The following is a 57,671-nucleotide window of genomic DNA, read 5'->3' as shown; positions in this document are numbered from 1 at the left end:
TCGCACTCATCGCCTCACCAATCGCGTCTAATGACTCTTGTACTGCAGATTCAATAAAACCACAGGTATTAACAACAACTAAATCAGCACCGTCATAATCCGACGCTACATCATAACCTTCAGTTTTTAACTGAGTAAGAATTCGCTCGGAATCTACCAATGCCTTAGGACAACCTAAAGAAACAAAACCGACTTTGGGGGATTTCATGAATCTGCGCTCCACTAGAATCCGCGTATTGTATGTCTTTTCAATTCATAAAAACAGTTGAAAACCCCACTCTTTGCATAACGCACCAAAATATTCCCATAAATTTTAAAAAATATTGCAATCGCACCAATATGATGCATTATTAAATAAACCCAACTTTGCATGAATATTTTGCAATCGCTTCGCGCTTTTTTTCTTAATAAATGAGTTCATTTTAGTTGTTTTTAACGATTTCAAACGAAGTTGGCTCATATTTTGCTTTATTTGAGGACGTTAAAATTAAATAACTCCCTCTTTGTGAGCAGTGATGGAAAAACACATAGATGCAATTGCTCTATTTTAAGACAGGATTTTGAGGTTAATGAATCAACAACCAACGATTGATTACCGTTTACTCGTAGACAACTTGAGCACTGCGATACTTTTAGTCGATAGTGAATTAAATATTTTTTATTTAAATTCCTCATGTGAAGCACTCTTTGATATCAGCTTATTAAGAGCATCAGGTCAATCTGTGCTCAGTATTTTACAATCTCCAGGTGATTCATTTAACACCGAAGAAGCGCTCACAAATACATTACTCACGGGGCAAGCTTATACCCGCCGTGAAGCGACTATTATTGTGAACTTTAAAGATGTACATGTTGACTATTCTGTTGCCCAACTTAACACTGGCAAAAGTTATCACCCCCTCCTTCTGATTGAACTCAATCCAATTGATCGAATGTTGAAAATTTCTAAAGAAGAAAATTTTATTCAACAACATCAGGTCGCACGCCAATTAATCAGAGGTGTCGCGCATGAGATTAAGAATCCATTAGGGGGCATACGTGGCGCAACTCAATTATTGGCACGTAGTTTAAATGATCCTGAATATAAAGAATTTACGGACATTATTATTAGTGAAGTAGATCGCCTGAGAAATCTTGCTGACACAATGCTCGGCTCTCGGCAGTTACCAAGCTATGAACCTGTAAATGTTCACGAGCCTTTGGAGCGTGTTCGTTCGTTAATTGTGAATCAAACAAAAAAGAAAATTAAAATTACTCGTGATTATGATCTTTCCTTACCTGATGTTGAAGCAGATCGGGATCAACTTATTCAAGTGATGTTGAACATCAGTGTAAATGCTGTTCAGGCCATGACTGAAAACAAAGAGTTTTTTCAAGACACTCAACCGGAATTAACCCTGCGTACACGTATTCATCGCCTTGTCACGATTAACGGAACTTTACATCGCTCAACTGTTCGAATTGATATCGAAGATAACGGCCCTGGCGTTCCAGAGGAAATTTTAGAGTCCGTATTTTATCCATTAGTCACAGGACGCGCTAAAGGAACAGGCTTAGGTCTGAGCATCGCGCAAAATATTATACATCAACACAATGGAATGATTGAATGCCAATCTGTTCCAGGCAAAACCGTATTTAGTCTTTATATACCTTGGGAGTTAAACCATGTCGCGAAATAAAATTTGGGTAATAGATGACGATCGCGCCATGCGTTGGGTTCTAGAAAAAACATTTAAAGAAGAAGGTTTAGATGTTACCAGTTTCGAAGAAGCTCAATCTGCACTGGATCAATTGCTTGATGATACACCGGATGTAATTTTGACTGATATACGCATGCCAGGAATCGATGGACTCACTTTTCTTGCTAAAGTCAAAGGTCATTATCCTGATCTACCTGTGATCATCATGACGGCACATTCGGATCTAGAGTCAGCAGTATCAAGCTATCAAACAGGTGCTTTTGAATATTTACCAAAACCATTTGATATTGATGAGGCTTTAGCACTTGTCAATCGTGCCATCATGCACATTAATAAGCTCCAACAACAAGAATCTGCGAAATCAACCGTACAGCCAATTCAATCAACTGAGATCATTGGAGAATCTCCTGCAATGCAGGAAGTCTTCCGAGCAATTGGGCGTTTGTCGCAATCACACATTACGGTATTAATTAATGGTGAGTCAGGTACAGGTAAAGAGTTAGTCGCTCATGCATTGCATCGTCATTCACCACGTAGCAGCAAGCCATTTATTGCGCTTAATATGGCTGCCATTCCGAAAGATTTGATTGAAACTGAATTATTTGGTCATGAAAAAGGTGCATTCACTGGCGCTAATACTCAGCGACAAGGTCGCTTTGAGCAAGCCAATGGCGGTACATTATTCCTTGATGAAATTGGGGACATGCCATTCGAAACCCAAACGCGTTTATTGCGTGTTTTAGCTGATGGCGAGTTTTATCGCGTCGGTGGACACATTCCAGTGCGTGTTGATGTCCGCATTGTCGCTGCGACTCACCAAGATCTAGAAAAATTAGTACATGATGGACGCTTCCGTGAGGATCTTTATCATCGTCTGAATGTAATTCGTATTCATATTCCTAAACTTGCTCACCGCTCGGAAGACATTCCGATGCTCGCACAACACTTTCTCGCACGAGCAGGTAAAGAACTTGGTGTAAGTCCAAAGATTTTACGTACAGAAACTATTGAATACATGAAACAGTTGCCCTGGCAAGGTAATGTACGTCAACTTGAAAACACATGTCGCTGGCTGACAGTGATGATTACTGGAAGAGAGGTTTACCCAGAAGATCTTCCTTCTGAGTTAAAACAACTACCAATCCAAAAATCTGATGATCCAAATCATCCACACAATCAAGCAGATCGTATCACTATTCAGCATTGGGATGAGTTGCTTAGTCAGTGGGCTGTACAAAAACTCAAAAATGGCGAAATGAAATTATTGGATATCGCCACGCCTATGTTTGAACGCACCTTAATTAATGCTGCACTACAACAAACTCGAGGAAGAAAACGCCATGCTGCTGAGCTTTTAGGTTGGGGTCGCAATACCTTGACTCGTAAGCTAAAAGAATTAGGAATGGATACTGCTGAAGATGATGAAGATGAAGTTGTAAGCACTACTGCCGAGTAAACTTCTAGATTTAGGTTAATCAACACAATTGATTAACCTATTCTTTATCATAATTCTAAAATTTTAAATCATGCTCAATATAAAATACAAAAAGATGAGTCCAAATGAACAATAATCACTTAAAGCATAAAACTTATCTAGGTATCATCTTCTGCCTTATTTCTTCACCCTCCTTTGCCACAGTCGGCGGTCCGGAGACAATAGAAATACTAGGTTCAGATATTAAAGATCAGAAAATATATTATTTACGCCATTACCATGATGAATCTGGTCGACCACCAACACTTTATTATTATTTGCTCAACAGCAGAAACCCACATAAAGCGATTGAGGTTCAATCCATTTATACCCCATTAAATAGCCGAAATCACATTACTGAAACTCAGCATACGCTTCGTAAAATTCAAAGTATTCAAGCTCGCCTTGTCAAACCAGCGCCATTAAGCCCCAAGACTGCTAACCTAAAATTAAATAAACAAAGAGAACAGACTGGAAATTTTTGGTTAAACGTGCCTGAAATTAAAGTAAGTAAATTCCAATCTCAGGTACAACTCAGCCAAAGTTCTAAACCTTCAATGTATAAAAGCCAACAATTCGAGAATATTCGATATCATCGTAATTTACCTCAGATCAAAAAACTTTACGCATTTCCTCACACTTTCTCCAATTATCGCGTTGCAGTTATTAGTTATATGGGTATTCCTACTGAAACAGGCTACGAAAAACAAGATGCCATTTTACTCAGCTCAATAAAATAAAAAGCTCCCGAAGGAGCTTTTTTTATGCTTTTCTAGCACGTTGTTCAATTGGTACAACTTTGCGCAATTCAGGTCCTGTATAATCCGCACTTGGGCGAATAATACGGTTGTCCGCACGTTGCTCCATCACATGTGCCGCCCATCCTGTTACACGAGACATCACAAAAATTGGCGTGAATAGTTTCGTTGGTATACCCATAAAGTGATAAGCAGAAGCATGGAAGAAATCAGCATTACAGAATAATTTTTTCTCTCGCCACATGACTTCTTCACAACGTACTGATACTGGATATAAAACAGTATCTCCTACGTCCTTAGCCAAGCGCTCAGACCATACCTTAATAATCCCATTACGTGGATCATTGTCTTTGTAAATTGCATGACCAAAGCCCATGATTTTTTCTTTGCGTTCGAGCATACCCAGCATTTCGCGCTCAGCTTCTTCAGGAGATTTCCATTGCTCAATCATATCCATTGCCGCTTCATTTGCACCGCCATGCAGTGGACCACGCAAAGAACCAATCGCACCTGTAATACACGAATGTAAATCTGATAACGTCGAAGCACACACACGTGCCGTAAATGTTGAAGCGTTAAATTCATGTTCTGCATAGAGAATTAAAGAAACATTCATGACTTGTTCATGCAATTCATTAGGTTTTTCGCCACGCAATAAATGCAAGAATTGAGCACCAATTGAGTCGTCATCAGTATTTTCTTCGATACGAACACCATCATGGCTATATCGATACCAATAACAAATAATGGCTGGCAATGTTGCCAAAATACGATCAGCTATATCTTGCTGTTCACCAAAGGACTGTTCTGTTTCTAAGTTACCCAACATAGAAACACCTGTACGCATAACATCCATAGGATGTGAATCTGCTGGGATACGTTCAAGCACTTCTTTTAATGCTTGCGGTAACGCTCTCAGTGATTTTAGTTTTGCTTTATAGTCCGCAAGTTGTTGCGCCGTAGGTAGTTCACCAAAGAAAATTAAATATGCAACTTCTTCAAATTGGCAATTTTCCGCCAAATCCTGAACATCATAACCACGATATGTTAAGCCTGCACCACTTTTCCCAACGGTTGAAAGTGCTGTTTTACCTGCGACTTGTCCACGCAATCCTGCGCCAGTCAATACTTTTCCTTCAGCCATTTTTTTATTTCTCCTGAGTGAATAGCTTATCTAGTGTGTTTTCGAAAGTATGATAATCAAGGAACTCGTATAATTCTTTTCGTTGTTGCATTTTATCAATAACATTCACTTGCGTGCCGTCTTTACGAATTGAATGCATCACTTCTAATGCTGCTTTCTGCATCGCACGTGTCGCAGACAATGGGTATAACACCATTGAAATCCCCTGTTCTGCTAGCTCTTCGGTTGTATAATAAGGGGTATCACCAAATTCAGTGATATTCGCTAGCACAGGCACACCTACAGCATCACAGACTGTTTTATACATCGTTATATCAGTCATCGCTTCCGCAAAAATAGCATCAGCTCCAGCTTCAACACATGCACATGCACGATCAATGACGGCTTGAAGCCCTTCTTTTTGCAGCGCATCCGTACGTGCCATGACCACGAAATTAGAATCAGTTTTTGCATCAACAGCAGCCTTAATACGGTCTACCATTTCTTGTTGTGACACAATTTCTTTATTCGGACGATGTCCGCAGCGTTTTTGCGCAACTTGGTCTTCAATATGAACAGCAGCAGCTCCAGCAGCGATCATTTGCTTGATACTTCGTGCAATATTAAATGCACCGCCCCAACCTGTATCAATATCCACAAGCAAAGGCGTATCTACACGTTCAGTGATACGACGAACATCTTCAAGCACATTATCTAAACTCGTCATTCCCAAATCAGGAAGACCATAGGAATAGTTTGCAACACCTGCGCCTGATAGATAAATTGCTTTATAGCCAACTTGTTTTGCCATCATTGCTGCATATGCATTTACAGTTCCGATGATTTGTAATGGCTTTTCCACTTCTAATGCTTGTCTAAATCTTAAGCCTGCAGACGATTGTTCTGTCATATTCCTTTCCACAGTGTTTACTATAATTATCGAGTTTTTAGTATATCTATAAATTTAGTTTGATATATGACCGTTTAGTATTTTTGCTCTAAAACTTTAGTCATATAAAAATGAATTATCATTCATTTTTTGATTTTGTTATTATTTTGAGTGTCAGGCGTTAAGTGCTTTAATTTGTTATACTCCATCTTCAATTTCATTTTTCGCTATTGTTACTGCATGCAACATCCATTTCCGCATATTGAAACTTCTGGTTGTGATATGCCCCATACTCGCCGTGGTCAAGAACGACGTTTAGCATTATTGCTAAGCGCCAATACGCTATTCTTGGAACGTGGCTACGATGCTGTGTCTTTGGATGATATTGTTCAACATGCTGGAGGCTCCAAAGCATCTATTTATAAATATTTTGGCGGCAAAGAAGGCCTTTTTACTGCTATATGTGATTATCGACGTGAACTCTTTTTTAAAGATATCTGTGTTGCATATGATCCAGATCATGGCGATTTTAGATCTTATCTGATACATACACTACTTAACTTTCATCGCCACATTAAAAAAGAAGATCATACTGCCTTTATGCGCCTCGTGATTGAGCAATCCCAAAAAAATCCAGAACTTGCTCTTTATTTGCACGAAAAAGGCCCTAAACATATCCAGTTAGCGATCGCAAATGCATTAGAAAATGCGCATAAACTTGGTGTGTTAAAATGTGAAAATCCTTTATTTTCTGCTCAATTATATTTTGGAATCTTAAGAAATTTAGAATGGAAAATTTTAATGGGGATACCAGTACTTGAAACCGATCAAGAAACCATCGAATACATCAGCTATTCTGTCGATCGCTTCCTAGATGGGCACCAAAAAGTCTAGTTTTTTTGCAATTCTCTTTACATATAGTATATTAGTCGATTCTCGTTTTTTTTCATCAACCAACAATTATTGGTCGTCTCATTCACTATTTTGACGAAACAATGATTGTGGAGTAACCATGGCTCTACGACATTTTCTTACTTTACGTGACCTTTCAACTGCAGAATTAAATCGCATTATTGATCGTGCTATAGAATTAAAACGCATGCAGCATAATCATGAAGTCTACCAACCCTTTGTTGGTAAAGTAATGGGAATGATTTTTGAAAAATCGAGCACACGTACCCGTGTTTCTTTTGAAGCGGGTATGACCCAATTTGGTGGTAGCGCAATTTTCCTCTCGTCCCGGGATACGCAATTAGGTCGCGGCGAACCGATTGAAGATTCAGCTCGCGTTATTTCAAGCATGCTTGATATTGTGATGATTCGTACTTTTGGCCACGATATTGTCACACGTTTTGCAGAATATTCTAAAGTCCCAGTTATTAATGCACTGACCGATGATCACCACCCTTGCCAATTGCTTGCTGATGTTCAAACATTCGTAGAACACCGTGGCGCTATCCAAGGCAAAACCGTTGCGTGGATTGGTGATGGTAATAATATGTGTAACTCATATATCGAAGCTGCACATATGTGGGGCTTTAAACTTAAGATTGCATCACCAAAAGGTTATGAACCAAAACCTGAATTTCTCTCTGAATTCGCGCACTGCGCCGAAGTTGTAGACTCTGCTGAAGATGCTGCAGTGAATGCCGACCTTATCGTTACTGATGTTTGGGCCAGCATGGGACAAGAAGAAGAGCAAAAAATTCGTGAAAAAGCTTTTGCTGATTTTCAAGTCAATGAACGTCTAATGGATCTTGCTCATCCAGACTGTTTATTTATGCACTGTTTACCTGCCCATCGCGGTGAAGAAATTTCAGAAAATATGCTCGATCACAAAAATGCTGTGGTATGGGATGAAGCTGAAAACCGCCTTCACGCTCAAAAAGCACTTGTTGAGTTCCTCATCAATGAAAGCTTAAAAAAAGATTAATTTCATCCACTAAAAAAGCACCCTCGGGTGCTTTTTTATTTTCTAAATCTCAATGATCATCTTTTAAATATTTAGGTTCTTTGGGAAGTTGCCAACTACAAAAGAAACATACGATTAAAATAATGATCACGTAAATAAAAAATGAATTTTCAATTCCTGCGGCCTTAAACTGCAAGGCAACAGAAGGTGCAGAACCACCAAATACGGCATTACCTATCGCATAAGAGAAACCTACACCCAACGCACGTACATGCGGAGGAAACATTTCAGCTTTTACAATACCGCCAATAGAGGTATACAAACTAAGCAATAGCATCAGGAAAATCAGTAGCATCGCGACAATGAATGGAGTTTCGCTAAAATATCTCATCCCGATTGCCATGACTGGATAGATAAATATAGCCATCAGACCACTAAATAACAGCATAGAATTTCTGCGACCAATACGATCTGACAATGCACCAAAGAATGGTTGCGCCACCATGAGTACAAAAATGCAGGCTGTCATCATCAACCCTACCGTTTTAGGATCTATTCCAATATTGGTAAGGTAAGTTTTTGAGTAAACTGTAATCACATAGAAACTAAGAGAGCCTGCTGAAGTATAACCAACCACCAAAAGGAAAGTTTTCCAGTGATTTTTAAAAAGCTCACGAAGTGTACCAGAATCTTCTTTATCACTTTCATCACTGGATAAAGTCTCTTCTAATCTACTTCTCGCTAATAAAGATAAAATTGCTGCAACACCACCAATAATAAATGGAATTCGCCATCCCCCATCATAAAGCTGCTGTTCAGACATAAAAGCTAAGAATATTACACCCAATAAACTTGCAAGGAGTTGACCACCCGTGAGCGTTACGTATTGAAATGATGAAAAAAAGCCACGTTGACCTTTTAAACCCAATTCACTCATATAAGTCGCCACAGCACCATATTCACCACCAACGGATAAGCCTTGAAGCAATCGAACCATTAATAATAAAAACGGTGCAGCCATACCCACTTGCTCATACGTTGGTAACGCTGCAAACATGAAAGAACTTATAGCCATCAATATAATTGAGATGACCATTGATTTTTTTCGACCGTGTTTATCTGCAATTCGACCAAAAAGCCAACTACCGATAGGTCGCATAAAAAAGCTTGCTGCAAATACACCCCACACATAGATGGCTTGGGTAGAACTATCCATATCTGGCGCAGTTAAAGCTTGGGTAAAATATACAGCAAATACTGCATATATATAAAAATCAAACCACTCAACTAAATTACCAGAAGCTGCACCAATAATTCCTTTGATACGGCTGGTTTTTTCTTGCTTGGAATATGTTGTAGACAAATGAAAAATCCTTATTCTAATTACATTGTTTATTGTCGAATAATGATGAAACTCTGAAGTATTTCAAAATTATAGGCGGAAAATATATGCTTATTTCATGCCAATTTAAAAAGCCTTTATGTAAATTTTATTAAATAGGCTTCTAAATTTTTCTCAAAAATATTCAAGGTCGATTTATTATTAATTTAATTAAACAGACTTTCTCCTATAACAACTCACCGAATTAAGCCTTGTGGCTGTAAAATGATAATCAGCGCCCCGAAAATAACCACTCCGCCACCAATGATATCCCATTTAGTAAGATCCATTTGATCCACAAACTTTAACCACAACAATGCCGAACAAATATAAATACCTCCATATGCAGCATATATTCGACCTGATGCTGCTGGATGCAAAGTCAATAACCACACAAAAGCAGCGAGTGCGACAAAAGTGGGTAGCCACAACCAATGCGAACGCCCTTGATTTAGGATCAAATATGGAAAGTAACACCCTAATATTTCCATCAGTGCTGTCAGAAAAAATAAAGCTGTCGTAGATATTACTTTTGTAACTTGTATGTCCATACTTTCACCCAAAAATTAAAGCCCGTTTAAATAAACGGGCTTTAATACAATTAATAACACACTATGCTGGTTCAGCTGCAGAATCTTCAAATACTTCCAACTTTAATCCAACGGCTTTGCCATCTTCTTTTTTAACTGTTACTGCTACATTACCGCCGTTTTCAGCCAGCTCACCAAATAAAATCATTTCAGCAAGCGGCTTTTTCAAATGCTCTTGAATCAAACGCTGCATTGGACGAGCACCCATCAGACGATCATAACCATTTTCACTTAACCAATCTCGTGCAGACTGATCTACTTCTAAAACAACTTTTTTATCATCAAGTTGAGCTTGAAGTTCTGTAAGGAATTTATCTACTACAGAATCGATTACTGTCGTAGGTAGAGCTTTAAATTGAATAACCCCATCTAAGCGGTTTCTAAACTCTGGTGTAAATGCCTTCTTCATTGCTTCCTGATTATCACGACTATTATCTTGCTCTGTAAAACCAATACTTGTACGGGAAATACTTTCAGCGCCAATATTCGTTGTTAACACTATAATGACATTTCTGAAGTCTGACTTACGACCATTATTATCAGTTAATGAACCATGATCCATGACTTGCAGCAATAAATTAAACACATCAGGATGTGCCTTTTCAATCTCATCCAATAACAATACACAATGTGGATTTTTATGTATTGCGTCAGTCAGTAAGCCACCTTGATCAAAACCAACATAACCTGGAGGTGCACCAATTAAACGTGAAACCGCATGGCGTTCCATATATTCAGACATATCAAATCTGACTAGTTCAACACCGAGTAGTTTTGCAAGTTGTTTTGTTACCTCAGTTTTACCTACACCAGTAGGTCCTGCAAATACAAAACTACCAACTGGCTTATCTGGTGCTTTAAGCCCAGCTCGTGACAATTTAATTGCAGAGGATAATGCGGTAATCGCCTCATCTTGACCAAATACAACTCGTTTAAGATCACGCTCTAAGTGCTCAAGTACAGATTTATCATCTTTAGACACAGTTTTAGGTGGAATTCGTGCAATTTTCGAAACAATATCTTCAATATTTTCAACTGTAATCAAAGTGTTATCTTGATCAGCTCTCAAACGTCGTTGTGCCCCTGCTTCATCTATTACGTCAATCGCTTTATCTGGGAGGAAGCGATCATTGATAAATTTAGCCGATAACTCAACTGCAGAAACAAGAGCTGCATCATCATATTGAACTTTATGAAATTCTTCAAATTTAGACTTGAGTCCACGAAGAATATCAATTGTTTCATTAATTGATGGCTCATTAACATCAATTTTTTGGAAACGGCGTGATAATGCATGATCTTTTTCAAAAACTTGACGATATTCTTGAAACGTTGTTGAGCCAATGCAACGTAAAGTACCATTTGCCAATGCAGGTTTGATTAAATTCGATGCATCCATAGTGCTACCCATACTTGAGCCTGCACCAATGATCATATGAATTTCATCAATAAACAAAATTGCTTCGGGCTTCTTCTTTAGGGCATTTAACAATTGCTTTAATCGTTTCTCAAAGTCACCACGGTATTTTGTACCTGCAACAAGTGCACCGATATCTAAACTATAGATTTCCGCATTCAGCAGTGGCTTTGGTGCTTTATTGTTAACAATCAGCCAAGCCAAACCTTCTGCTATGGATGTTTTACCCACACCTGGATCACCCACCAAAAGCGGATTGTTTTTACGACGTCGACATAGAATTTGAGCTGCACGCTCAATTTCTTTTTCACGACCAATCAAAGGATCGGTTTTACCCTTTAAAGCTTCTGCATTGAGATTTAGGGTATAAAGTTCTAATGGACCTGCATTTGCTGAGGCTGAGTTTTCACCATCTAAGTCATCCGTTTCTTCTTCAGCTGGAACATCTTCCTTACGCGCACCGTGTGAAAGATATTGAGTTAAAGTAAGACGATTGATTTGGTGGCGTTTTAGCAAATAAACCGCAAATGAATCTCGTTCTGAGTACATTGCCACCAGTACATCTGCACCTTCAACCGTCCGATCTCCACCACTAGACTGAACATGGAAAATTGCACGTTGCAATATACGATCAAAGCTTTCTGTAGGATGAGGCGCTTGCTCAGCATTATCGCCTAATTTAGGCGTATGTTGCTCTACATACTCTTCAAGTTCTTTACGCAAACTGACAATTTCTGCACCGCAGGCTTTTAGTGCATTCACGGCAGAATCATTATCTAAAAGTGCGAGTAACAAATGTTCAACTGTAAGAAACTCATGTCTCTTTTGACGAGCCATGCTAACAGCCAAACGCAGTGATACTTCTAATTGACGACTGAGCATGTGATCCCCTTATTCTTGTGGCTCGATCTGGCAAAGCAATGGATGACTTTGAGAGCGCGCATAATTGTTGACTTGATTCGCCTTGGTTTCAGCAATGTCTCTAGGATAGACACCTGCGATACCTTTCCCTTGATAATGTACTGTTAGCATTACTTCGGTAGCTTGGTCAAGATTCAATGCAAAGTATTGTTGTAAAATTTCAATTACAAAATCCATTGGCGTGTAATCATCATTCAACAATACCACATTGTATAAGGGAGGTCGCTTAAATTGCGGTGGTGCTGTTGCTACAGCTAAATCGCCATCGGCTTCATCATTTTGTGCATCACTCAATCGTGGATTGAAGTGCCAATCCACCAATCCAGATTGTTGAAATGATAATTTAATGTCATTGAGACATTTATGACGTTTATTACTTCGCATAGCACTCTATAATCTATTATTGAGAATTTGCCGCAGCTTGCGGTACTTCAGCTGCAAATGCAGCAGTTGATTCGATTGCTTCACCACGTTGCCAACTAAAGCGCTTGGTTTGAGCACTTGAACCTTTTACACGGATTTCAATAAATTGGGGCGTAAAGCCTTTTGGCATCGTCCAACGACCAGTTAATCGCTGATAATGGTCGAAATTGAATGATTTTTCTGAAATTGGAACAACCAAGACTTCCGTACCTTGAATTAATCTGATTTCAATTTCACCAGATGCTCTACGTTTATTCGGACTGACTTGAACTAAATCAACCTGATATTCATATACATTTTCTGGAAGCGACTTAACAGCTAAATTTTGCACTGTTAAACTTAATCCACCACGTTGTCTCAGCACTTCTCGGAAAATCGCACTCTGACCTTCAATTTGAAGTTTTTCAGCGTTGGCTTGATTTAATGCAGCATACATATCATTTGAGTTAGTTACAGCAACATCACGTTCTTGAACTGAGGTATTTAATTTCTTATTCAGCTCAGATAATTCTTTTTTTTGTTTTTCGACAACTTCAACCAATTGTTCCGCGTCAGCATCATAACCAACTACAGTTAGACCTTGACGATGACCAACCGTATAGCCCAGAAGTAAACTGCCTGCACATAAGATGATTCCACCCGCCATAAGGGGTTTATTCGATTGAAAAAAACCGATATTTTTTTCATCTTTATGCTGTGACGTATTATTTGATTCTGAGTTTTGCATCGTCATCTCTAATTTATAAAATCAAAACACACATTTAACTGCAAAGTTAAATGTGTGTGAAGTCTAAAAAGGTTTTTTATGGTAATAAACCAATCACGTTAAGGCCTGCATTTTCCGCAAATCCAAACATTAAATTCATGTTTTGAACAGCTTGTCCTGCTGCACCTTTCACCAAGTTATCTTGGGCAACTAAAATGACTAACTTTGTTGGTTGTGGTTTATACAACGCAATACGTAAATCATTTGATCCACGAACAGAACGAGTTTCTGGTGAACTTCCTGCCGGCATAACATCAACAAACTGCTCGTTTTGGTAGAACTGTTCGTAAATTACTTGCAAATCGGCTTGCTGACCTGCTTCTGTTAAGTCGATATATATTGTAGATAACATGCCACGAATCATCGGCACCAAATGCGGAACAAAAAGGATATTGTCAAATACACCTTTCTGTCCCGATATATTTTCAAGCGCTTCAACAATTTCAGGATGATGGCGATGCCCTGCAACACCGTAGGCTTTGAAGTTATCAGCATTTTCAGTATAGATCATGCCTAAACTTGCTTTGCGTCCAGCTCCAGATACACCAGATTTTGCATCAATAATAATACTTTCAGGTTTTACCAATACTTCTGAAGATCTCAGTACAGGCGCCAAACCAATTTGAACTGTCGTTGGATAACAACCAGGATTACCAATCACTTGAGCTTGTTTAATTTTTTCACGATTGAGCTCAGAAAGCCCATACACTGAATTTTTAAGTAGATCTGGACAAGCATGCTCCATACCGTACCATTTTTCAAATTGCGCTAAATCCTGCAAACGAAAGTCAGCGGCTAAATCGATTACTTTTGTATTCGCTGCTACTAATTCTTCAGCGTGTTTCATCGCTACACCATGTGGTGTCGCAAAAAACACAACATCGCAAGACTTTAATAAATCTAAGCTTAAATCTGAAAACTCTAGATCGGTATGACCACGTAAACTTGGAAACATATCATCGACACGACGACCAGCCTCAGTACGAGAAGTCAGTGCTTTCACTTGAACATTTGGGTGTCGCAGCAAAAGACGCAAAAGTTCAACGCCTGTATATCCTGTACCACCAACAATACCAACTGAAATCACGATATCTACCTCTAAATGACTGTATTCGTTACAGGCAGTAGTATGACAGGAACTTGTGACTTTCTGAACCCTTTCATATGGGAATGCTGTTATTTTATAAGTTTAATAATTTAGATGGCTCTGTTAAGCATCTAATAAAGTCTATCATGTGACTTCATTGATTTTCTTGCCAACTCAAATAGCATAAATACAGTGCAAATATAAACCCTGGGAGAGCAAAAAATACGATCGGATCCTGTTTCACAACAAAAGGAGTTACCCCCCATACCGAACATAACCCTCCACTCACGGAAAGCAATTTAGAAATCCTTTTTTGATTTATCCATAAAGTTGCCATAATCGATAATATCAACCACGCTATAGCCCCGCCAAAAAGCGATAAATAGTTCGTCCAATGATAGTGAATAGGATTAATCGGGTTCAGTAGAATATACATGAGGATGCTATAAAGCATTAAAGCAGGTACAGACAAAATTAGAATCAAAAAACACACACCAATTCGTCTTATGAGCATATTAGTGACAAACTAACCAAACAGAGCAATCATGATAGCCAAAATTTAGAATACCAGTCGCCAAATCAGACTAATTGACTAGCGCTAAACAATTGATTTTTTAATATCGACAAAGCAATCCCAGCATAATCATTAATTATGCATCCACCAATATGGCAACGGCGTTATTTTTAATTTTTTTCGGTTAAGTTTAAAATCTGGATCATACTTCGCCACTTCCGCCCAAAACTGAGCACTATGATCAAAATGCTTTGTATGTGCTAATTCATGCACACAAACATAGCGTGTTATTTCCTGAGGAAAAAGCACCAAAGCACTATTCAACATAATGTCATGACGTGCTGTACAACTTCCCCACCGCGTTTTTGGCTGACGAATCTTACAGCCATGATAAGCTAAACCACACTGATCAGATACTTGAGCCAGATATACAGGCAGATGCTGTTTAGCATAATCAATAACAAAGGCTTTTAAATATTGTTCAGGCTGACGATCACTCACACACAGCTCATTCATCACTGAATCAAACTTATAGTTGAATTTCTGCTGAATATATTGAATTTGAATAGGATTTTCTAAATTAAATAACTGTAATGATAAAGGTAAAACGCGATCAATCTGTTGAATTTTACTTTGTTGTGCCTGCCAAGTTTGAACAATCCAAGCTTCTGAATCTTGAACAAACTGTTGTATTTGTTTATGGGTACAGAACCATGGCGCAGTCACACGAATTGACGTTCCATCTATACGTAGACGTAGTCTTTTCGATCGAGTACTTTTGGTGATTTCAATATCAGGAAGGTCGGATAAAGTCATTGTTATTCTTTAATTATTAAATCCCATCAGCCCCCCCTTTAAGAAAGGGGGGGGAAGAAAAGCCCCTCTATTTAAAAGAGGGAGTTTGGGGAGACTAGCTCGTCAAGGAGTTAAAATTAAACCGCTGTACGCTCTTCAATACCATTGTTGGTCGCAACAATCGCAATGTCTGCTTTATTCAAAGCAAAGATACCGTTGCATACCACACCAGGAATATCATTCAATGTTTTTTCAAGCTCAAGTGCATTTAAGATATTTAAGTTATGCACGTCTAAAATCACGTTACCATTGTCGGTCACTACACCTTCACGGTACGCTGGGTCGCCACCTAAAGAGACAATTTTACGAGCAACAGCAGAACGTGCCATTGGAATCACTTCAACAGGAAGTGGAAAATCACGCCCCAACTGATCTACCCATTTAGAATCATCTACGATACAGACGAATTTTTTTGCAATCGATGCCACGATTTTTTCACGTGTCAATGCCGCCCCACCACCTTTGATCATGTGCATATGACGATCAATCTCATCTGCACCATCTACATATGCATCAAGACCACCCACTGAGTTCATATCTACCACTTCAATACCCAGCTTCTTCAAACGCTGCGCAGTCGCTTCCGAACTTGCAACAGCAGCTTCTAATTGAAGTTCAGGAAGTAAATCAATCAAAAAGTTAACAGTACTGCCTGTGCCTACGCCTAAAATGCCCCCTTTCGGTAAGTGTTTTAAAGCTGCTTGTGCTGCTGCTTGTTTTTTCTCATCTTGGGTTGCATATAGACTCATGACTTCACTCAACTATTTTGGACTTTTGCAGTTATTTTAAACCGCTAAGCCTTATGGTTTGTTACAATAAGCGCCTATTTTAAACTGTTAGATGGAAAATTAACATGCTGTCTCGTTTGGTTCGACAAATTTTACAAGCAACGGTATACGACGTTGCTATCGAAACCCCACTCGAAGCGGCACCACGAATTAGTGAACGTCTTAACAATAATATTCGTTTTAAACGTGAAGACCTACAACCCGTATTCTCCTTCAAACTCCGCGGTGCCTATAACAGAATCAGCCAACTTCCTAAAGCTCAACTAGAACGAGGTGTCATTACCGCTTCTGCTGGTAACCATGCTCAAGGCGTAGCACTCTCAGGAAAAAAATTAGGAATTCGCGCGATTATTGTGATGCCTAAGACAACCCCAGACATTAAAGTCCAAGCTGTAAAGCGTTTAGGTGGTGAAGTCGTACTTCATGGTGATTCTTTTGATATCGCAAATAAATACGCAATTCAACGTGCGCAAGAAGAAGGAATGACTTTTATTCCGCCTTATGACGATGAACTCGTTATGGCTGGTCAAGGTACAATTGCCAATGAAATTTTACGTCAATGGCGAGATGTGGATTATGTATTTGTTGCCGTTGGTGGTGGCGGTTTGATTGCAGGTGTTGCTGCTTACCTTGGTGATGTAGCACCACATGTTAAAGTTATTCCTGTGGAATATGACGAGTCAGCTTGTTTAAAAGCTGCTTTAGAAGTAAATGAACGTGTGATTCTGCCTTCAGTTGGTTTATTCGCCGATGGTACAGCTGTGGCGCAAATCGGTGAAAAACCTTTTGAAGTGATTCGTCTGCAAAAATCTGACAATTCAGGTCCAATCGTAGAACCAGAAGTTGTTCTTGTGAATACTGATGAAATATGCGCAGCAATTAAAGACACCTATGATGAATGCCGTAGTATTGTTGAGCCGTCAGGTGCGATGGCACTTGCTGGTATTAAAAAATATGTGGCTGAGCACGGCTTAGAAGGTAAAAACATCGTTTCAATTGTATGCGGTGCAAATATGAACTTTGACCGTTTACGATATATTGCAGAACGAACTGAATTAGGTGAACGTAAAGAAGCTATTTTTGCTGTCACGATTCCTGAACAAAAAGGTGCATTCCTCAATTTCTGTCGTGCCCTTCAAGGTCGAAATATTACTGAATTCAACTACCGTGCAAGTAGTGCGACTGCAGCGCAAGTATTTGTTGGAATTAGTTTAAAAAGCGGCGAAAAAGAACGTCAAGAAATATTCGAGACATTAAAGTTTCAGTACGATGTGGATGACTTATCTGATGATGAAGTTGCCAAATTACATATTCGCTACCTGATCGGTGGTCATGCTGATATTGAAAATGAACGTTTATTCCGCGTTGAATTTCCTGAACGTCCAGGTGCATTATTAACATTCTTGGAACGTCTTGGTCCAACGCATAACATTACCCTGTTTCATTATCGTAATCATGGCGCGGCTGAAGGTCGTGTATTGGTTGGACTCGAAGCTGAAGATGCACAACAAAACCCTGATGGTTTAGTTGAAACATTAGAAAGTATCAATTATCCATACGAAGAAATTACCAATAATCTTGGTTATCAACGTTTCCTCAAATAAAATCAATACAGCCTGTCATTTTGACAGGCTTTTTTAATTCAATAATTGATATACAATTAAAATCGAAAGATAGAAAAAACGATCACTTTAAAATTTTAGATATTAAGATAAATCATGCAAATATGGTTCAGTTTTGTAGTAATTCCTTTTCTCATGTGGATCATCTTTTCCGCAATTCTGTTTATTTCGAAATATCTATATACTGAAGTTACCACCTTAAGCAAATTCCTCGAAGTTTTTATTTTTTTAGGTTATGCAGCACTCCCCTATATCATGTTGGGATTAGCACCTATTTATCGTTATCGTATGACGTTGATATATATGATGGCAATTGTGCTCATGACAAGTTTCGTTCATGCTAACTTTATGATCGATCATATTCATTTAACTTATATTTACTTAGCACTTTCATGGACATTGATTTCAATTACGATTTACTATTTTTATAGTGATCACAAATAATCCTCAACAAATGAATTGAATCAACTCAGATCAACAAGATAAACTCACTCGAAGCGAAATTAAAATCAAATCATTACTTTCTGATCTTTAAAATTTTAGGATATTCAATGGCGCTATTTGCAGTAATTGGCTTAGGCAGCTTTGGTGGTACAGTTGCATTAGAACTCACTCAATTAAAACATGATGTGATTGGAATCGATACTGAAAAAAAATACGTTGAAAATATCTCTGATAACATCAGTCATGCTGTCATCGCCGATGCCACAGATGAACATGTACTTCGAGAACTGAATGTACAGAATTGCGATGCCGTCGTTGTCGCAATTGGAGAAGATATTGAGGCCAGTATTCTATGTGTCCTCAACCTTAAAAATTTAGGCGTAGAAAAAATCCTAGTAAAAGCAAAATCGAAAGCCCATCATATGATTTTGACGCATCTCGGTATTGGTCAAATTATTCATCCAGAAGAAGACATGGGTATTCGCGTTGCACAATCATTAAGCTACCCAATGGTTAGACGCTATATGGCGTTGAATGATGACCGTTATATTGTCAAAGTGGAAGTGGGTGAAAAACTACAAGGTGTAGAATTTAAAGATATCATGGAGCACAGCGACGGCGTACAAACATTATTATTACAACGTGGCACACATGTAATTTATGACATCGCACCTGGTACATTGCTGCAAAAAAATGACATTTTAATTGTTGAAGGTCCAGTCAATCTTTTACGTAAACTCTCATCGAGATTTATTTCGAAATGATGAAATTTTATGATCAATTGATCAATAAAAAAACGCAAAGTATTAATTTGAGTCCACCAAGTTTGCTTGCTTTGGGCTTTCTCAGTTTTATTATCATTGGAACATTACTGCTAAAACTTCCCTTTGCTCATGAAGGAAATGTCTCTTGGCTAGAAGCCTTATTTACCGCCACGTCTGCTGTGACAATTACGGGACTTTCTGTGGTCAATATTGGCGAGGCATATACGACTTTTGGTCAGTTCATCATTATGCTACTCATCCAATGTGGTGGCTTAGGATTCATGACCTTCGCAATTTTGGCTGCTTTGAGCCTTTCCACTAAACTTGGTTTAAAGCAACAAGTGATGGCTCAAGAAACAATTGGTCAAACCAGTTTAGCAAGGGCCTCGTTCACTGTTAAAGCCGTCTTATTGTATTCTCTATTTTTCGAAGGGATTGGAACATTCATCCTGACATTTACATGGCTTCAATACTACGATTTTAGTGATGCTCTGTTTTATGCAGCCTTTTACAGTATCTCAGCATTTAATAATGGTGGTTTCTCTCTTTTTCCAAACAGCTTAATGAGCTTTTCAGGTCAATATGCTGTAACACTGACCATAAGTATGTTGTATATCATTGGTGGAATAGGTTTTGTGGTACTTATGGATATCAAACGCGCTCATAAGTGGAAAAAACTCTCAACAAACAGCAAACTCATTCTTTCTACTATCGCAGGACTCAATCTATTTGCCTTTATTATGATTTGGTGTTTAGAAGCAAATAATCCATTGACCCTCGCCCCAATGTCAATTGGAGACCAAGCATTAAATGCTTGGTTTCATGCCACAGTACCGCGATCCTCTGGATTTAATAGTATTGATATGGCCAGTATGAGTGATCCAGCAACCTTGGTGACTATGCTATTAATGTTTATTGGAGGCGGATCTTTAAGTACTGCTGGTGGTATTAAAGTAGGTACATTTATTATTGTAGTATTAAGTGTGATCACGTTTTTGAGACGAGCTGACGAAGTCACTGTTTTTAAACACTCGATTCCTGCAACGGTCACCTATAAAGCTCTTGCGGTCATTAGCATAACTGCTATGCTCATTTTCATTGGTTTCTTTACGCTGTTAATTTTAGAGCCTAATAAACGTTTTCTAGATTTACTATTTGAAGCTGTTTCCGCGGCTTGTACAGTCGGATTATCTAGAGGTATTACTTCAGAATTACAACCTGCAAGTTTATATATGCTCATGATACTGATGTTTGCGGGTCGTCTCGGTCCTTTGACATTGGCTTATTTAATTGCAACCCCTAAAAAAAGCAGGTTGAGTCATCCTAATGCTGAAATCCAAGTGGGTTAGATAGAATTCACTTGGATCTAAGGTGAAGTTGCTCGATAAAACACGAACCAATCCAAAAATAGATTAGATGTTTATAGCCATAAGTGCATTTTATGATAGCCATGATTTCTTTATGCAAAGCATTGAACTTATCATGAATTAACACAAACTTAGAACTTTGCAATCAATAACCCAATACAAAGAAATTAAAAGACTCAAGGTAACCCCAAGTCTTTTTACCATATGCGTGTGATTAAAAAAATTATGATTGGAAACCAATATAACGATTGAGGTTTTCGACACCCAATGCAACTTTATAAATTTTAAAGTGAGCTAAATCAGAACGTGTAATCTCAGTAAACACATCCGAGTTTTCATCATCTGCATGAATTTCATCTACTGTGCGAGGCATAGTTGCTTCAAATTCATCTGAAATAAATTCAAATCCCAAGTCCATAGCAATAAACAATGTATGATCACAAGGTTGAATATATTGCTCTTCATTCCAGTCGATAACAGCGTGTTGACAATGCGGGCACTGTACATTTTCTTGAGGATCTTGAAGTTCAATTGTTGTATAAGCCATGTCAACCTTAAGTATTACGTGCTATAAAACATAAGTTTAACCATTGCTTTTAGATTTTTAAATAGCCCTCTTTATTCATTACTACATATAACAACCTTAGATTTTAGAGAAAACACAGCAACGCAATTGACTATTCAGAACAATAATGTATTTTTTAACAAAACGTCGCATATATGGAATGAATCCATGCTTTCAGATTTAGATGATTTTTATTGCTTTGCCCTTGTTGTCGAACATGGTGGTTTTAGCGCTGCCGAGCGAGCAACTGACATTCCCAAATCAAAATTGAGTCGACGTGTTTATAATTTAGAAGAAAATCTCGGTGTAAGGCTTATTCAACGTAGTTCACGTCATTTTGCTGTCACTGATATTGGGATGAACATTTATCGCCATGCGCAAGTAATGATGAATGCTGCCCAATCTGCTCATGATTTGGTAGATCATTTAAGTGAACAACCAAGAGGCTTAATTCGTGTCAGTTTACCCGTATCAATTGCCCAGCATGAAATGACCAAAATACTGCCAAATTTCCTTAAGCAGTATCCTGAAATCAAAGTTCAATTGATGGTTACTAATCGACGTGTCGATATCATCAATGAAGGAATTGATTTAGCGCTTCGTGTTCGCTCAAGTTTGGATGATGACCCAAGTTTGGTCATTCGAAAATTTGAAAATATTGAACAACATCTTTTCGCCAGTCAGGCTTATCTTAATGAATTTGGATCTATCAAAAAACCTGAAGAACTCTCAAATCATCGAATATTAAGTATGGTTGATGAACATACTGATCAACAACTCGTTCTACATGATTCAAACAACAAATCGATTAAAGTCAAAGTGAGTCCAGTCGTGATGGGCTCTGATCTACTTATGCTTGCACAACTTTCAAGTGACAATTGTGGGGTAGCATTACTCCCAGACAGTATTGTTGAAGATTATATTAAAGATGGGCGTCTTGTTAAGGTTCTGCCTAACTGGAATGCACCACACGGTATTTTTCATGTGGTTTACCCTTCTCGCCGTGGTTTATTACCAGCTGTACGTGTGTTCATCGACTACTTAGTTGAGCACCTCACCAAAAGATAGTCACAACAGCACAAAGATTTAGAAGAATGTTGGCTTATTATTTGCTACCATTCACTCTGCTTTGTGCTAGTTTTTTTAGATTTTTATGACTTCTATTTATCAACAACAACTTGATGCAAAAATTGAACGTATCCGCAATCAATTTGCTGAATATCAACCACCTGAACTAGAAGTTTTTTCATCTCCTGAAAAACATTTCCGTATGCGAGCTGAGTTCCGTATTTGGCATACAGAAGATGATATGTTTTATGCCATGTTTGAACGCGCGGAAGATGGTATTCAAAAGAAAGTTGTACGTGTTGATGAGTTTCCAATCGCGGATAAATCTATTAATGATTTAATGCCAGTTCTCCTGTCTGAACTAAAATCAAATGCAGTGCTCTCTAAGCGTCTGTTTGAAGTACATTTTCTTTCTACGTTGAACGGTGAAATGCTGGTTTCATTGATTTATCGTTGTCCGCTTGACCAAGACTGGGAACAACTAGCAAAAAATTTATCTTCAAAACTCAATATTAAGATTATTGGTCGCAGCCGTGGTCAAAAAATTGTATTGACGGATGAATATGTAATTGAAGAATTACAAGTATTTGACCGTAAATTCAAATATAAGCAAATTGAAAGTAGCTTCACGCAACCAAATGCGCAAGTTTGTCAAAAAATGCTGGAGTGGGCATGTAATGCAGCTCAAACCAGTGATAAAGATCTTTTAGAGCTTTATTGCGGTAATGGTAATTTTACCCTTCCATTATCGCTAAAGTTTAATCGCGTTCTAGCAACGGAACTGGCTAAATCATCAGTTTATGCAGCGCAATGGAATATTGAGCAAAATCAAATTAATAATATTCAAGTTACTCGCCTTTCAGCTGAAGATTTTACCTTAGCATTCAATGCAGAACGTGGGTTTAGACGTTTACAAGAAGCCAATATTGATATTCAAAGTTATGACTTCGATACTGTATTTGTAGATCCACCTCGTGCAGGCATTGATGATGATACCTTGAAGCTGCTTCAACGCTTTAACCGTATTATTTATATTTCATGCAATCCAGATACTTTGCACGACAATTTAAAGATGTTATCGGAAACTCATAAAATCACTAAATTTGCGCTGTTCGATCAATTTCCTTATACCCACCATGTCGAGTCAGGCGTTCTTTTAGAGAAAATTTAAACAATTTATTTCTTACTAAATGGACAGTTCTTACACTGTCCATTTTTTATGCTTTTTGAATTTCACTTAAAAATCATATGAATAAAGAAAAATTTAATTTTTCAATGTCATAATTTCGTTAAACTTTAGGTTTATCATCGAAATATTTATTTTAAAATGTGCTTTAAATCACGATTACAAACTTGCATTAAATTTTAAATCGACTATATTTCGACCTATCTTTGGTTGCAAATGAAGGCTCTATGAGTTTTTGGCAAAAGCTGTTTTCATCAGATTCGCAGCAGAACGAGCATAAAAATCAAATTGCTTGTGTTGAAAATGATTGTTCATGTAAGACTAACGATCAGTTGATCGAGGCTTTACAAAAGGCATCAGATGAAGATGTAATCCGCGGAATCAAAAAAGTTCTTATTTCGCGTGGCTATTCAAAAAAAGATCTTACTGATTTATTGAGTAACAAAATCACCCTTCAGTAAAGAAAAAAAGCACTGCATAGACAGTGCTTTTTTTATGATAAATTTTCTGTTCAATTTAAAAATGTTCAATTAAGATAAGCTCATAGGATAATTAAAAATACATTTGGGGATTCAATGAAAAATATTCTATTCATTATTTTAGGGGCGACTTTCATATCGCTTAGTGGTTGTAATAAGCTACCTTCAGCATGTGAGAAAGTTTGGGGCAACATTGAAAAATTAGCGAAAGAGAGCGGTATTCCTCAAACTGCCATAGATCGTCAAAAAAACGAGTTTGAAGAGCAAATTAAACAGCTTCCTAAAGAAGATGCAATTAAAAATTGTGAAGCACAAAATGCTTTCTTCTCATAACTTCATTTGAGTTGAATAAAAAATTTAGGCACCTTTTTTAGAGTGCTTATATTGTATTTATACCTCATTATTTATTTCCAATTCGGTTATACTGTGGACTCTCTTTCAATAAATGTACATCTGTAAAGTTATTGGAATATTTTATAAATGCGGCATAAACACGTCAAAACATTCCCTCTTGGTGCTCACTTAATTGTTAAGCATTTTGGTTATTCACATCATGGTATTTATGTGGGTAAGGGTCGTGTTATTCATTATTCAGGTTTTGCTCATCTCTTTAAAAAACATCCGATCGAAATTACATCTCTGCAAAAATTTGCACATGGCAAAAAAATTACGATTCGGCATTATAGCACCCCCAAATATTCAGGTCGTGCTGTCGTAAGACGAATGCGCTCTCGAATGCATGAAAATAACTATCATCTCATTATTAATAATTGTGAACACTTATGTTCTTGGGCGATCACGGGCATCGAAAGTAGCCCACAAGTCATCAAAATGATGAATAGACTCACCACTATTGGTTATATCAGCTCACTCATGAGCTACTTAAATAGTCTTCTTTTAACTTTAGCAACCACCTGTTTTGCTTTGGTATTTTATATTAAGAAAAAGTTAAATGATCAGCGCAAACTGAAAGGCCCTGTGTATATCGCTTTACAGCAGCATCAGAAACTAAAGCAAAAAAAAGCCCCGCTTAAGCAGGGTTTCGAGGAAAACAAAGTTTCAAATTAACCTTTCGGTTGAATTAAATATGCGCTTGAAAATTCAAATAGTCAAATATATATTTGAAATATAATGTTATTTTAGTTTTTATTTATAACTTATTAAATTATTCTTAAATACTCACCTTTATCTAATCATATGAATTTAATCACAAAAATTAATTATTAATCTAAATTTGAATAAAAAAAAGCCTGAATCAATCAGGCTTTTTTTGATATTACCAAACTTTATTTTGCAGGCTTAAAACTGTCTTTTAAATCCAAAATACGGTTAAAGACAGGTTTTTCAACAGTATGATCAAATTGATCAGCGACAAAATAACCTTCACGTTCGAATTGGAATCGATCTTCAGGTTTCGCTTGAGCTAAAGCAGGCTCAATTACCGCTTGAACAATTTTTAGAGAATCTGGATTTAAATTCGCTAAGAAATCATCGTCCGCATCAGGTGCGGCTTCAGTAAATAGACGATCATAAATACGAACCTCAGCAGTAATCCCTTTATTTGCAGATACCCAATGAATAACACCTTTGACTTTACGACCTTCTGGATTCTTACCTAAAGTATGCGGATCGATAGAGCATTTAAGTTCAACAACTTCGCCATTTTCATCCTTAATCACTTCATCACATTTAATCACATAAGCATGACGTAAACGGACTTCACCACCAGGAATTAAGCGTTTAAACCCTTTAGGCGGCTCTTCCTCAAAATCTTTACGATCAATATACAATTCAGAAGTCAGTGGAATTACACGATCACCCATATCAACATTTGGATGGCGTGCGTGTGTTAAATCCATATCCTCTGGAAGGTTGGTCAATGTCACTTTAAGTGGATTCAATACCGCCATACCACGTGCAGCAGTATTTTCTAATGATTGTCGAATGCAGAATTCAAGCATTGCAACATCGACAATACCATCAGTTTTAGATACGCCCACACGCTTACAGAAATCACGTAAGCCTTCTGGAGTAAAGCCACGACGACGCATTCCCACGACTGTAGGCATACGTGGATCATTCCAACCATTGACGTAACCACCTTCGACCAGCTTACGTAATTTACGTTTTGAGGTGATGGTGTAATCAACATTCAAACGGCTTGATTCGTACTGGCGTGGAACTGCTGGAGAATTTACCTTAGCGACAACCCAATCATAGAACGGGCGATGGTCTTGGAATTCAAGCGTACATAACGAGTGCGTAATGCCTTCAATCGCATCAGACAAAGGATGCGCATAGTCATACATTGGATAGATTTTCCACGTATCGCCTGTTTGATGATGCTCAGAATGTAAAACACGGTAAAGAATTGGATCACGCATATGTACGTTCGGTGATGCCATATCAATCTTGGCACGAAGTACTGCTTGGCCTTCTCCAAGCTCACCATTACGCATTTGTTCAAAACGTGCTAAGTTTTCTTCAACCGTTGCATCACGTTGCGGAGAATTTTTACCTGGTTCTACAAAATTTCCACGATTCAGCTTAATTTCTTCAGGAGATTGCAAATCGACATATGCATCACCTTGTTTAATTAATTGAATCGCCCATTGATACAATTGATCAAAGTAACTTGATGCGTAGCGTGGTTCACCATTCCAGTCGAAACCGAGCCATTTAACATCGTTCGCAATACCATCTACATATTCTTGTTCTTCTGCATCTGGATTTGTATCGTCAAAACGAAGATTACATAAACCAGAAAATTCTTCTGCAATACCAAAATTCAGGCAAATCGCTTTAACATGTCCAATGTGTAAATAACCATTAGGCTCTGGTGGAAAGCGCGTCACGACTTTATCTGTACGCCCTGCTGCAAGATCTTCTGTAATTACTTGACGTACAAAGTCTAAGCCCGGTTGTTGTTCTTGCTGCGCAGCATCGACTGATGGATTGTTAGTCGTCGGGGTATTTGGCAGGGATGAAACAACATCATTCGGCTTCATAGTTGATAAATCACTTCTATAAGATAAAATAGGATAATTAAAACGCTATCTTCATATTATTAACAAAGAAAATAACGTTTTTGCTTGCCTTGTAGTTTACAGTTTGCTTATGCTTCTCTCAACCACAAACCCATGGCTTTTTGTCCATGATCAGGAGATTATAGAATGAGTTTTCCTCAAGTCGAATTAAACACCAATAAAGGACGTATTGTTCTAGAGCTTAACTCTGAAAAAGCACCTAAAACTGTTGCTAACTTTTTAGAGTACGTTCGTGATGGTTTTTATGATGGCGTAATTTTCCACCGTGTAATTGACGGTTTCATGATCCAAGGCGGTGGCATGGATGAAAACTTCAAAGAAAAAGCAACTCGCGATTCTATTGAAAATGAAGCTGACAACGGTTTAAGCAATGACGAAGGTACGATTGCCATGGCACGTACTCAAGCTCCTCACTCAGCATCTGCACAATTCTTCATTAACGTGAAAAACAATGCTTTCCTTAACCATACGGGTAAAACAGCTCAAGGCTGGGGTTATGCAGTATTTGGTAAAGTTGTAGAAGGTATGGACGTTGTTAATGAAATCAAAGGCGTTCGCACTGGTAACCGTGGCTACCACGCTGACGTTCCACTAGAAAACGTTGTGATCGAATCTGCTAAAATTATCTCTGAATAAAAAACCTACCCCTTAACTTATTAAGTTTTCAAGCACTGCTTTAAAACGAATATCATGTTCAAGGGATTGTTTCCCCATCTAAAGTTGATGGGGATGTAGGCAAATAAGGAATATTAAGTGACCTATCTGTTTATTTCAGATTTACACCTGTCACCTGAACACCCTCGACTCGTTCGAGGGTTTTTAGATTTATTAGATCATTATCAAGACCAGCAAACCCAACTCTATATTTTAGGTGATTGGTTTAATGCATGGATTGGTGATGACTATACAGCTCCTTGGCTCGATGAAATCGTTGAACGCTTAAAAAGATTTACTGCTCAGGGAAATCAAGTTTTATTTTCTGTCGGCAATCGTGATTTTGCGCTGAATCAAATTTTTTTAAATAAATTTGGTGGCATCTTATTGTCCGAAGTCTCTAACTTAAAAATAAATGACGTCCAAATTCGTATAGAACATGGTGATTCACTATGTACAGACGATGTCGCCTATCAACGTTTTAAAAAAATAATCAGAAATCCACTCATCATTTGGATACTGCGGAATACCCCACTTTCTTTTCGTACTCAACTTGCAAATGGATTTAGAAAAAAAAGCCACGAATCAAAAGAATTTAAATCTTATGATGTCATGGATGTAAATCAAGATGCTGTCCACGATGCATTGAAAGAAGTTGATTTACTAATTCATGGTCATACGCATCGCCCTCAAATCCATATCTCTCAGGATAAAAGAAGAATTGTTTTAGGCGACTGGCGTTTGGATCAAGCTCAAATTTTGGAAATTAATCAATCGAAATTCTCTAAGCAGTCAATCAATGATCTGACACTGAAAACATGGTCTTATTAGTTCCTCTATTTTTATAATGATCTCATCAACCTTTAAATTGAAATTTCACTCAATGTTTGAATATTAATCAGTATGTTTTGCTTTAAGTTTTTTTGCATATGATAATAACGACTCAATTCAATTCGTGAGTTTGTCATGTCTAATTTCAGCAATATTACTGTTCAACACCATGAAGATGATAAAGTGTCATTATTAATCGATGGTAAAGCAATCTCTGAACGTTATGATCTACGCCTAGATGCCACAATTATTGATGAACTCAAAAATCTTGCTGATGGCGCCGCATTGACAATCTTTGAACAATTTATATTTTCCCATCAAGATCTCAACTTTGAGCATTCATATCAATATGTGACTAACATCGTAAACCATAATAACGATTACGAATTGATCACCCACCTTGTCTACAAAATTAAGGCCGCAGACCAAGCACCGATCGAACATAATATCAGCAAGAATGGTCAACCTATGACTGAAGAAGATGTGCGCGCATTTATCAACCAACAAATTGCAATGTCATTAGAAAAATATACTGATTTAAAATATGCCTATTGATTTAAAGACAAGTCAGATTTTTCATATCATTTAGCATCAACTATAGAAAATATTTAAGTTCAGAGTCATTTAAAATTTTTAGATGAATATATTGTGAATAATCGGAGGATAATATGGATTTGTTAAACATCTCCCAATCTCGCTACACCACCAAAGCATACGATTCTTCAAAAAAGATCCCTCAAGAAAAGTTTGAAAAATTATTGGAATCTTTAAGGCTCGCACCTTCGTCTATCAATATTCAACCGTGGCATTTCTTTGTCATCGAAACTGATGAAGCCAAACAGCGCATTGCTAAAGCACTGGTTGGTAAGTATGTTTATAATGCACCCAAAGTCCTTGAATCTTCACACACAATTCTGTTTTGTACGCATAAAGACATTACAGACTTTCATCTAGATCGATTATTAAATCAAGATGAAATCAGTGGTCGTTTTAAAGATGACCAAGCAAAACAAGCTCAAAAAGATACGCGCTTAGGCTATGTTGATTATTATCGCAACGAAAAAGGCGATATCCAGCGCTGGTCTGAAAATCAAACTTTTATTGCACTTGGGCAAACCTTATTTGCTGCAGGTTTAGAAGGTATCGATGCCACTCCAATTGGAGGATTCGATGAAAAAATTATCGCTGAAGAGTTAAATCTTGACGCAAAAGGCCTGATTCCATCAGTGCTATTGGCACTTGGTTATCGAAGTGAAAAAGATTTTAATGCCAAATTACCTAAATCTCGTTTGAATGCAGATCAAGTTTTCACTCGACTATAAATGTATTTGCCACAATAGTTTTCACGCTATTGTGGCTTTTCATTAAGCCGCTATTTTCTGTGAAATTTCTAAACTGATCATTGCAGCAGTTGCAGCTGACAGCGTCCAACCCAGATGCCCATGACCGGTATTATAAAAGACTCTCGGATGCTTCCCTTGTCTTACCACTGGCATCATATTCGGCATCATCGGTCTTAATCCAGCCCAAGGGACACAATGCTCAGTTGAAATATCAAAATTACGATTCACCCAATGAACCAAAGGTTGTATGCGATCCATACGGATGTCTCGGTTATAGCCATTAAATTCTGCAGTACCAGCAATTCTTAAACGATCTCGACCTAATCTCGACGTCACAATTTTTGCACTTTCATCCAATAAACTTACCCATGGTGCATGTTGTTGGCTATGTTCATCATTCAACTGAACTGTAATCGAGTACCCTTTCACTGGATAAACATTGACACGATCTCCAGCCTGTTGTGCTAAATGATAGCTTCCAACTCCACCACAAATGACCATTGCATCAGCTTGAATAAATCCATCGGGTATATCTCTATTTTTAGGATCACAAGCGCGATATTTAGCTGAAACTTGCTCTGTAGAATGATCCAGATTTAAATCTTCAACTTCTACACCGTATAAAAACTTCCCTCCTTTATTCGCGACCACTTGGGCTAAATGCGTGGTGTATTTGTGTATATCTCCTGTGGCATCATCAGGACAATAAAAACCACCGTAATATTCCCCCGTCAAACTTGGTTCAATACTGTGAATTTCTTCATTTGTAACAGCGTGACGCTCTAATCCACCTTTGCATAACAAATCGTTCACTCTTATTGCAACATCATAATCCTGCTGATTATGATAAAAGTGCAAAATTCCACGCTTTTCCAAATCGAATTGAATATTTTCTTTCTGTGCAATTTCGAATAGCCGTTTTCTTGCCAATAATGCCAGCCTTACCGTTTCTTGTGTGTTGGCTTCGTAATTTTTGATATTACCCATAAATTCAATCAGCCAAGCGTATTTATGCAAATCAAAAGATGGGTTGAGTAATAATGGTGCATCTTTTTGGGTCATCCATTTGATACCCTTCAGTACCGTTGCTTTCTGATTCCACACCTCTGCATTACATGCAGAGAGTTGACCTCCATTCGCAAATGAAGTCTCCATTGCTGGGTATAAGTTTTTATCCAAAATTGTGACTTGATAACCAAGTTCTAATAATTCGTAGGCAGTGGTTATTCCTGTAATGCCAGCACCAATCACCATAATATGTGACATAAAAGCTCCTTGAAAATTTTATATTTTCAGTGCCCCATCTGTCACGGTACCTGAGAGCTTCGGAAATCTTCATCACATATGATTATTTCCATCCCCTTCGGTGAGTCTAAACATCATTAGACTTCTCTCCAGATGATTGAGAATAATTACAGTCCTTTTGCCTGAGAGATTCCGGGGTCGTTGCTCCTTCGGCGGATCTACAGAAGACCTCTCTCCTGCAATATTCGTTTAATTCTTATTCAGCAATTAATATGCCATAGTTAATTTTTTTATACATCTACATGAATCAAATTTAGAAAAAAATTTTCATAAAATGGATCATCAACTTTAAACCAACGGCTATGACAGGGATATTATTTTCTCAGGAAACAGTACAAAGGTCATTGTTTAGCTCAAATTTTCTCTACCATCGAGAACAATTTAGTCATTAAAAACAAATGAGGAAACAATTTATTTTTAAAGTTACTCTCTCAGAGAGCTTAGATCATCTTCCATCTACACTTTCATATTCTTCAGCATAAAAGTGTAATGGATGATTAGAGCAATCATTGAAGCTCAAAGTTTCATTAGATGTGAGAGCAAGTAAAAGCTGAGTTGAAAATTTACTGTCACCCCCATATGTTTTAGCGATGTGTATGTATAGACATTACAATGCCCATACCTGCGAGCGTTGCAATGACTGCCGTACCACCATAACTCATGAGTGGCAATGGATCACCTGTGACTGGAAGAATTCCACTCACCATTCCACTATTCAAAAACACAAAGAAAAAGAAAGTTAAACCTGCCGCACCCGCATAAAGACGTCCAAAATTATGGAAGCTGTTCATGGAAATAATCAAACAACGAATAATGATCGCAGCAAAAATAACAAATAATACGAACACACCAAAAAAGCCAAATTCCTCTGCATAAGCAGACATAATAAAGTCTGTATGATGTTCGGGGAGATAACCTAAATGAGACTGTGTTCCTTCATTAAAACCTTTACCAAATAGTCCACCAGAACCAATCGCAATTTTAGACTGAATGATATTCCACCCTGCACCTAGCGGATCTGATTCAGGATCAAATAAAGTTAAAATTCGCTTTTTTTGGTATTCCTGTAGAAAGAAATTCCATAATAATGGTGCAACCACTGCAAACCCAGCGACCACAGCCCCAATCAAACGCCAAGAAATACCACTTAAAAAAATGACAAAAATTCCGGGAATAATTAATCCAATGTTTAAGTCAGGCTGTAATGCGACTAAAACAAAAGGAATCATCATCAGAAATAATGCAAAGAGAATATGCATAAATTTGGGTGGTAAAGTCCGCAGACTGAAAAACCAAGCCATCATGAGTGGCATCGTAAATTTCATAAATTCACTGGGCTGCACACTCCCTAATCCAGGAATAGAAATCCAGCGTTTTGCGCCTAAGCGGACATCACCAATTAGCAATACCAAAAGCAGAAGCACAATCGAAAATGCATACAGATAAGGACTGACAATTTGATAAACTTTTGGAGGAATTTGTGCACAAATAAACAGCAAAATAAAACCGATACCAAAACTGGTCGCCTGACGAATCACCATGCTTGAATCATGATTGGTTGCACTATAAACAACCATGAGTCCAAAAGCTGCGTTTAATATCAAAAAACCAAGTAACCATGGATCTAAATGTAATTTAGTCCAACGTGACGAATCATGTTTGATTGTTCGTCCATCTCTCAAGGCATGACGCAAAAAACGGTACTGTTGTGAAGGTATCATTGGCTGAATTGCATATTCTAAGTGGCGTTATTATAAGACAATGTTTTGGCTATTTAAGCAAAGTCCCAAACATAAAACTAAATTATTTCGAGTCACACTGTGACTGAAGAATCAGACGAGCAAGTTCTAAATCTTCAGGATAAGTAATTTTAATATTATCAGATCGTCCAATCACCACATCCACTGGATGATGAGCATATTCAAGCGCACTCGCTTCATCCGTAATTGTGATCCTGTGAGTTAAAGCGTGTTCAATGGAAGTTTTTAACAATTTAATGGTCGACAATTGTGGAGTTTGTGCTTGCCACAATGCACTTCGATCTACAGTTTTTTCAATAGCACTCGACGGATCTACTCTTTTTAAAGTATCACGCACAGGCGTTGCTAAAATTGCGCTATGCTTAGATTCGATAACATGGCGAATCAAAGACTCTAAATTGCTCAAGCTGACACAAGGTCGAGCAGCATCATGCACAAACACCAGATCATTTTCATCTGCAATATTGGTTAAATACTTTAAACCGTTAAGTACAGAATCAACCCTCTCCTGACCACCTAAGCAGAAATGAAGGATTTCCGATTTAGCAAATTGAAGTGTCTGAGCAAATTGGTCATGCTCTGAGATTGCCAATACATAGCCAGCAATAGGCAATTGAGCAATACGTTCTACAGTATGCTCAAGTACAGTTTTATTCTGGATAATTTGATATTGCTTTAACGCTGATTTGGAAAATCGACTACCAGAACCTGCTGCCGGAATAATAGCCCATAATTTACGGTTGTTCAGATTCAGGTTGTCTAGACTCATTGGTTCTTAAATCTACGTTAGCATTTGGGTCGATGTAAATCGGCTTATAATTCGTACTGATTGTACTCATTTGAATAAAAGTTTCATGAGGCTTAATTAAGCCAAGATCTAAACGTGCATGTTCTTCAATCGCCTCAACACCATTTTTTAGATCATACACTTCAGCAGCTAGAATACGATTACGCTCTTTTAACTCTTCATTTGTTTCAGCTTGTTGATTCATTTGCTGAAGTAGCGCCTGATGAGGGAAATATCCTCCTTCACCGAGCCAAAAGCGATATTGAAAGATGGCAATTAAAATTATTGCCACCAGCAAAATCACTTTACTTGAAGTAGTTTTAAAGACGTCTAACATTATTTTTGAGGCTTAGTTAACATCATGAAATTAGAGCACTAATATACCCTAAAACAAAGAAAGGTAGTATGTGTAACTGTGTTAAATATGCAAATGTTAAACAAATTCACATTGATTGATTTTTTTTAAAAATATGTACTGTTAAATATCAAAAGTTATTGAATATTCTAGAATCATTATTTTTACACTTTTTATTTCATAGCTTGATAACATAACAATTTGCTTAAGAGCTTCATAAAAAAGGATTTCAATTAATGAATGAATTTGAGATAACGATTCGTGCAGCCTATATTCAAGGTATTTTAGGGGTTCTAGGTGCATTAATTGGTGCTGCTGTCGTAATTTTCTCCCTGAGAAGCACAGCAAAGAATACAGTAAAACAAATTAAAATTGATAAAATTGCTGAATCTAAACGAGATCAATATATCGATCTTACAGACGCATATACACAATTTTTAGTTTCATCATTATTACTTAAGCACAAAAAACAAGATTCAGACAATCATCAACCCGATATTGAGTGGGACACTCATTTGTCCAAGTACATTAGATTGATTGGATGTATCAATAAAGTTAATTTAATTACAACATCATCAATACGATTAGAACTTTATGAATTAGAAAAAGTCCTCATAACTTATCAAACTTCTGTATCTAACCATTTCTTTAACAATTTCCCTTTAGACTCTAGCAAAACCCTTGAACAGAAAGTTTTCGACTTTGCAAAATTATTAAGAAATGATTTAAGTATTGAAAGTCATCAATCTTTGGAAGCAAAACTCTCTCAATTGAGGCTTAAACATAAACTTTAGAAATTAAATAAAAAACCACTCTTTATAGAGTGGTTTTTTAAAATTCAAAATAATCTAAACGATTAATTTAAACCTTTAAACTCAGCTTTACCGCGGTAAATAGCATTCGTCAATTCTTCGATACGAAGCAATTGGTTGTATTTCGCTACACGGTCAGAACGGCAAAGTGAACCAGTTTTGATTTGACCAGCACCAGTACCTACTGCAAGATCCGCAATTGTAGAATCTTCAGTTTCGCCAGAGCGGTGAGAAATCACTGTAGAGTAACCATTTGCTTTAGCAAGATAGATCGCATCTAAAGTCTCAGTCAACGTACCGATTTGGTTGTACTTAATCAGGATAGAGTTACCAACTTTTTCGTTGATACCACGTTGAAGGATCTTAGGATTTGTAACAAACAAATCATCACCAACCAATTGAATCTTGTCACCAAGAATCGAAGTTAGGTAAGACCAACCTTCCCAATCAGATTCATCTAAACCATCTTCAATAGAGATAATTGGATATTGGTTTACAAGACCAGCAAGGTAGTCAGAGAATTGGTTGTTTGTGAATGCTTTATTGCCTTCACCAGCAAGGATGTACTGACCATCTTTGTAGAATTCTGAAGATGCACAGTCAAGCGCAAGCATAATGTCAGAACCCGCTTTGTAGCCAGTTTTTTCAATCGCTTCAAGGATAACTGTGATTGCTTCTTCGTTTGAACGTAAGTTCGGTGCGAAACCACCTTCATCACCAACAGCAGTATTTAAACCTTGTTTCTTTAAAACTGATTTTAAAGAATGGAAGATTTCTGCGCCTGCGCGAAGTGCTTCAGAGAATGAAGTGAAGCCAACAGGCTCAATCATGAATTCTTGGATATCAACGTTGTTGTCCGCATGTGAACCACCGTTTAAGATGTTCATCATTGGAACAGGCATTGTTAAAATGCTGTTGTTACGAAGGTCTGCGATGTATTGGAAAAGAGGAATTTTCTTTTCGTCAGCAGCAGCACGCGCAGCAGCCAAAGACACTGCCAAAGTTGCGTTCGCACCTAATTTTTCTTTGTTTTCAGTTCCGTCTAAAGCGATCATCGTATTATCGATGTCTTTTTGTTCGAATACTGATTTACCCACTAACGCGTCACGGATTAACGTGTTTACGTTGTTCACAGCAGTTTTAACACCTTTACCTAAGTAACGTGCTTTATCGCCATCACGAAGTTCTAAAGCTTCACGAGAACCAGTTGAAGCACCAGATGGTGCACATGCACGGCCAACTACGCCAGATGCTAAGATAACGTCTGCTTCGATGGTTGGGTTACCACGAGAGTCCAAAATTTCACGTGCACGAATGTCAACGATTTGGCTCATGAACAATTCCTCAGTTGATTAATAAAACGATGCGTCTAACGCTGCATCAGTGTGTATCTAATTTTTTGAAACCTTTAACCAAGGTATCCAATTCTTTAAGCTGAGCTAAGAATGGCTCAAGTTGAGACATTCGAAGAGCGCAAGGTCCATCACATTTTGCTTTTTCTGGATCAGGATGTCCTTCCAGAAAAAGACCTGCTAGACCTGTCGCCATACCCGCACGCGCTAATGTCGTAATTTGTGCGCGACGACCACCTGCTGAATCTGCACGACCACCCGGGGTTTGAAGTGCATGTGTCACGTCAAAGAAGACCGGCACATTCATTTCTTTCATGATGTCGAAACCAAGCATATCGACAACTAAGTTGTTGTAACCAAATGCTGAGCCACGCTCACATAAAATCAGCTTGTCATTCCCTGCTTCCAAACACTTGTGCAAGATATGACGCATTTCATGCGGTGCTAAGAATTGCGCTTTTTTGATATTGATAATGGCTTGAGTTTTTGCCATTGCCTCAACAAGATCTGTTTGACGGCTGAGGAAAGCAGGTAATTGAATGATGTCAGCCACTTCAGCCACAGGTGCTGCTTGATATGGTTCATGAACATCTGTAATGATGGGTACATTAAAATGTTTTTTAATGTCAGCTAACCACTCAATTCCTTTTTCAAGACCAGGTCCGCGGAAAGAATTTAAGCTCGAACGATTTGCTTTATCAAAGCTTGCTTTGAAAACATATGGAATATCCAAACGTTTGCAAATATCAACATAAGTTTCTGCAATTTCAAAAGCTAAATCTTTTGATTCAAGTACATTCATTCCGCCGAATAATACAAATGGCAAATGATTTGCCATTTGTATATCGCCTAAACGTACAATTTCTTGTGCTTTTAATTGTGACATTTAAACTTCCTAGTTATGTCCTAAGACATTCATTATTTCGATTTTTGATACTGTTTTTTAGCAGCATCAATAAAACCAGCAAATAATGGATGACCATCACGTGGAGAACTTGTAAATTCCGGGTGGAATTGTACAGCAATAAACCAAGGATGTTGAGGAATTTCAACAGTTTCAACTAAACGTTGGATTGGTGAATAACCAGAAATTTTCATACCTTTTTCTTCTAAAGTAGGAATATAACGATTATTCATTTCGTAACGATGGCGATGACGTTCAATAATTTCTACTGAACCATACACTTCTGCAGTTTTAGTGCCTTCAACCAATTCTGATTTTTGAGCGCCAAGACGCATTGTTCCACCAAGATCAGAATCTACAGAACGTTGTTGTACTTCACCACGTTCGTCTAACCATTCCGTAATCAAACCAATTAAAGGCGATTTAGTTGAACGGTTAAATTCAGTTGAAGTTGCATCTACAATACCCGCAACATTACGTGCGTATTCAATGACCGCAAGTTGCATACCCAAGCAAATACCAAGGAATGGAATTCCATTCTCACGTGCGAATTTAATCGCTTGCATCTTACCTTCAGTACCGCGCTCGCCAAAACCACCAGGAACTAAGATTGCGTCAGCATCTTTCAACACTTCTGCTACATCTTGGCTTTCAAGTTCTTCGGCATTGACATAATCAATTTGAACTTTAACGCGGTTTTGGATACCCGCATGTAAAAGTGCTTCGTTCACAGATTTATAAGCATCTGGAAGTTCAACATATTTACCCACCATCGCAACACGAACAGTGTACTCAGGGTTTAATAATGCTTCTACGACATTATCCCAATCTGAAAGATCGGCTTCTGGTAAATCGTTATAACCAAAACGCTCGCAAATTAAATCATCAACGTCTTGTTCATAGAACGTACGTGGAATTTCGTAAATTGTGCGTGCATCTTTACACACCACAACTGCACGAGCTTCTACGTTCGTGAACAACGCAATTTTACGCTTTGTATCAGCATCAACATCGTGTTCAGTACGACAGATCAAAATATCTGGTTGAATACCGATTGAGAGTAATTCTTTCACCGAGTGCTGAGTTGGTTTTGTTTTCAACTCTGCAGCTGACTTGATATATGGCAACAACGTTAAATGCATCAGCATTGTGCGTTTGTGACCAAGTTCAACCATTAACTGACGAACAGATTCCATGAATGGGAGAGATTCAATGTCACCTACTGTACCGCCAATCTCAACAATAGCAACGTCATAGCCTTCGCCAGCGCGAAGAACACGTTCTTTAATATTGTCTGTAATGTGTGGAATAACTTGAACTGTTCCACCAAGGTAATCACCGCGACGCTCTTTATTTAAAACGTCTTGGTACACGCGACCAGATGTAAAGTTATTAAGCTTGGTCATTTTCGCACGACGCAAGAAACGTTCGTAATAACCCAAGTCTAAGTCAGTTTCCGCACCATCCTCTGTGACAAAAACTTCACCATGTTGGAACGGGCTCATCGTCCCTGGATCGACATTAATGTATGGATCCATTTTCACCATGGTTACTTTTAATCCACGGGCTTCTAAAAGTGCAGCAACTGAAGCAGCTGAAATACCTTTACCTAGTGATGAAACAACACCACCAGTAACGAAAATAAAATGGGTCATTGGGTTTCTCGTACAATCGAGCCTAAATCGGCCTGCAATGTTGCGCAATTTTACTTTACTCTGTACCTATAAAGCAAAGTCAATCCGCATCAATTCAAAGAACAATAAACAATTGGTTATTCTATCATCATTTCCAATAAAGATTCACGCACACTTTCAGTGATTTTCATCTGTTAATTTGCTGTTATACTACGTTAGTCGATCTAGCTAGTTTGTTTTGAGCAACTATGAATAAAAAACTTTTAATCGGTGGTGCAATCTTATCTGCACTCCTCGTTACTGCATGTGTAAAAAAAGAAGCGCCTAAGGAAGAAGAACAGGAACAAACTGTTGAAACAACTGAACAGGCAGAACAAATTGAGAACATTGAGATTTCTGAACCAGAAATCGAACCTGAGCCACCAACTCAAGTTGAAATTGAGCATCAGGAAACAAACAATACGTCAGCGACTATTCGTCGTGAATACCGCGATGCTCCTGCACAAACGAATCCTGCCCCAGCACCAGCTGTTGAAAATGTAGAACGCCCTACACCTTCTCCAAGTGCATCAACAGGTGGTTCTCAATCTGAAGATGATGCTGTTGCCGCTGCTATTGCTGCTGCTACCCCTGCTTTAGAAAACTAATTTTCGAATTTAAAAAAACCGAGTGACAAGACTCGGTTTTTTTATGTCAACATAAATGAAAGTCAAATTGTTATTCATTTATAAACAACAAAAATTTTCAGGCTTTCTCTAATTCTAAAAAAAATTCTGCAATTAATTTGTGTGCCCAAGATTCTGGATTTTTATTACCTTCATAGAAACAGCAATGGCTTCCTTTTTTTGTGGTCACTACTGCCATGTTCGGCATATGTTGAATCACTTCTTTATAAGGCTCTAAATTGCGGATATGGCATACTGGATCGTCTTCCGAATTTAAAATCATCAACGGCACTCTAATCTTCTCAAAGACATAGATGGGATTTGTCGCTTTACAATATGCGTCATAATTTTCAAATCCAGCGAACTGATAATATGTTTTTTCAAAATCAAATAAATCTTTAGCAACACTCAGTTGCTTTAAACTTTCTAAATTTCGCCAATGTTGCTCATAAGGTTTTAAAAAATGTGCATTTAACTTTTTTGCCATCAAACGGCTATAAAAAGGATGAACATTTGAAAAACCAGTTTCCGTATTGTATCCAGGACAAAGTGCGAAAGCCGCTTGAATTGGTGTGGAACTTTCTTCCTCCCCTAAATATCTGACCAATAATCCAGTTCCTGCTGAAGACCCAACTGCATACAATTTAGAATATGGCAAGCGCTGTTGAATACGTTCAATCTGCTCTCTTAGATCTTGCGTGTCTCCAAAAAGATTAATTTTAGGAACTGAAAGTGGTAGACCTGCATGCCCTCGTCTTAAACACAATGCGATACGCCAACCAGTTACTTGATGTAAGTCTCTGACCAATTCTCTCATACTGGCTGGGCTTCCAGTAATGGTATGTAGCACTAAAATAGTAGGTGTTTCCGCAGGCAGATGCATACCATACCAAGCAATACCCGTCGTTCCCCCGTCAGACATTGTTAACTGTTCAATGAAGTCATATTCTAATTTTACGGTTTTCTTTCGAATTTTATCAAAATACACCAAGTGAGCATGCGTATTCGAGAGCCACGGCGTTGGTCTATATTTATAATGCAAACGTTTCAAGTTTGAAATCACATGCGCTAACTCACCTTGCGGATTAAAATAGATTGAAGGTATAGCTGCACCAGTAAAATAATCAAATTGGGTTTGAGTGAATTCCTGCACCCACTTGAAACGCTGATTAAGATTCATACAGACTCCGAATTTACTTACTCCAATTCATAAGCCAAAAATATGCCTAATTTATTTTGGTAGAAATTGAGCCATACGTTGGCCCATTTGCAACGCCAAAGCTTCTAAACCACTTTTAGGCCGAATCATCACCTCAAAATCAATAATTTGACCTTGCTCATTAAACTGGATCATATCAATCCCTTTTAATGTTTTTTCACCGACATTTGCGGAAAATTCGAGCACAACACTGAGCCCATCTGCTGTATAGAACTCACGGTGATAACGAAAATTTTCAAAGATCTCAATCACATTGGTCAAAATAAAAGTAACAACTTGTTTGCCTGGATAATGCTTAAATGCGACGGGTGATTTAAATACGACTTCTTCAGACAAAAGCTCATTCAATAGACTTAAATCACGCGTTTCAAGCATGTGGTGCCAACGTTGAATGGATTTTTGTGTGGTTTCGAGTGTCATTTTTATGTCCTTTTTGTTGTATCAGTCCAACCTTTTAGAAGAAAAGGGAGAATACTATGTCAAGGAGAAGTCACATTTAATTAAGTACCCTCTCTAAATCCTCTTCTCGCACTTTCATCTAGAATACAGGAGAGAAATTTTCTGGCTTAAATCTTGGCAGCCAATTCAGCACCTTGACGAATCGCACGTTTTGCATCTAGCTCACCCGCTTCTTTCGCCCCACCAATTAAATGAACTTTTTTACCTGCCTGTTCAAGTTGATCAAACATAGCCGTATATGATTCTTGACCTGCACAAATCACCACATGATCCACGTCTAAGACGGTAGTTTGTTCGTTAATTGTGATATGTAAACCTTGGTCATCAATCTTGTTATACGTTGCACCTGGAATCATTTTTACTTCGCGATTTTTTAATCCAGTACGATGAATCCAACCCGTTGTTTTACCCAAGCCTGCACCAACTGAAGTGGCTTTACGTTGCAATAAGTAGATTTCACGTGATGGCTGTTCTAATTGAGCAGGTTTTAAACCTCCTACATTAGAATATGATGTATCAATTCCCCATTCATCATAAAATTTTTGAGGATTCAAGCTTCCACTTTCCCCCTCATGGGTTAGATACTCAGCAGTATCAAAACCAATACCACCAGCACCAATAATCGCAACACGCTGTCCGACTGGTTTTTTCTCTCTTAAAACTTCGATATAAGACAACACTTTTGGATGATCAATTCCTTCAATATCTAAATGTCGAGGTGTCACACCTGTAGCGACGACAATTTCATCAAACTGATCTGTATTGAGCTCTTCAAAAGTTGCAGTATGGTTAAGTTTTAATTGAATTAAAGGCTGCAACTCAATTTTTCGCTTAAAGTAACGCAATGTCTCATAAAACTCCTCCTTTCCTGGAATCGTTTTGGCAATATTAAATTGACCACCAATTTGATCGGCTGCCTCAAAAATGGTGACCTGATGACCACGGTCAGCAGCATAAGTAGCAAAACTCAATCCTGCAGGACCTGCACCAATGACAGCAATTTTTTTAGGCGTATGGGTTTCTTTAAAAATGAGTTCAGTTTCATGACATGCACGTGGATTAACCAAGCATGACGCAATTCTGAGTGAAAAAATATGATCCAAACACGCTTGGTTACAGCCAATACACGTGTTGATTTCGTCACTTCTACCCTGTTCAGCTTTTAATACAAATTCTGCATCTGCAAGCATTGGGCGAGCCATAGAAATCATATCTGCATGACCTGAAGCTAACACGTGTTCTGCCATTTCAGGGGTATTGATACGATTTGAGGTAATCAATGGAATATTGACTTCACCTTTTAGCTTTTCTGTCACCCAAGTAAATGCTGCTCGAGGTACTTTCGTTGCAATCGTGGGTATACGCGCTTCATGCCAACCAATACCTGTATTAATGATAGTCGCGCCGGCTTTCTCAATTTCTTTTGCAAGATGGATGACCTCCTCAAGCGTTGAACCGCCCTCAACCAAGTCGAGCATCGAAAGTCTATAAATGATAATAAAGTTTTCACCCACCTCTGCGCGGGTACGTTTCACGATTTCAATAGGCAAACGAATACGGTTTTCATAACTCCCACCCCATTCGTCATCACGGTGATTGGTACGTGCTGCGATAAACTCATTGATGAGGTAACCTTCAGACCCCATAATCTCAACACCATCATAACCTGCATATTGAGCCAGCTTTGCACAGTTGGCAAAATCATCAATGGTTTGATGAACTTCAGCTGAGCTTAAAGCATGAGGTTTAACTGGATTAATTGGTGCCTGAATTGCTGATGGTGCAACATTTTCAGGCTGATATGAATATCGACCAGTATGCAAAATCTGCATTGCAATCTTACCACCAGCATCATGTACCGCTTGCGTAATGATTTTATGTTTCTCAGCTTCAGCAATCGAGTCTAATTTTGACCCTCCAGCAAAAGTTACACCAGCATCGTTGGGTGAAATTCCCCCCGTCACGATAAGACCGACCTGTCCTTGAGCACGCTCAGCATAAAATGCGGCCATACGTTCATAGCCACCTTCAACCTCTTCTAAACCTACGTGCATTGAACCCATCAATACACGATTTTTTAAAGTGGTAAAACCTAAATCTAGTGGTGCAAGTAAGTTTGGATAATTTGACATTCTGACCTCATGGCTCGCGTTTGCTTGCTATTATTGTGTGCTTCATGCAACTTGTTGCATAAATATATATTCTAATTTTGCATTTTATGCAACATGTTGCATAATAAAGTTGATTCAACATTTTACGATATATGATTTATGTCTTTAGCACATGTTTTGTTGACCAGTCTCATCGAAAAACCAAGTACAGGTATTGAACTTGCGCGTCGCTTTGACCGTTCTATGGGATTCTTTTGGAATGCAACTCATCAACAAATCTATCGTGAACTCAATGCTATGCAAAAAAAAGGTTGGATTTCGACTATTGATGAAGGTGATCCCAACTCGAGAAAGAAAAAATATAAAGTTGATGCTCTAGGTCGAACTGAACTTGCCAATTGGATGGTACAGCATAGTGAGCCTGCCCAACTCAGAGAAGAATTGATGGTGCGTTTAAGAGCTGAAGCACAACTAGGTGGTAATAATGTGCTGACAGAATTGGAGTCTCATTTAGAAATTCATAAAAATAAGTTAAAAATATACCAAGCGATTTACGACAAAGATTTTGCCAATAAAAATAATGATGATCGTACACTCTATATTCATAAAATGATTCTTCAATTAGGCATTGAATTAGAGCAAGGTTGGATCAGTTGGTTAGAACGTGTAATTCCACAATTGAAAATAATGAATACAAAATAAAGGATATATCTATGCCATTTTATACCATGCAAGATGACGAAAAATTATATGTTCGTGAAATTGGTCAAGGTGAACCTGTTTTGGTGCTATCTGGTTTAGGAATGCAAAGTTGGCAATGGATTCCTTTTTTTGCATTTAATTTAAAGAAATATAAATTTATTATTCCTGACTGGCGCGGTTTTGGTGGGTCTAAGCATTGTAAAATTCCAGATACTAATGCTATTTCAAGTCACTGGAACGATATTCAGGCATTGATCAGTCAACGCCCTAAACAGCAATATAGAGTGATTGCTTATTCTATGGGGGCAACTACTGCCATGCATGGTATGCAATATGGTCAATTTGCTGATCAAATCCAAGCATACTTGCATATTGATCAAACCCCTAAAATACCTTCTGATGAAACTTGGAGTTTCGGGCTATTGGGCGATCGCTATCCAGAGTTCAAAAAGCTACTCATCGAACTTTCTTCTTTTTTACATCAACATGAAAATTATCAAAACCTGAGTGAATTACCTACTCACTTAAGCCGCGAATTAGTCGAGCTTTGGGTTAAATTTTTATCTTTACAAGATAATCATCAATTGAGCGCTAAAATTTTTAAAACAACACTCAATCAACCGAAAATTCAAAAGTTAATCCTCCCTATGCAACGTCTCGACTATATGCGTTGGTACATTGACAACTATCTAAACCATAAAGAAGATTACAGAGCCGCGATCTCAAAGTTAGAATGTCCAGCAACTTTTTTTATCGGCGCTAAATCCGCACTCTATCCAGCGCAAGGGCAAAAGCTCATTGCTGAATCGGTTAAAAATCATCGTATCGTACTGTTTGAGCGCTCAGGGCATACGCCTTTAATCAATGAACCCATTAAATTCGCACAAGAAATTTCTAAATTTCTGAATCAAACTATATAAGCTCTAATGAATATTTGAATATTAAGTTGATCCAGACGTCATACGTGGGCATAAAATCAATAGGATGGAGATTGGATGAATCAGTCTAAAAAAAAGCTTGTGATTTTTTCGGGTGCTGGTATGAGTGCTGAAAGTGGTATCAATACATTTCGAGATAGCGATGGACTTTGGGAAAACCATCGCATAGAGGATGTCGCAACGCCCGAAGCTTGGCGTAACAATCCTGTTTTAGTACAGCGCTTTTACAATGAACGGCGAAAAAAAATTTTAGCATCTGAACCTAATGCAGCACATCTTGCGATTGCAGCACTTGAACAACATTATGATGTACATGTGATCACGCAGAATATTGATGACTTACATGAACGCGCAGGAAGCAAAAAAGTACTACATCTTCATGGAAATATAAGACTGGCCAAAACCTCGGGGCCAGATGCTCAATTCACAGACAAATTTTACACAATTGAAGGTACTGAACTGGATATTTCTCGTGACTTCTGTGACGCTGGATATCCGCTTCGTCCACATGTCGTATGGTTTGGTGAATCCGTTCCCGCTTTTGAAGAAGCAGAAGTGATTTGCCAGCAAGCTGAAATCTTTGTTGTGATTGGAACAAGCTTAGCTGTTTATCCTGTTGCAAGCTTAGTACACAGTATTTCACCAAGCTGTGATGCGTATTATATCGACCCTAAAGCCGATCTCGGCCGTGTGCCACAACACTATACATGTATCTCAAAATCAGCAACCGAAGGAATGCAAGATTTGGCTAAACTTCTTTCTTCAGTTCAGCCAAATTGAGGCATGGGCTTATTTGAGTTTATCAAAATAAGGTTTTAACCATCGATATAACAAGAAGCCAATTAAGACAATCAAATAAAAAGGCCAAATCATTAATAAAAACACCAAAAGATCGAGCACAAATTGCCAGCCATATTTGATGCTATTCCAAGCACGCTGAATAAAGTGATCACCATTTAATCGCGCCACTGCATCAATATCAATATCAACCCTTTCTCGGACCAGTGTTGGTTGATTCAGTTGTAAACTGATCGTACTGAATTTAACACGGTCTTGAACTTCGAGTTGAGTGAGCCGTGTGATTTCATTCAAATGAGCTGGTCGTGCTTGACTTGAAATAGTCTGTGCTTGATTCATTTTTTCTTGAAGAAGCTTCAATTCAAAACGTTGTGCACTATAGCGTTGCTGATTCAGAAAAAATATTAAAGGTAAAAGTTGATTAACAACATGTGGGGCACGCTCACTCGGTACACGTAGCACCATAAAAGATATAGGTTCAACTTTTTCAAATACTTTTACTTTACCTTCTTAAATATTCTGACGTTTAAGATCAACCACATTGAAATCAATATCTTTTCTTTCAATAAATCCGCCTGCTTCAAGGGTTATTTTTTCAATCTCTAAACTGCTTTTCACCACATCTTTAACGGTAAAGTTAATTTGCGCCTCTCGAACCATACGACGAGTAAGTTCAACCGGATTAACCTCTTGATTTAATATGACCTCAGGTTTTTGCTCCTGGACGGGCAAAGTATTTGGTTCAGCCGCTTCTTGCATATCAACTTGCGTATCAGCAGTGTTTTTTTGAACTGCTTCAGCAGAGTGTTCCTCTATTTTTTTTGAACAGGATGCCAGCAACATCGAACACAGCAGCGTGCTTATTACTATTCTTTTCATTCATTTTCTCTAAATTATAATGTTTGTATTGATGGCTCAAAATTTTAATTATTATAAACATTCAATTAAGAAATTATACTTAAAAGTTTCAATGAAAATGGCATACCTCATTGAATGAAATATGCCATCAATTCATATTCAATTGATTTTCAGATTCTATCTAGTCTATTAGCTTACTTTGTCCATGTTCATATCATCGACAACATGACCCGCGATCTCAGACACTAAATTTTCAAAAGAGAAAATTTGATTTAACTGCTCTTGCGTCAAAAGATTCTGCTCAATGACAACTTGCTGAATGGTTTTATTTTCTGCAAGACAAACCTTCCCAATTTCATCACATTTGGCATGGCCTAGAATCGGATCTAATAATGTGACGATGCCAACACTTCGCATCACTGCATCGTAACAAGTCTGTTCATTTGCAGTAATACCTTGGATACATTTGTTTTCTAGTGTTTGCATTGCTTGAATTAATAAATTGGTTGATTCATTCATGGTCAGTGCAATTACAGGTTCCATGACATTTAATTGTAATTGCCCCGCTTCAGCTGCCATGGTCACTGTCAAATCATTACCAATGACTTTAAAAGCAATTTGGTTCACTACTTCAGGAATAACTGGATTGATTTTCGCAGGCATAATGGATGAGCCGGCTTGTAATTCAGGTAATCTAATTTCAGCTAATCCCGTACGAGGCCCTGAACTTAATAAGCGCAGGTCATTACAAATTTTTGAGAGCTTGATGGCTAAACGCTTTAAAGTACTTGATAGAATAATAAATACGCCACAATCACTGGTGGCTTCAACATAGTCTTCAGCACCTTGTAATTTCAATCCAGTAATTTGAGAAAGCGTTTGAACCACTTCTAGTGCATATCCATGAGGTGTGTTCACACCCGTTCCAATCGCAGTCGCACCCAAATTTATTTCTAGCAGTAAATGACGCATCTTTTGGATGAGGCGATAGTCTTCTTTTAATAGCGTCGCAAATGCACGAAACTCTTGTCCGAGTGTCATGGGTACAGCATCTTGGAGTTGAGTTCGCCCCATTTTAATTACGTGTTGAAATTCAGATGCTTTGATCTCAATAGCAGCGATTAATGAGCGAACTTGAGACAATAAATCTTCTAAACTGTAATATGTTGCTAGTCTCAATGCAGTTGGATAAACATCATTGGTCGATTGCGATTTATTCACATGGTCGTTTGGATGAATTACATCATATTGACCTTTAGGCAAGCCGAGATGCTCGAGTGCAAGGTTAGCCACCACTTCATTACTATTCATATTAATAGAAGTTCCAGCCCCACCCTGATAAATATCAATTGGAAATGATGATTTCCAACTTTCAGGCTGCTCAATCAGTTGATCACAAGCCCATTGAATCGCTTGGCTGACATCTTGACTCAATTTGGAAAATTTTAAATTTGTCTGTGCTGATGCTTTTTTTACCTGTGCCAATGCACGAATAAAATGTATGTTTTCACCTATTTGTTGATGCGAAATCTGAAAATTCTCCATCGCACGCAGGGTATGAATCCCATAGTAACGATCGAAAGGAACCGCTTTTTCACCGAGCAGATCATGCTCTATTCTTGTTTTATCAAATTGAACCGTAGACACTTTTATTACTCAACAATAATGCACCATTATCGTGCAATATCGATAATAGGCTTCATGCTTATTTTCACTATTGATTTAATACTTCTTTATGCAATAAAAAATTACAACTTCGCTGTTTAAGTGACAAATGTAACTTTATGTTAAAAATAATCATTTATAGAATTGTTTTAAACCTCAAAGTAAACTTTTTTGAAAAAATAGTCTTTGTAACCAAAATTACATTCAGTTTCACTAAACAACTATAAATCTCACTCAAATGTAACAGAGCGTAATTTTCAAAACGTGCTTGAATCAGCTCCTCGAATAATTCGATTAAAAATTCATCTCGGAAAGATGGTCATTTAGGACAGACAAAGGATGGCATAGCAATGAGCCAATTAAATCCTACGCTAATCACATTTATTTTTTATATTGTGGCGATGCTTGGCATTGGGCTTTATGCCTACAAAGCCACGAATAATTTTGATGATTATATTTTAGGTGGTCGGAGTTTAGGCAGTGTCGTCACTGCATTATCCGCAGGTGCATCAGATATGAGTGGCTGGTTACTCATGGGCCTACCTGGTGCAATTTATCTCTCAGGTTTATCCGAAGCTTGGATTGCCATTGGTTTAATTATCGGTGCTTGGTTGAACTGGCTGTTGGTCGCGGGTCGTCTACGTGTTCATACCGAAATACAACATAACGCATTGACTCTCCCCGACTATTTCACCAGCCGCTTTGGTGATCGGAAAAAAGTTCTTCGTATCATCTCAGCTTTTGTAATTTTGATTTTCTTTGCAATTTATTGTGCCTCTGGCATGGTCGCAGGTGCACGTTTATTTGAAAGCCTATTTGGTTGGGATTACAACACAGCCCTATGGATTGGAGCAGTGGCAACGATTAGTTATGTCTGTATTGGCGGTTTCTTAGCCATCAGTTGGACAGATACATTCCAAGCAGGCTTGATGATCTTTGCGCTTTTACTTGCTCCAGTAATGACCTATTTAGCCATTGGTGAAAATGCTCAGCAAGTTAGTGTCATTGTGGAATCCGCACGCCCATTAGCGAATAATTTACTTTCAGATCTCAGCACTGTAGCAATTTTATCTTCAATGGCATGGGGACTTGGCTACTTTGGTCAACCACATATTCTTGTGCGCTTTATGGCAGCAGATTCCGTGAAGTCTATTCCAGCAGCACGTCGAATTGGAATGACATGGATGATTCTATGTCTTGGTGGTGCAGTCGCTGTCGGTTATTTCGGAATCGCTTACTTTGATACGTTTCCTCAACTCGGTGCTGCAGTCAATGCAAATCCTGAAACAGTCTTCATGGAATTAACTAAAATCTTATTTAATCCATGGGTTGCAGGAGTGATTCTTGCCGCGATTCTTGCTGCAGTGATGAGTACCCTAAGCTGCCAACTATTGGTATGCTCTACCACGCTTACAGAAGACTTATACAAAGCATTTATTCGTAAATCTGCCTCACAAACCGAGCTGGTTTGGGTAGGTCGTCTGATGGTATTAATCGTTGCGATTATGGCGATCTTCCTTGCAATGAATCCGAACAGCAAGGTACTCGGTTTAGTTGCTTATGCGTGGGCTGGCTTTGGTGCAGCATTTGGACCACTGATTATCCTTTCTCTCTTCTGGAAGCGAATGACCATCAATGGTGCATTGGCAGGTATGATTGTTGGTGCTGTTACCGTCATTGTATGGAAAAACACCATGGCTGATACTGGCGTCTATGAAATCATTCCTGGCTTTATTTTATCTTGGGTGAGTATTATGGTGGTGAGTTTATTAGGCCGCCCGCCAGCGCAAGATGTGACTGACCGTTTTGATGAAGCTCAACAGAAATATGAAATTGAAATGCAAGAAATCAAAAATGGAAGGTAATGAGAAATAAAAAATTAAGGGGCTTATAGCCCCTTTCTTATACATTTACTTTTTAAATGTTTGCTTAAGTTGCACTTGCGAAGATTCCTTAATAACTTCCATCACTGGATAGCTACGGGTTTCTTTGATGCCAGGCAGTTGCCATAAAACCTGTCCAGAGATCTTACGAAACTCTTCCATGTTGGCGCAACGAATTTTAACTACAAAATCAAACCCACCGCTGATCATGTGACATTCAACAATCTCAGGGTAACTTCTGACTGCATCAGAAAATTCTTCTAATACATTTGGAGTTGTTTTATCTAATAAAATTTCGACAAATACCACAAAACTTCGATTCAGCAGATCTGGATTTAACTTGGCTTCATAACCTGTAATATACCCATCTTTGGTTAATTTTTGTACTCGAGCAAGCGCTGCTGTGGGAGAAAGATTGACCATTTCAGCAAGTTTTATATTTGATAGACGCCCATCTTTTTGCAAGATATCTAAAATTTTTAAATCTGTACGATCCAAGGTCATCATTTGAGTCTGCATACGAATTATTCTCTAAATTTAACTCTAATTATAGTGAGTTATGCACCATATTTTCTGTAATTATAAATTAAATAAACCTTAAAGATAAATCTATTTCATTGTCACAGGACGCTGGCGTATATCTCATGGAACAACTTAGCTCACCCCTTTCTCGCCCATTAGACATTCAAGACATTACTGAATTTAAAGATAAATCAGATCTAGAATTAGAAATAAATCGTGCATGGCGCCGTGATGAATCTGAATGTGTCGAAACACTTCTCGAACAGACCGAGATTGATCAAGAAATTTCAGACAAAATTTATCAATTAGCCTTCAATTTAGCGCATTCATTACGTGAACGTAAAGGGTCAGCGGGCAAAGCAGGCATTGTACAGGGTTTATTACAAGAATTTTCATTATCTTCACAAGAAGGTATTGCGCTCATGTGTTTAGCTGAAGCGCTCTTACGTATCCCTGATAAAGCAACACGTGACTTATTGATCAAAGACAAAATCAACCAAGGCAATTGGAAAGATCATTTAGGTCAAAGCAGCCTAATGTTTGTAAACGCGGCAGCATGGGGCTTAATGTTGACCGGTAAGTTAATGGAAACACCTAAAGCAAATAGTTTATCTGGTCTACTCACAGGCATCTTGGCACGAAGTGGCCGTGGCATTATTCGCAAAGCCGTTGATGTTGCTATGCGTATGATGGGTGAACAGTTTGTGACAGGTGAAACCATTGATGAGGCGTTAAATAATGCCGAACGATTAGAAGAACAAGGCTTCCGTTACTCATATGATATGTTAGGTGAAGCAGCACTTACAGATCATGATGCGGAGCGCTATTATCAAGATTATACAAATGCGATTCATGCGATTGGTAAGGCATCGTCTGACAAAGATGTTTACGAAGGCCCCGGTATCTCAATCAAACTTTCAGCACTTCATTCACGTTATCAACGCTCGCAAATTGACCGTTTACACGATGAGCTTTATCACAAAGTCTTTAATCTAGCGGTTCTAGCGAAACAATATGATATTGGTCTAAATATCGATGCTGAAGAAACTGATCGGCTGGAAATTTCATTGGAACTTCTTGAACGCTTATGTTTCGAACCAAAATTGAATGGCTGGAAAGGCATTGGATTTGTGATTCAAGCTTATCAAAAAAGATGTTTTTACGTGGTCGATTACATCATTGATTTAGCTAAGCGTAGTCAAAAACGTTTAATGATTCGTTTAGTCAAAGGCGCCTATTGGGACAGTGAAATTAAGAAAGCACAAGTTGAAGGCATGACCGATTATCCTGTCTTTACTCGAAAAGTGCACACAGATTTATCTTATATTGCATGTGCTCGCAAACTTTTAGCCGAACCAGACTTTATTTATCCACAATTCGCAACACATAATGCACAAACCTTAGCCACTATTTATCATTTGGCAAATCCTGAACAATATTATAAGGGACAATACGAATTCCAATGTTTACATGGCATGGGTGAACCACTTTATGAACAAGTCGTCGGTCCTAAAGCAGATGATAAACTTGGCGTACCTTGCCGAATTTATGCACCTGTCGGAAATCACGAAACCCTTTTGGCTTATTTGGTTAGACGATTGCTTGAAAATGGGGCAAACACGTCTTTTGTAAATCGTATTGCTGATAAAACACTCAAAATTGATGACTTGATTGAAAATCCACATCAAACCATTGATGTCACAAGTCGAATCGAAGGCAAAGTTGGATTAAAGCACCCTGCTATTCCATATCCGAAACATTTATATGCTGATCATCGCCCTAACTCTCTTGGAATTGATCTTGCAAATGACCAAGACCTTGAACATTTGAATCATACTTATCAACAATGGTCTAAAGTTCAAATTAAAGCCACCCCAATGGGTCTGAGATTAGATGAATCCGTACACGATACAGAGTCAATGGCAATTCTCAATCCTGCGAACCATCAAGATATTGTCGGTGAAGTGACGGAGACTCATGCCATGCAAGTGGAAATGGCGTTAGTTAATGCGACTGAAGCACAGCAGGATTGGCAAAATTTAGAAAAAGATCAACGTGCAGAATATTTAATTACAGCATCCAATGTGATGGAGTCTCGACTTGAAGAGCTAATGGTTCTGCTCAGTCGTGAAAGCGGTAAAACATTTGCCAATGCGATTGCTGAAGTGCGCGAAGCAGTAGATTTCTTACGCTACTACGCAGCACAAGTGAAAGATCTAGATAACAAAGCCGTTATTCAACCCTTAGGTACAGTACTGTGTATTAGTCCTTGGAACTTCCCATTGGCAATTTTTACAGGTCAAATCGCGGCGGCACTTGTGACTGGGAATACTGTAATCGCCAAACCAGCGGAGCAGACCCCTTTAATTGCCTCAATTGCAGTTCAGATCCTTTGGGAATCTGGCGTACCACAATCTGTCTTACAGCTCTTGCCAGGACGTGGTGAAACAGTGGGTGCACAACTCAGTAGTGATCATCGTATTCAAGGTATTATGTTTACAGGGTCAACTGAGGTTGCGAAAATTTTGCAGAAAACCGTTTCAAAACGACTGAATCAATTTGGTCAATCAATACCTCTCATTGCAGAGACTGGCGGTCAAAATGCCATGATCGTAGATTCTTCTGCCCTGACTGAACAGGTGATATTAGATGTTGTCAGCTCAGCATTTGATAGTGCAGGTCAACGTTGTTCAGCACTGCGAATTTTATGTGTTCAAGAAGATAATGCGCATACCGTGATCAAAATGCTTAAAGGTGCGATGAAGCAATTGCGTGTCGGTATTCCAAGTTTATTAAAAACTGATATCGGTCCTGTTATTGATCGCGAAGCAAAACAAACCATTGATCAACATATCAATAAAATGAAATCTTTGGGTTATCCCGTTCAACAACTCATGTGGGATGAAGATGACTCTCATCTCAAGCAAGGCACATTTGTTAAGCCGACTTTGATTGAGTTACCACATTTAGATGATCTTGAACGTGAAGTTTTTGGTCCAGTACTGCATGTCATTACTTATAAATATGGGGAACTTGATCGACTTATTGATCAAATCAATGCCAAAGGCTATGGTTTGACTATGGGCTTACACACACGGATCGATGAAACCATACAAACCGTAATTTCAAAAGCAGAAGTTGGAAATCTCTATATTAACCGCAACATTGTAGGTGCTGTTGTGGGTGTACAACCCTTCGGTGGAGAAGGTTTATCTGGTACAGGTCCCAAAGCTGGTGGACCGATGTATATTTATCGGTTAATGCATGAATGTACACATAAAAAAATTGAACAACCTTATGCAACGAGCAAAGGCGTTGAATTGACTGAACATCAAAACGTATTGAATCAATATAAAGATTGGGTCAATAAGTCATTTCCTCATTATCAAATGAAGGTGTTGCAACCAAGTTGTGTCGGACATAGCTATGAATTACAAGGACCAACAGGTGAAAGTAATCAATATGTTGTGTTACCGAGACATCGTGTTTTAAGCTTGGCAGATCAAGAAATAGATCAGATTCATCAACTTCATGCCATTCTCGCGGTTGGCTCTCAGCCAACTGTTCTAGGTGAGAATACGTTTGTTTTAAAATACTTACAGTCTATGCCTAAAGAAGTCGCTCAACGTATCGCCATCATTGCTGATATTGAGACAGGTAGTTTTGATGCAATTCTACATCATGGCACCAAAAATCAACTGTTAAAATTGCAAGATAAAGTGGCTCAGCGACAAGGTGCGATCATCGGAATTACACATCTAGAGCCTGGTAATTATGACATTCCTTTAGAACGCTTCTTTATTGAGCGTGCAATTAGTATTAATACCGCAGCTGCAGGTGGTAATGCGAGTCTAATGACCATGCAAGCTTGATTCTGTTGAGTCAAAAAAAACCAGTGCATTGCACTGGTTTTTTATTTGTGATTTAAACAGCAAGCATACTATTTAAAGTTTCCGATACATTTTTAGATTTCACGATAGGTTTCAATGTTTCGAGTTTCGCTTTGACTTCGGCTTGTTGAGGTTGGGCTAACGTGTACCAACGTGACAAAAGTTGTAACAATCGTGAGCCTACAATCGGATTCTTTTCGTCCAAATATTGAGCCAACTGAATAATGTGATCTACCCCAAAACTCCAAGTATTCACAGGGTTTGAATTTAAACCACCAGTTACAGCACGGATTCGATTAGGTACTTTAAGATCGTAATCAGCATGTGATGTCAGTTTTTGAATCGTCTCTGCTGTCGCTTTCGGATGAGCTGCTTGGATCATAAACCACTGATCCATTGATAGAGCCTCATCTTTAAAACGCGCATAGAAATCTTCTAAAATCTCAACAGCTTGCGGTGCATCATTCCACACCAACACTTTTAAAGCACCTAAACGTTCAGACATATTACGTGTTTGACGATACTGTTGCTCAGCTAAGTCAAATGCAGCTTCATCTCCTTGACGCGCAATAAAAGAAAGCATGATGTTCTTTAAAGCACGTGTACCCATAGCTTGGGAAAAATCTGACTGTGTTGCTGGATCTAATGATAAATAAGTTTCTTTAGCAAAATCACCTAAACGGCGAGACAAAGTATCTAATAGAGCATTACGCTTTTCATAGATCGCTGTCGGTTGATAATCGTGGTCAATACGACTACCCAAATAACCTTCACTCGGAACATCAAATAAACGTGAAGCTAACAGCGGATCTTGCTGAATTACTCTAGGTAGCGTTTTTAACATCGCTTCAATATATATGTCAGCAGATTGGTCATTTAGTAAGATGCGCTCAAGCAATGTTTGCGTCGCTTGCCACTGATTAAAGCCATTGGTTTCGTACTGTAATAAGAACGCAAGCTGTTCATCAGTATAATTAAACTCTAAATTCACGGGTGCAGAGAAATTTCGTAATAGTGAAATTACAGGCACCTTCGCCACATTTTTAAACTCGATCGTTGCTTCATCATTCGTGAATAAGTAAACACCATCTTTGACTTGATCTTCAACCAAAGCCGAGCATTCAAGTTGAAGTTGCTCACCAGTGTGTTCATCAAACAAAGCCAAAGCGACAGGAATTGGAACCGCTTTTAAGTTTGGATATTTTGGATGTGGTTTTAAACTTTGCTTAAAGTTTAAACGATAAGTTTTCTGCTCAGCATCATACTCACCTTTGGCTTCAAGCTTAGGTGTGCCCGGTTGGTTATACCAAGTTAAAAATCCTGATAAATCCACACCAGAACCTGCTGATAATGCAGCAACCCAATCTTCCACAGTCACAGCTTGACCATCATGGCGACGGAAATACTCATCCGTTCCTTTACGGAATTTTTCTTTACCTAATAAAGTCGCCATCATTCGGTTAATTTCTGCACCTTTTTCATACACAGTCGCTGTATAAAAGTTATTAATTTCTACGAAATGATCTGGACGTGGAGGATGAGACAATGGGCCTGAATCCTCAGGGAATTGGTGCGCTTTAAGCACTGCTACATCATCAATTCGTTGAACAGCAGCAGACTGCAAATCCTCAGAAAAAGATTGATCACGGAAAACGGTTAAACCTTCTTTCAGACAAAGTTGGAACCAGTCTCGGCAAGTAATACGATTACCCGTCCAGTTATGGAAATATTCATGAGCGATAACAGATTGAACACGCATAATCGCAGCATCAGTCGTGTATTCTTCATCAGCTAAAACACATGATGTGTTAAAAATATTAAGCCCTTTGTTTTCCATTGCACCCATATTGAATGCACTGGTCGCGACAATCATATAATTGTCTAAATCATAAGGTAATCCATAGTGCTCTTCATCCCAACGCATAGAATGTTTAAGTGCTTCCATGGCAATATGGCACTTCGGAATATCTTTTTCTTCAGCATAAATTTCTAGGGCTACATCACGACCTTCAGACGTGACGTAACGATCTTTTAATACCGCTAAATCTCCAATGACACATGCAAAGAGATAGGCTGGTTTCTTGGTTGGATCTTGCCAAATGGTATAATGGCGTCCTTCGCCTACTTCACCCGCTTCAATTAAATTACCATTCGCCAGTAGGACTGGAAATTTCTTATCCGCTTCGACACGTGTTGTGAAAACAGACAGCACATCTGGACGGTCTGGATAGAACGTAATTTTACGAAAGCCTTCTGGTTCGTTCTGTGTAACAAACAGATCAGATGCTGCTTGGTATAAACCTTCAAGTTGTGTGTTTGATTCAGGATGAATTTCAACGACTGTAACGATGCATGCATCATCAGGTGCATCTTTAATCACTAACTGTTCATCATCTAGATGATATTGCGAAGAATCTAACTCTTGACCATTCAGTGTAATTGACTTCAACTCAAGCTCACGACCAAGCAAAACCAAATCACCTTCAGTCTGACGTTGCATTTTTAGTGTGCCTGTCACCATCGTATGATCGTCATAGACTTGGATATTTAATTCAATCGAATCCACGACAAATGCTGGCTTCTGATAATCTTTCAAAAAAATCGTTTGATCTGCTTCGATCACTGGATTTGCCGCGATATTCATAACTCGTCCTATAAGCTGTTCTTTACAGCGATTATGCTTTTATGTGAAGTCAATTGATCATAGGTCAAAATTGACGAATTGTCTGTGTTTGACGATCTATTTAATATGGGTCTATTCATTTTTTTTCAATTTAATTTATTTGTAGTAACAACAGTTTGCTTCTTTATTACCCGTTTCAAATATCTTGTCTAAGTACGATAGAAATGTAACAAAAATTCACTTCTTTATTTTCAAGCATAATTATTGCTTCAGTTTAAGAGCGGTAATCATCAAAAAACTTATAAATCATAAATGAGGTGAAATATGCTCATCAGGGACCACATAGTCAGAGTAGAAAACATCAAAACCATGCAGATGATGGATGCTGCTAAAATTGATCATCGCGTGATTGCAGCATTTTTAACCAGCGAGGGAATGCCTATTGAAACATCAGAAGTCAC

The 57,671-nt window shown here is 38.2% G+C and carries 53 protein-coding genes, 1 pseudogene and 1 riboswitch (2 of these 55 cut by a window edge); of the genes and pseudogenes, 26 read left to right on the top strand and 28 right to left on the bottom strand.

What is annotated here, in order from left to right; genetic code table 11:
* Positions 1–208 carry the beginning of a 30S ribosomal protein S12 methylthiotransferase RimO gene (gene rimO / locus AC1M83_RS02790; RefSeq protein WP_481589950.1) on the bottom strand. The gene continues 1,136 nt to the left of window position 1, outside the view, so 208 of the gene's 1,344 nt are visible here — the first part of the coding sequence; it begins with the start codon at positions 206–208; the stop codon falls past the left edge of the window.
* 361 nt (positions 209–569) lie between these two features.
* Here rimO and glnL point away from each other — a divergent pair, with 361 nt between their 5' ends.
* The 3 genes from glnL (at position 570) to AC1M83_RS02775 (ending at position 3,914) form a co-directional block, all read left to right on the top strand.
* Entirely contained in the window at positions 570–1,679 is a 1,110-nt protein-coding gene (glnL, locus tag AC1M83_RS02785; protein WP_481589949.1) for a nitrogen regulation protein NR(II), read from the top strand.
* On the top strand, positions 1,666–3,156 hold the full coding sequence (gene glnG / locus AC1M83_RS02780; protein ID WP_481589948.1) for a nitrogen regulation protein NR(I): 1,491 nt from the start codon (positions 1,666–1,668) through the stop codon (positions 3,154–3,156). The genes glnL and glnG overlap by 14 nt, the downstream gene beginning before the upstream one ends.
* A 104-nt stretch (positions 3,157–3,260) precedes the next feature.
* On the top strand, positions 3,261–3,914 hold the full coding sequence (locus AC1M83_RS02775) for an aminotransferase (protein WP_481589947.1): 654 nt from the start codon (positions 3,261–3,263) through the stop codon (positions 3,912–3,914).
* Positions 3,915–3,936: 22 nt separating this feature from the next.
* Here AC1M83_RS02775 and prpC read toward each other — a convergent pair whose 3' ends face one another.
* Complete coding sequence (prpC, locus tag AC1M83_RS02770) at positions 3,937–5,076, bottom strand: bifunctional 2-methylcitrate synthase/citrate synthase (RefSeq protein WP_481589946.1); 1,140 nt, start codon at positions 5,074–5,076, stop codon at positions 3,937–3,939.
* Between the two features lie 4 nt (positions 5,077–5,080).
* The gene (prpB, locus tag AC1M83_RS02765) at positions 5,081–5,965 is read right to left on the bottom strand and encodes a methylisocitrate lyase (protein ID WP_035263679.1); all 885 of its coding nucleotides are present in this window, start codon (positions 5,963–5,965) and stop codon (positions 5,081–5,083) included.
* 219 nt (positions 5,966–6,184) lie between these two features.
* On the opposite strand from prpB, the gene AC1M83_RS02760 reads away from it, so the two are divergent.
* Together AC1M83_RS02760 and argF are read left to right on the top strand one after the other, a co-directional pair.
* A complete protein-coding gene (locus tag AC1M83_RS02760; protein ID WP_092766355.1) occupies positions 6,185–6,838 on the top strand; it encodes a TetR/AcrR family transcriptional regulator in 654 nt (217 codons plus the stop codon).
* 118 nt (positions 6,839–6,956) lie between these two features.
* Positions 6,957–7,877, top strand: coding sequence for an ornithine carbamoyltransferase (gene argF / locus AC1M83_RS02755; protein ID WP_092766356.1), 921 nt, complete (start codon positions 6,957–6,959; stop codon positions 7,875–7,877).
* 49 nt (positions 7,878–7,926) lie between these two features.
* On the opposite strand, the gene AC1M83_RS02750 is transcribed toward argF, so the two are convergent.
* The 8 genes from AC1M83_RS02750 to rpiA all read right to left on the bottom strand — a co-directional run bounded on the left by AC1M83_RS02750 (position 7,927) and on the right by rpiA (position 16,559).
* Positions 7,927–9,219, bottom strand: coding sequence for an MFS transporter (locus tag AC1M83_RS02750; RefSeq protein WP_092766357.1), 1,293 nt, complete (start codon positions 9,217–9,219; stop codon positions 7,927–7,929).
* A 215-nt stretch (positions 9,220–9,434) separates the two neighbouring features.
* Positions 9,435–9,788, bottom strand: coding sequence for a YnfA family protein (locus tag AC1M83_RS02745; RefSeq protein ID WP_092766358.1), 354 nt, complete (start codon positions 9,786–9,788; stop codon positions 9,435–9,437).
* Between the two features lie 61 nt (positions 9,789–9,849).
* Entirely contained in the window at positions 9,850–12,126 is a 2,277-nt protein-coding gene (gene clpA / locus AC1M83_RS02740) for an ATP-dependent Clp protease ATP-binding subunit ClpA (RefSeq protein WP_481588198.1), read from the bottom strand.
* Between the two features lie 9 nt (positions 12,127–12,135).
* The gene (gene clpS / locus AC1M83_RS02735; protein WP_035263688.1) at positions 12,136–12,549 is read right to left on the bottom strand and encodes an ATP-dependent Clp protease adapter ClpS; all 414 of its coding nucleotides are present in this window, start codon (positions 12,547–12,549) and stop codon (positions 12,136–12,138) included.
* Between the two features lie 16 nt (positions 12,550–12,565).
* Positions 12,566–13,315, bottom strand: a complete 750-nt coding sequence (locus AC1M83_RS02730) for a DUF6776 family protein (RefSeq protein WP_481589945.1) — start codon at positions 13,313–13,315, stop codon at positions 12,566–12,568.
* A 76-nt stretch (positions 13,316–13,391) separates the two neighbouring features.
* Complete coding sequence (gene argC, locus AC1M83_RS02725; RefSeq protein WP_481589944.1) at positions 13,392–14,441, bottom strand: N-acetyl-gamma-glutamyl-phosphate reductase; 1,050 nt, start codon at positions 14,439–14,441, stop codon at positions 13,392–13,394.
* Positions 14,442–15,087: 646 nt separating this feature from the next.
* Positions 15,088–15,771 carry a M48 family metallopeptidase gene (locus tag AC1M83_RS02720; RefSeq protein ID WP_481589943.1) on the bottom strand — a complete coding sequence of 228 codons (684 nt, stop codon included), beginning with the start codon at positions 15,769–15,771 and terminating at the stop codon, positions 15,088–15,090.
* Between the two features lie 116 nt (positions 15,772–15,887).
* Positions 15,888–16,559, bottom strand: a complete 672-nt coding sequence (rpiA, locus tag AC1M83_RS02715; protein ID WP_035263693.1) for a ribose-5-phosphate isomerase RpiA — start codon at positions 16,557–16,559, stop codon at positions 15,888–15,890.
* A 104-nt stretch (positions 16,560–16,663) separates the two neighbouring features.
* Here rpiA and ilvA point away from each other — a divergent pair, with 104 nt between their 5' ends.
* The 4 genes from ilvA (at position 16,664) to AC1M83_RS02695 (ending at position 20,777) form a co-directional block, all read left to right on the top strand.
* Complete coding sequence (ilvA, locus tag AC1M83_RS02710; RefSeq protein ID WP_481589942.1) at positions 16,664–18,202, top strand: threonine ammonia-lyase, biosynthetic; 1,539 nt, start codon at positions 16,664–16,666, stop codon at positions 18,200–18,202.
* A gap of 114 nt (positions 18,203–18,316) precedes the next feature.
* Positions 18,317–18,664 (top strand): hypothetical protein, encoded by a 348-nt coding sequence (locus AC1M83_RS02705; protein ID WP_481589941.1) that lies wholly within the window; start codon positions 18,317–18,319, stop codon positions 18,662–18,664.
* A 107-nt stretch (positions 18,665–18,771) separates the two neighbouring features.
* Positions 18,772–19,428: a potassium channel family protein gene (locus tag AC1M83_RS02700; protein WP_035263698.1), complete on the top strand. Its 657-nt coding sequence runs from the start codon at positions 18,772–18,774 to the stop codon at positions 19,426–19,428.
* Complete coding sequence (locus AC1M83_RS02695; protein WP_481588561.1) at positions 19,428–20,777, top strand: TrkH family potassium uptake protein; 1,350 nt, start codon at positions 19,428–19,430, stop codon at positions 20,775–20,777. Before AC1M83_RS02700 ends, AC1M83_RS02695 begins: the two co-directional genes overlap by 1 nt.
* A gap of 241 nt (positions 20,778–21,018) precedes the next feature.
* On the opposite strand, the gene AC1M83_RS02690 is transcribed toward AC1M83_RS02695, so the two are convergent.
* Positions 21,019–21,342: a hypothetical protein gene (locus tag AC1M83_RS02690; protein WP_481589940.1), complete on the bottom strand. Its 324-nt coding sequence runs from the start codon at positions 21,340–21,342 to the stop codon at positions 21,019–21,021.
* A 186-nt stretch (positions 21,343–21,528) separates the two neighbouring features.
* Between AC1M83_RS02690 and AC1M83_RS02685 the strand changes: the two genes are divergently transcribed.
* From AC1M83_RS02685 to AC1M83_RS02665, 5 genes are all read left to right on the top strand, one after another.
* Positions 21,529–22,428, top strand: a complete 900-nt coding sequence (locus AC1M83_RS02685) for a LysR substrate-binding domain-containing protein (protein WP_481589939.1) — start codon at positions 21,529–21,531, stop codon at positions 22,426–22,428.
* Positions 22,429–22,513: 85 nt separating this feature from the next.
* Positions 22,514–23,599, top strand: a complete 1,086-nt coding sequence (gene trmA / locus AC1M83_RS02680) for a tRNA (uridine(54)-C5)-methyltransferase TrmA (protein WP_481589938.1) — start codon at positions 22,514–22,516, stop codon at positions 23,597–23,599.
* A 242-nt stretch (positions 23,600–23,841) separates the two neighbouring features.
* On the top strand, positions 23,842–24,075 hold the full coding sequence (locus AC1M83_RS02675; protein WP_035263705.1) for a hypothetical protein: 234 nt from the start codon (positions 23,842–23,844) through the stop codon (positions 24,073–24,075).
* 114 nt (positions 24,076–24,189) lie between these two features.
* Positions 24,190–24,426 (top strand): hypothetical protein, encoded by a 237-nt coding sequence (locus AC1M83_RS02670; protein WP_481589937.1) that lies wholly within the window; start codon positions 24,190–24,192, stop codon positions 24,424–24,426.
* Between the two features lie 147 nt (positions 24,427–24,573).
* Positions 24,574–25,161, top strand: a complete 588-nt coding sequence (locus tag AC1M83_RS02665) for a lecithin retinol acyltransferase family protein (protein WP_051586486.1) — start codon at positions 24,574–24,576, stop codon at positions 25,159–25,161.
* Positions 25,162–25,379: 218 nt separating this feature from the next.
* Here AC1M83_RS02665 and AC1M83_RS02660 read toward each other — a convergent pair whose 3' ends face one another.
* Positions 25,380–27,101 carry a glutamine--tRNA ligase/YqeY domain fusion protein gene (locus AC1M83_RS02660; protein ID WP_481589936.1) on the bottom strand — a complete coding sequence of 574 codons (1,722 nt, stop codon included), beginning with the start codon at positions 27,099–27,101 and terminating at the stop codon, positions 25,380–25,382.
* 165 nt (positions 27,102–27,266) lie between these two features.
* On the opposite strand from AC1M83_RS02660, the gene AC1M83_RS02655 reads away from it, so the two are divergent.
* The 4 genes from AC1M83_RS02655 (at position 27,267) to nfsB (ending at position 29,947) form a co-directional block, all read left to right on the top strand.
* The gene (locus AC1M83_RS02655) at positions 27,267–27,776 is read left to right on the top strand and encodes a peptidylprolyl isomerase (protein ID WP_035263711.1); all 510 of its coding nucleotides are present in this window, start codon (positions 27,267–27,269) and stop codon (positions 27,774–27,776) included.
* Between the two features lie 117 nt (positions 27,777–27,893).
* Entirely contained in the window at positions 27,894–28,625 is a 732-nt protein-coding gene (locus tag AC1M83_RS02650) for a UDP-2,3-diacylglucosamine diphosphatase (protein WP_035263713.1), read from the top strand.
* A 135-nt stretch (positions 28,626–28,760) separates the two neighbouring features.
* A complete protein-coding gene (locus tag AC1M83_RS02645; protein WP_481589935.1) occupies positions 28,761–29,180 on the top strand; it encodes a hypothetical protein in 420 nt (139 codons plus the stop codon).
* A gap of 113 nt (positions 29,181–29,293) precedes the next feature.
* Positions 29,294–29,947 carry an oxygen-insensitive NAD(P)H nitroreductase gene (gene nfsB / locus AC1M83_RS02640; RefSeq protein ID WP_481589934.1) on the top strand — a complete coding sequence of 218 codons (654 nt, stop codon included), beginning with the start codon at positions 29,294–29,296 and terminating at the stop codon, positions 29,945–29,947.
* A gap of 42 nt (positions 29,948–29,989) precedes the next feature.
* On the opposite strand, the gene AC1M83_RS02635 is transcribed toward nfsB, so the two are convergent.
* The 4 genes from AC1M83_RS02635 to ftsB all read right to left on the bottom strand — a co-directional run bounded on the left by AC1M83_RS02635 (position 29,990) and on the right by ftsB (position 34,157).
* The gene (locus AC1M83_RS02635; RefSeq protein ID WP_481589933.1) at positions 29,990–31,234 is read right to left on the bottom strand and encodes a D-amino acid dehydrogenase; all 1,245 of its coding nucleotides are present in this window, start codon (positions 31,232–31,234) and stop codon (positions 29,990–29,992) included.
* Positions 31,235–31,373: 139 nt separating this feature from the next.
* Positions 31,374–31,462, bottom strand: a riboswitch (glycine riboswitch).
* 395 nt (positions 31,463–31,857) lie between these two features.
* The gene (gene rodA / locus AC1M83_RS02630) at positions 31,858–32,994 is read right to left on the bottom strand and encodes a rod shape-determining protein RodA (RefSeq protein ID WP_092766373.1); all 1,137 of its coding nucleotides are present in this window, start codon (positions 32,992–32,994) and stop codon (positions 31,858–31,860) included.
* 82 nt (positions 32,995–33,076) lie between these two features.
* Complete coding sequence (gene ispD / locus AC1M83_RS02625) at positions 33,077–33,802, bottom strand: 2-C-methyl-D-erythritol 4-phosphate cytidylyltransferase (RefSeq protein WP_481589932.1); 726 nt, start codon at positions 33,800–33,802, stop codon at positions 33,077–33,079.
* On the bottom strand, positions 33,768–34,157 hold the full coding sequence (ftsB, locus tag AC1M83_RS02620) for a cell division protein FtsB (RefSeq protein ID WP_035263725.1): 390 nt from the start codon (positions 34,155–34,157) through the stop codon (positions 33,768–33,770). The genes ispD and ftsB overlap by 35 nt, the downstream gene beginning before the upstream one ends.
* A 254-nt stretch (positions 34,158–34,411) precedes the next feature.
* Between ftsB and AC1M83_RS02615 the strand changes: the two genes are divergently transcribed.
* The gene (locus tag AC1M83_RS02615) at positions 34,412–34,969 is read left to right on the top strand and encodes a hypothetical protein (protein ID WP_481589931.1); all 558 of its coding nucleotides are present in this window, start codon (positions 34,412–34,414) and stop codon (positions 34,967–34,969) included.
* A 62-nt stretch (positions 34,970–35,031) separates the two neighbouring features.
* On the opposite strand, the gene eno is transcribed toward AC1M83_RS02615, so the two are convergent.
* Genes eno through AC1M83_RS02600 form a run of 3 tightly spaced genes read right to left on the bottom strand, consistent with a single transcriptional unit; the run spans position 35,032 to position 38,898 of the window.
* Positions 35,032–36,321: a phosphopyruvate hydratase gene (eno, locus tag AC1M83_RS02610; protein WP_180027787.1), complete on the bottom strand. Its 1,290-nt coding sequence runs from the start codon at positions 36,319–36,321 to the stop codon at positions 35,032–35,034.
* A gap of 46 nt (positions 36,322–36,367) precedes the next feature.
* Positions 36,368–37,225 carry a 3-deoxy-8-phosphooctulonate synthase gene (gene kdsA / locus AC1M83_RS02605; protein ID WP_035263729.1) on the bottom strand — a complete coding sequence of 286 codons (858 nt, stop codon included), beginning with the start codon at positions 37,223–37,225 and terminating at the stop codon, positions 36,368–36,370.
* A 32-nt stretch (positions 37,226–37,257) separates the two neighbouring features.
* Positions 37,258–38,898: a CTP synthase gene (locus AC1M83_RS02600; RefSeq protein ID WP_035263731.1), complete on the bottom strand. Its 1,641-nt coding sequence runs from the start codon at positions 38,896–38,898 to the stop codon at positions 37,258–37,260.
* 227 nt (positions 38,899–39,125) lie between these two features.
* Between AC1M83_RS02600 and AC1M83_RS02595 the strand changes: the two genes are divergently transcribed.
* Entirely contained in the window at positions 39,126–39,524 is a 399-nt protein-coding gene (locus AC1M83_RS02595) for an internalin (RefSeq protein ID WP_481588211.1), read from the top strand.
* A 97-nt stretch (positions 39,525–39,621) separates the two neighbouring features.
* Here the strand turns inward: AC1M83_RS02595 and AC1M83_RS02590 are convergent, their stop codons facing one another.
* The 3 genes from AC1M83_RS02590 to AC1M83_RS02580 all read right to left on the bottom strand — a co-directional run bounded on the left by AC1M83_RS02590 (position 39,622) and on the right by AC1M83_RS02580 (position 43,352).
* Entirely contained in the window at positions 39,622–40,722 is a 1,101-nt protein-coding gene (locus AC1M83_RS02590; RefSeq protein ID WP_481589930.1) for a YheT family hydrolase, read from the bottom strand.
* Positions 40,723–40,773: 51 nt separating this feature from the next.
* Positions 40,774–41,181: a nuclear transport factor 2 family protein gene (locus tag AC1M83_RS02585; RefSeq protein ID WP_481589929.1), complete on the bottom strand. Its 408-nt coding sequence runs from the start codon at positions 41,179–41,181 to the stop codon at positions 40,774–40,776.
* A 146-nt stretch (positions 41,182–41,327) separates the two neighbouring features.
* Complete coding sequence (locus tag AC1M83_RS02580) at positions 41,328–43,352, bottom strand: 2,4-dienoyl-CoA reductase FMN-binding domain-containing protein (protein ID WP_481589928.1); 2,025 nt, start codon at positions 43,350–43,352, stop codon at positions 41,328–41,330.
* Between the two features lie 138 nt (positions 43,353–43,490).
* On the opposite strand from AC1M83_RS02580, the gene AC1M83_RS02575 reads away from it, so the two are divergent.
* From AC1M83_RS02575 to AC1M83_RS02565, 3 genes are all read left to right on the top strand, one after another.
* Positions 43,491–44,033: a PadR family transcriptional regulator gene (locus tag AC1M83_RS02575; RefSeq protein ID WP_092766380.1), complete on the top strand. Its 543-nt coding sequence runs from the start codon at positions 43,491–43,493 to the stop codon at positions 44,031–44,033.
* 11 nt (positions 44,034–44,044) lie between these two features.
* Positions 44,045–44,953 carry an alpha/beta fold hydrolase gene (locus tag AC1M83_RS02570; protein WP_481589927.1) on the top strand — a complete coding sequence of 303 codons (909 nt, stop codon included), beginning with the start codon at positions 44,045–44,047 and terminating at the stop codon, positions 44,951–44,953.
* A 75-nt stretch (positions 44,954–45,028) separates the two neighbouring features.
* On the top strand, positions 45,029–45,751 hold the full coding sequence (locus tag AC1M83_RS02565) for an SIR2 family NAD-dependent protein deacylase (protein WP_481589926.1): 723 nt from the start codon (positions 45,029–45,031) through the stop codon (positions 45,749–45,751).
* A gap of 9 nt (positions 45,752–45,760) precedes the next feature.
* On the opposite strand, the gene AC1M83_RS02560 is transcribed toward AC1M83_RS02565, so the two are convergent.
* The 3 genes from AC1M83_RS02560 to AC1M83_RS02550 all read right to left on the bottom strand — a co-directional run bounded on the left by AC1M83_RS02560 (position 45,761) and on the right by AC1M83_RS02550 (position 48,274).
* A complete protein-coding gene (locus tag AC1M83_RS02560; RefSeq protein WP_481589925.1) occupies positions 45,761–46,234 on the bottom strand; it encodes a hypothetical protein in 474 nt (157 codons plus the stop codon).
* A gap of 45 nt (positions 46,235–46,279) precedes the next feature.
* Positions 46,280–46,648: a hypothetical protein gene (locus AC1M83_RS02555; protein ID WP_481589924.1), complete on the bottom strand. Its 369-nt coding sequence runs from the start codon at positions 46,646–46,648 to the stop codon at positions 46,280–46,282.
* A gap of 168 nt (positions 46,649–46,816) precedes the next feature.
* A complete protein-coding gene (locus tag AC1M83_RS02550) occupies positions 46,817–48,274 on the bottom strand; it encodes an aspartate ammonia-lyase (protein ID WP_092766384.1) in 1,458 nt (485 codons plus the stop codon).
* Between the two features lie 368 nt (positions 48,275–48,642).
* Here AC1M83_RS02550 and putP point away from each other — a divergent pair, with 368 nt between their 5' ends.
* Entirely contained in the window at positions 48,643–50,157 is a 1,515-nt protein-coding gene (gene putP, locus AC1M83_RS02545; RefSeq protein ID WP_180027777.1) for a sodium/proline symporter PutP, read from the top strand.
* A gap of 45 nt (positions 50,158–50,202) precedes the next feature.
* On the opposite strand, the gene AC1M83_RS02540 is transcribed toward putP, so the two are convergent.
* Positions 50,203–50,694, bottom strand: coding sequence for an Lrp/AsnC ligand binding domain-containing protein (locus tag AC1M83_RS02540; protein WP_035263751.1), 492 nt, complete (start codon positions 50,692–50,694; stop codon positions 50,203–50,205).
* Positions 50,695–50,894: 200 nt separating this feature from the next.
* Here AC1M83_RS02540 and putA point away from each other — a divergent pair.
* A pseudogene (gene putA / locus AC1M83_RS02535) lies at positions 50,895–54,569 on the top strand (trifunctional transcriptional regulator/proline dehydrogenase/L-glutamate gamma-semialdehyde dehydrogenase); the annotation flags it as partial.
* A gap of 52 nt (positions 54,570–54,621) precedes the next feature.
* Here the strand turns inward: putA and pepN are convergent.
* Positions 54,622–57,231 carry an aminopeptidase N gene (gene pepN, locus AC1M83_RS02530; RefSeq protein WP_481589923.1) on the bottom strand — a complete coding sequence of 870 codons (2,610 nt, stop codon included), beginning with the start codon at positions 57,229–57,231 and terminating at the stop codon, positions 54,622–54,624.
* 303 nt (positions 57,232–57,534) lie between these two features.
* Between pepN and AC1M83_RS02525 the strand changes: the two genes are divergently transcribed.
* On the top strand, positions 57,535–57,671 hold the 5' portion of the coding sequence (locus AC1M83_RS02525) for a hypothetical protein (protein WP_035263756.1). 127 nt of this gene lie beyond the right edge of the window; 137 of the gene's 264 nt are visible here — the first part of the coding sequence; its start codon is at positions 57,535–57,537; the stop codon falls past the right edge of the window.

Source organism: Acinetobacter sp. 25-47-130 (genome assembly GCF_056779705.1).
This window is presented reverse-complemented; position numbering and strand designations above follow the sequence as displayed.

Excerpts from the sequence above, each read along its gene's own strand:
- AC1M83_RS02685 (WP_481589939.1), top strand. The coding sequence starts at position 21,529 with ATGCTTTCAGATTTAGATGATTTTTATTGCTTTGCCCTTGTTGTCGAA.
- kdsA (WP_035263729.1), bottom strand. The coding sequence starts at position 37,225 with ATGTCACAATTAAAAGCACAAGAAATTGTACGTTTAGGCGATATACAA.
- AC1M83_RS02665 (WP_051586486.1), top strand. The coding sequence starts at position 24,574 with ATGCGGCATAAACACGTCAAAACATTCCCTCTTGGTGCTCACTTAATT.
- AC1M83_RS02555 (WP_481589924.1), bottom strand. The coding sequence starts at position 46,648 with ATGAAAAGAATAGTAATAAGCACGCTGCTGTGTTCGATGTTGCTGGCA.
- AC1M83_RS02705 (WP_481589941.1), top strand. The coding sequence starts at position 18,317 with ATGCAAATATGGTTCAGTTTTGTAGTAATTCCTTTTCTCATGTGGATC.
- clpS (WP_035263688.1), bottom strand. The coding sequence starts at position 12,549 with ATGCGAAGTAATAAACGTCATAAATGTCTCAATGACATTAAATTATCA.
- AC1M83_RS02540 (WP_035263751.1), bottom strand. The coding sequence starts at position 50,694 with ATGCAGACTCAAATGATGACCTTGGATCGTACAGATTTAAAAATTTTA.
- AC1M83_RS02775 (WP_481589947.1), top strand. The coding sequence starts at position 3,261 with ATGAACAATAATCACTTAAAGCATAAAACTTATCTAGGTATCATCTTC.
- prpC (WP_481589946.1), bottom strand. The coding sequence starts at position 5,076 with ATGGCTGAAGGAAAAGTATTGACTGGCGCAGGATTGCGTGGACAAGTC.
- ispD (WP_481589932.1), bottom strand. The coding sequence starts at position 33,802 with ATGAGTCTAGACAACCTGAATCTGAACAACCGTAAATTATGGGCTATT.
- AC1M83_RS02595 (WP_481588211.1), top strand. The coding sequence starts at position 39,126 with ATGAATAAAAAACTTTTAATCGGTGGTGCAATCTTATCTGCACTCCTC.
- AC1M83_RS02565 (WP_481589926.1), top strand. The coding sequence starts at position 45,029 with ATGAATCAGTCTAAAAAAAAGCTTGTGATTTTTTCGGGTGCTGGTATG.
- AC1M83_RS02670 (WP_481589937.1), top strand. The coding sequence starts at position 24,190 with ATGAAAAATATTCTATTCATTATTTTAGGGGCGACTTTCATATCGCTT.
- AC1M83_RS02675 (WP_035263705.1), top strand. The coding sequence starts at position 23,842 with ATGAGTTTTTGGCAAAAGCTGTTTTCATCAGATTCGCAGCAGAACGAG.
- AC1M83_RS02615 (WP_481589931.1), top strand. The coding sequence starts at position 34,412 with ATGAATGAATTTGAGATAACGATTCGTGCAGCCTATATTCAAGGTATT.
- AC1M83_RS02695 (WP_481588561.1), top strand. The coding sequence starts at position 19,428 with ATGAAATTTTATGATCAATTGATCAATAAAAAAACGCAAAGTATTAAT.
- prpB (WP_035263679.1), bottom strand. The coding sequence starts at position 5,965 with ATGACAGAACAATCGTCTGCAGGCTTAAGATTTAGACAAGCATTAGAA.
- pepN (WP_481589923.1), bottom strand. The coding sequence starts at position 57,231 with ATGAATATCGCGGCAAATCCAGTGATCGAAGCAGATCAAACGATTTTT.
- nfsB (WP_481589934.1), top strand. The coding sequence starts at position 29,294 with ATGGATTTGTTAAACATCTCCCAATCTCGCTACACCACCAAAGCATAC.
- eno (WP_180027787.1), bottom strand. The coding sequence starts at position 36,321 with ATGAGCCAAATCGTTGACATTCGTGCACGTGAAATTTTGGACTCTCGT.
- glnG (WP_481589948.1), top strand. The coding sequence starts at position 1,666 with ATGTCGCGAAATAAAATTTGGGTAATAGATGACGATCGCGCCATGCGT.
- AC1M83_RS02580 (WP_481589928.1), bottom strand. The coding sequence starts at position 43,352 with ATGTCAAATTATCCAAACTTACTTGCACCACTAGATTTAGGTTTTACC.
- ilvA (WP_481589942.1), top strand. The coding sequence starts at position 16,664 with ATGCTGTCTCGTTTGGTTCGACAAATTTTACAAGCAACGGTATACGAC.
- argF (WP_092766356.1), top strand. The coding sequence starts at position 6,957 with ATGGCTCTACGACATTTTCTTACTTTACGTGACCTTTCAACTGCAGAA.
- clpA (WP_481588198.1), bottom strand. The coding sequence starts at position 12,126 with ATGCTCAGTCGTCAATTAGAAGTATCACTGCGTTTGGCTGTTAGCATG.
- AC1M83_RS02575 (WP_092766380.1), top strand. The coding sequence starts at position 43,491 with ATGTCTTTAGCACATGTTTTGTTGACCAGTCTCATCGAAAAACCAAGT.
- AC1M83_RS02660 (WP_481589936.1), bottom strand. The coding sequence starts at position 27,101 with ATGAAGCCGAATGATGTTGTTTCATCCCTGCCAAATACCCCGACGACT.
- AC1M83_RS02690 (WP_481589940.1), bottom strand. The coding sequence starts at position 21,342 with ATGGCTTATACAACAATTGAACTTCAAGATCCTCAAGAAAATGTACAG.
- glnL (WP_481589949.1), top strand. The coding sequence starts at position 570 with ATGAATCAACAACCAACGATTGATTACCGTTTACTCGTAGACAACTTG.
- AC1M83_RS02760 (WP_092766355.1), top strand. The coding sequence starts at position 6,185 with ATGCAACATCCATTTCCGCATATTGAAACTTCTGGTTGTGATATGCCC.
- AC1M83_RS02730 (WP_481589945.1), bottom strand. The coding sequence starts at position 13,315 with ATGCAAAACTCAGAATCAAATAATACGTCACAGCATAAAGATGAAAAA.
- AC1M83_RS02700 (WP_035263698.1), top strand. The coding sequence starts at position 18,772 with ATGGCGCTATTTGCAGTAATTGGCTTAGGCAGCTTTGGTGGTACAGTT.
- AC1M83_RS02720 (WP_481589943.1), bottom strand. The coding sequence starts at position 15,771 with ATGACTTTATCCGACCTTCCTGATATTGAAATCACCAAAAGTACTCGA.
- rpiA (WP_035263693.1), bottom strand. The coding sequence starts at position 16,559 with ATGAGTCTATATGCAACCCAAGATGAGAAAAAACAAGCAGCAGCACAA.
- AC1M83_RS02600 (WP_035263731.1), bottom strand. The coding sequence starts at position 38,898 with ATGACCCATTTTATTTTCGTTACTGGTGGTGTTGTTTCATCACTAGGT.
- AC1M83_RS02645 (WP_481589935.1), top strand. The coding sequence starts at position 28,761 with ATGTCTAATTTCAGCAATATTACTGTTCAACACCATGAAGATGATAAA.
- AC1M83_RS02560 (WP_481589925.1), bottom strand. The coding sequence starts at position 46,234 with ATGGTGCTACGTGTACCGAGTGAGCGTGCCCCACATGTTGTTAATCAA.
- AC1M83_RS02590 (WP_481589930.1), bottom strand. The coding sequence starts at position 40,722 with ATGAATCTTAATCAGCGTTTCAAGTGGGTGCAGGAATTCACTCAAACC.
- ftsB (WP_035263725.1), bottom strand. The coding sequence starts at position 34,157 with ATGTTAGACGTCTTTAAAACTACTTCAAGTAAAGTGATTTTGCTGGTG.
- AC1M83_RS02570 (WP_481589927.1), top strand. The coding sequence starts at position 44,045 with ATGCCATTTTATACCATGCAAGATGACGAAAAATTATATGTTCGTGAA.
- putP (WP_180027777.1), top strand. The coding sequence starts at position 48,643 with ATGAGCCAATTAAATCCTACGCTAATCACATTTATTTTTTATATTGTG.
- trmA (WP_481589938.1), top strand. The coding sequence starts at position 22,514 with ATGACTTCTATTTATCAACAACAACTTGATGCAAAAATTGAACGTATC.
- AC1M83_RS02655 (WP_035263711.1), top strand. The coding sequence starts at position 27,267 with ATGAGTTTTCCTCAAGTCGAATTAAACACCAATAAAGGACGTATTGTT.
- AC1M83_RS02745 (WP_092766358.1), bottom strand. The coding sequence starts at position 9,788 with ATGGACATACAAGTTACAAAAGTAATATCTACGACAGCTTTATTTTTT.
- rodA (WP_092766373.1), bottom strand. The coding sequence starts at position 32,994 with ATGATACCTTCACAACAGTACCGTTTTTTGCGTCATGCCTTGAGAGAT.
- AC1M83_RS02635 (WP_481589933.1), bottom strand. The coding sequence starts at position 31,234 with ATGTCACATATTATGGTGATTGGTGCTGGCATTACAGGAATAACCACT.
- AC1M83_RS02585 (WP_481589929.1), bottom strand. The coding sequence starts at position 41,181 with ATGACACTCGAAACCACACAAAAATCCATTCAACGTTGGCACCACATG.